Origin of the sequence: Pseudomonas sp. PB103 (assembly GCF_009764635.1) — a bacterium.
Taxonomy (GTDB): domain Bacteria; phylum Pseudomonadota; class Gammaproteobacteria; order Pseudomonadales; family Pseudomonadaceae; genus Aquipseudomonas.
The window spans coordinates 1-56,927 of sequence record NZ_RWIL01000069.1 but is presented as its reverse complement, the minus strand read 5'-3'; the positions used below and the strand labels follow the sequence as shown (position 1 = coordinate 56,927).

57 protein-coding genes (1 of these 57 running past the window's edge) are annotated in these 56,927 nt (G+C 60.2%); 56 read left to right on the top strand and 1 reads right to left on the bottom strand.

Annotated features, from left to right (window positions below; genetic code table 11):
* From rfbF to flhB, 42 genes are all read left to right on the top strand, one after another.
* On the top strand, window positions 1-671 hold the 3' portion of the coding sequence (gene rfbF, locus EJA70_RS13430; protein WP_158831267.1) for a glucose-1-phosphate cytidylyltransferase. The gene continues 103 nt to the left of window position 1, outside the view; only the last 671 of its 774 coding nucleotides appear in the window; the start codon falls outside the window, past its left edge; the stop codon is at window positions 669-671.
* Window positions 653-1,735 (top strand): CDP-glucose 4,6-dehydratase, encoded by a 1,083-nt coding sequence (gene rfbG, locus EJA70_RS13425; RefSeq protein ID WP_158831265.1) that lies wholly within the window; start codon window positions 653-655, stop codon window positions 1,733-1,735. Before rfbF ends, rfbG begins: the two co-directional genes overlap by 19 nt.
* Window positions 1,732-2,292, top strand: a complete 561-nt coding sequence (locus EJA70_RS13420) for a dTDP-4-dehydrorhamnose 3,5-epimerase family protein (protein ID WP_158831263.1) — start codon at window positions 1,732-1,734, stop codon at window positions 2,290-2,292. Before rfbG ends, EJA70_RS13420 begins: the two co-directional genes overlap by 4 nt.
* Window positions 2,289-3,515, top strand: a complete 1,227-nt coding sequence (locus tag EJA70_RS13415; protein WP_158831261.1) for a class I SAM-dependent methyltransferase — start codon at window positions 2,289-2,291, stop codon at window positions 3,513-3,515. The genes EJA70_RS13420 and EJA70_RS13415 overlap by 4 nt, the downstream gene beginning before the upstream one ends.
* A complete protein-coding gene (locus EJA70_RS13410) occupies window positions 3,512-4,363 on the top strand; it encodes an NAD(P)-dependent oxidoreductase (protein WP_158831259.1) in 852 nt (283 codons plus the stop codon). The genes EJA70_RS13415 and EJA70_RS13410 overlap by 4 nt, the downstream gene beginning before the upstream one ends.
* Window positions 4,360-5,430 (top strand): class I SAM-dependent methyltransferase, encoded by a 1,071-nt coding sequence (locus EJA70_RS13405; RefSeq protein WP_158831257.1) that lies wholly within the window; start codon window positions 4,360-4,362, stop codon window positions 5,428-5,430. Before EJA70_RS13410 ends, EJA70_RS13405 begins: the two co-directional genes overlap by 4 nt.
* A gap of 17 nt (window positions 5,431-5,447) precedes the next feature.
* Complete coding sequence (locus EJA70_RS13400) at window positions 5,448-6,185, top strand: cephalosporin hydroxylase family protein (RefSeq protein WP_158831255.1); 738 nt, start codon at window positions 5,448-5,450, stop codon at window positions 6,183-6,185.
* A 51-nt stretch (window positions 6,186-6,236) separates the two neighbouring features.
* A complete protein-coding gene (locus tag EJA70_RS13395; protein WP_158831253.1) occupies window positions 6,237-9,173 on the top strand; it encodes a TIGR00180 family glycosyltransferase in 2,937 nt (978 codons plus the stop codon).
* A 30-nt stretch (window positions 9,174-9,203) separates the two neighbouring features.
* The gene (gene pseB, locus EJA70_RS13390; protein WP_158831251.1) at window positions 9,204-10,205 is read left to right on the top strand and encodes a UDP-N-acetylglucosamine 4,6-dehydratase (inverting); all 1,002 of its coding nucleotides are present in this window, start codon (window positions 9,204-9,206) and stop codon (window positions 10,203-10,205) included.
* Window positions 10,202-11,365, top strand: coding sequence for a UDP-4-amino-4,6-dideoxy-N-acetyl-beta-L-altrosamine transaminase (pseC, locus tag EJA70_RS13385; RefSeq protein WP_158831249.1), 1,164 nt, complete (start codon window positions 10,202-10,204; stop codon window positions 11,363-11,365). Before pseB ends, pseC begins: the two co-directional genes overlap by 4 nt.
* A gap of 6 nt (window positions 11,366-11,371) precedes the next feature.
* Window positions 11,372-12,067 (top strand): pseudaminic acid cytidylyltransferase, encoded by a 696-nt coding sequence (pseF, locus tag EJA70_RS13380; protein WP_158831247.1) that lies wholly within the window; start codon window positions 11,372-11,374, stop codon window positions 12,065-12,067.
* On the top strand, window positions 12,064-13,569 hold the full coding sequence (gene pseG, locus EJA70_RS13375; RefSeq protein WP_158831245.1) for a UDP-2,4-diacetamido-2,4,6-trideoxy-beta-L-altropyranose hydrolase: 1,506 nt from the start codon (window positions 12,064-12,066) through the stop codon (window positions 13,567-13,569). The genes pseF and pseG overlap by 4 nt, the downstream gene beginning before the upstream one ends.
* Complete coding sequence (gene pseI, locus EJA70_RS13370; protein WP_158831243.1) at window positions 13,562-14,614, top strand: pseudaminic acid synthase; 1,053 nt, start codon at window positions 13,562-13,564, stop codon at window positions 14,612-14,614. The genes pseG and pseI overlap by 8 nt, the downstream gene beginning before the upstream one ends.
* Before the next feature lie 226 nt (window positions 14,615-14,840).
* Window positions 14,841-15,767, top strand: coding sequence for a ketoacyl-ACP synthase III (locus EJA70_RS13365; RefSeq protein WP_008077067.1), 927 nt, complete (start codon window positions 14,841-14,843; stop codon window positions 15,765-15,767).
* Between the two features lie 91 nt (window positions 15,768-15,858).
* A complete protein-coding gene (locus tag EJA70_RS13360; protein WP_158831241.1) occupies window positions 15,859-17,151 on the top strand; it encodes a motility associated factor glycosyltransferase family protein in 1,293 nt (430 codons plus the stop codon).
* Window positions 17,148-17,417 carry a hypothetical protein gene (locus EJA70_RS13355; protein WP_158831239.1) on the top strand — a complete coding sequence of 90 codons (270 nt, stop codon included), beginning with the start codon at window positions 17,148-17,150 and terminating at the stop codon, window positions 17,415-17,417. Before EJA70_RS13360 ends, EJA70_RS13355 begins: the two co-directional genes overlap by 4 nt.
* A gap of 254 nt (window positions 17,418-17,671) precedes the next feature.
* Window positions 17,672-18,517, top strand: coding sequence for a flagellin domain-containing protein (locus tag EJA70_RS13350; RefSeq protein WP_158831237.1), 846 nt, complete (start codon window positions 17,672-17,674; stop codon window positions 18,515-18,517).
* A gap of 71 nt (window positions 18,518-18,588) precedes the next feature.
* A complete protein-coding gene (locus EJA70_RS13345) occupies window positions 18,589-18,954 on the top strand; it encodes a flagellar protein FlaG (RefSeq protein ID WP_158831235.1) in 366 nt (121 codons plus the stop codon).
* Between the two features lie 82 nt (window positions 18,955-19,036).
* Window positions 19,037-20,476, top strand: coding sequence for a flagellar filament capping protein FliD (gene fliD, locus EJA70_RS13340; RefSeq protein WP_158831233.1), 1,440 nt, complete (start codon window positions 19,037-19,039; stop codon window positions 20,474-20,476).
* A 130-nt stretch (window positions 20,477-20,606) separates the two neighbouring features.
* A complete protein-coding gene (gene fliS, locus EJA70_RS13335; protein ID WP_158831231.1) occupies window positions 20,607-21,002 on the top strand; it encodes a flagellar export chaperone FliS in 396 nt (131 codons plus the stop codon).
* 10 nt (window positions 21,003-21,012) lie between these two features.
* Window positions 21,013-21,309 (top strand): flagellar protein FliT, encoded by a 297-nt coding sequence (fliT, locus tag EJA70_RS13330; RefSeq protein WP_008077059.1) that lies wholly within the window; start codon window positions 21,013-21,015, stop codon window positions 21,307-21,309.
* A gap of 172 nt (window positions 21,310-21,481) precedes the next feature.
* Window positions 21,482-22,957 (top strand): sigma-54 dependent transcriptional regulator, encoded by a 1,476-nt coding sequence (locus tag EJA70_RS13325; protein ID WP_008077058.1) that lies wholly within the window; start codon window positions 21,482-21,484, stop codon window positions 22,955-22,957.
* Window positions 22,958-23,085: 128 nt separating this feature from the next.
* The gene (locus tag EJA70_RS13320) at window positions 23,086-24,279 is read left to right on the top strand and encodes a PAS domain-containing sensor histidine kinase (protein WP_178116857.1); all 1,194 of its coding nucleotides are present in this window, start codon (window positions 23,086-23,088) and stop codon (window positions 24,277-24,279) included.
* A 5-nt stretch (window positions 24,280-24,284) separates the two neighbouring features.
* Window positions 24,285-25,676, top strand: a complete 1,392-nt coding sequence (fleR, locus tag EJA70_RS13315; protein WP_158831227.1) for a sigma-54-dependent response regulator transcription factor FleR — start codon at window positions 24,285-24,287, stop codon at window positions 25,674-25,676.
* 128 nt (window positions 25,677-25,804) lie between these two features.
* Window positions 25,805-26,134, top strand: coding sequence for a flagellar hook-basal body complex protein FliE (fliE, locus tag EJA70_RS13310; protein WP_008077055.1), 330 nt, complete (start codon window positions 25,805-25,807; stop codon window positions 26,132-26,134).
* Between the two features lie 15 nt (window positions 26,135-26,149).
* Window positions 26,150-27,937, top strand: coding sequence for a flagellar basal-body MS-ring/collar protein FliF (gene fliF / locus EJA70_RS13305; RefSeq protein WP_158831225.1), 1,788 nt, complete (start codon window positions 26,150-26,152; stop codon window positions 27,935-27,937).
* Window positions 27,930-28,949: a flagellar motor switch protein FliG gene (gene fliG, locus EJA70_RS13300; protein WP_007958288.1), complete on the top strand. Its 1,020-nt coding sequence runs from the start codon at window positions 27,930-27,932 to the stop codon at window positions 28,947-28,949. Before fliF ends, fliG begins: the two co-directional genes overlap by 8 nt.
* A 4-nt stretch (window positions 28,950-28,953) precedes the next feature.
* Window positions 28,954-29,760: a flagellar assembly protein FliH gene (gene fliH / locus EJA70_RS13295; protein ID WP_158831223.1), complete on the top strand. Its 807-nt coding sequence runs from the start codon at window positions 28,954-28,956 to the stop codon at window positions 29,758-29,760.
* Window positions 29,750-31,108: a flagellar protein export ATPase FliI gene (fliI, locus tag EJA70_RS13290; RefSeq protein ID WP_158831221.1), complete on the top strand. Its 1,359-nt coding sequence runs from the start codon at window positions 29,750-29,752 to the stop codon at window positions 31,106-31,108. The genes fliH and fliI overlap by 11 nt, the downstream gene beginning before the upstream one ends.
* 6 nt (window positions 31,109-31,114) lie before the next feature.
* The gene (gene fliJ / locus EJA70_RS13285; protein ID WP_158831219.1) at window positions 31,115-31,564 is read left to right on the top strand and encodes a flagellar export protein FliJ; all 450 of its coding nucleotides are present in this window, start codon (window positions 31,115-31,117) and stop codon (window positions 31,562-31,564) included.
* Between the two features lie 154 nt (window positions 31,565-31,718).
* Window positions 31,719-32,024: an STAS domain-containing protein gene (locus tag EJA70_RS13280; protein ID WP_008077648.1), complete on the top strand. Its 306-nt coding sequence runs from the start codon at window positions 31,719-31,721 to the stop codon at window positions 32,022-32,024.
* Window positions 32,025-32,029: 5 nt separating this feature from the next.
* The gene (locus EJA70_RS13275) at window positions 32,030-33,733 is read left to right on the top strand and encodes a fused response regulator/phosphatase (protein ID WP_158831217.1); all 1,704 of its coding nucleotides are present in this window, start codon (window positions 32,030-32,032) and stop codon (window positions 33,731-33,733) included.
* A 31-nt stretch (window positions 33,734-33,764) separates the two neighbouring features.
* Window positions 33,765-34,112: an Hpt domain-containing protein gene (locus EJA70_RS13270; protein WP_158831215.1), complete on the top strand. Its 348-nt coding sequence runs from the start codon at window positions 33,765-33,767 to the stop codon at window positions 34,110-34,112.
* A 105-nt stretch (window positions 34,113-34,217) separates the two neighbouring features.
* Window positions 34,218-35,585 carry a flagellar hook-length control protein FliK gene (locus tag EJA70_RS13265; RefSeq protein WP_158831213.1) on the top strand — a complete coding sequence of 456 codons (1,368 nt, stop codon included), beginning with the start codon at window positions 34,218-34,220 and terminating at the stop codon, window positions 35,583-35,585.
* Window positions 35,586-35,805: 220 nt separating this feature from the next.
* The gene (gene fliL / locus EJA70_RS13260; RefSeq protein ID WP_008077652.1) at window positions 35,806-36,309 is read left to right on the top strand and encodes a flagellar basal body-associated protein FliL; all 504 of its coding nucleotides are present in this window, start codon (window positions 35,806-35,808) and stop codon (window positions 36,307-36,309) included.
* Window positions 36,310-36,318: 9 nt separating this feature from the next.
* Window positions 36,319-37,287: a flagellar motor switch protein FliM gene (fliM, locus tag EJA70_RS13255; RefSeq protein WP_008077655.1), complete on the top strand. Its 969-nt coding sequence runs from the start codon at window positions 36,319-36,321 to the stop codon at window positions 37,285-37,287.
* 56 nt (window positions 37,288-37,343) lie between these two features.
* Window positions 37,344-37,793, top strand: coding sequence for a flagellar motor switch protein FliN (fliN, locus tag EJA70_RS13250; RefSeq protein WP_008077656.1), 450 nt, complete (start codon window positions 37,344-37,346; stop codon window positions 37,791-37,793).
* The gene (fliO, locus tag EJA70_RS13245; RefSeq protein ID WP_158831211.1) at window positions 37,794-38,255 is read left to right on the top strand and encodes a flagellar biosynthetic protein FliO; all 462 of its coding nucleotides are present in this window, start codon (window positions 37,794-37,796) and stop codon (window positions 38,253-38,255) included.
* Window positions 38,255-39,013: a flagellar type III secretion system pore protein FliP gene (fliP, locus tag EJA70_RS13240; protein ID WP_008077660.1), complete on the top strand. Its 759-nt coding sequence runs from the start codon at window positions 38,255-38,257 to the stop codon at window positions 39,011-39,013. Before fliO ends, fliP begins: the two co-directional genes overlap by 1 nt.
* Window positions 39,010-39,279: a flagellar biosynthesis protein FliQ gene (fliQ, locus tag EJA70_RS13235; protein ID WP_008077662.1), complete on the top strand. Its 270-nt coding sequence runs from the start codon at window positions 39,010-39,012 to the stop codon at window positions 39,277-39,279. Before fliP ends, fliQ begins: the two co-directional genes overlap by 4 nt.
* A 3-nt stretch (window positions 39,280-39,282) precedes the next feature.
* On the top strand, window positions 39,283-40,068 hold the full coding sequence (fliR, locus tag EJA70_RS13230) for a flagellar biosynthetic protein FliR (RefSeq protein WP_158831209.1): 786 nt from the start codon (window positions 39,283-39,285) through the stop codon (window positions 40,066-40,068).
* A gap of 3 nt (window positions 40,069-40,071) precedes the next feature.
* Window positions 40,072-41,211, top strand: a complete 1,140-nt coding sequence (flhB, locus tag EJA70_RS13225; protein ID WP_158831207.1) for a flagellar biosynthesis protein FlhB — start codon at window positions 40,072-40,074, stop codon at window positions 41,209-41,211.
* A 131-nt stretch (window positions 41,212-41,342) separates the two neighbouring features.
* On the opposite strand, the gene EJA70_RS13220 is transcribed toward flhB, so the two are convergent.
* Complete coding sequence (locus EJA70_RS13220; RefSeq protein WP_158831205.1) at window positions 41,343-41,699, bottom strand: DUF6124 family protein; 357 nt, start codon at window positions 41,697-41,699, stop codon at window positions 41,343-41,345.
* A 609-nt stretch (window positions 41,700-42,308) separates the two neighbouring features.
* Between EJA70_RS13220 and flhA the strand changes: the two genes are divergently transcribed.
* The 14 genes from flhA (at window position 42,309) to EJA70_RS13150 (ending at window position 56,858) form a co-directional block, all read left to right on the top strand.
* Window positions 42,309-44,438, top strand: coding sequence for a flagellar biosynthesis protein FlhA (gene flhA / locus EJA70_RS13215; RefSeq protein WP_158831203.1), 2,130 nt, complete (start codon window positions 42,309-42,311; stop codon window positions 44,436-44,438).
* 11 nt (window positions 44,439-44,449) lie between these two features.
* On the top strand, window positions 44,450-45,790 hold the full coding sequence (gene flhF / locus EJA70_RS13210) for a flagellar biosynthesis protein FlhF (protein ID WP_008077677.1): 1,341 nt from the start codon (window positions 44,450-44,452) through the stop codon (window positions 45,788-45,790).
* A gap of 116 nt (window positions 45,791-45,906) precedes the next feature.
* A complete protein-coding gene (gene fleN / locus EJA70_RS13205) occupies window positions 45,907-46,737 on the top strand; it encodes a flagellar synthesis regulator FleN (RefSeq protein WP_003222917.1) in 831 nt (276 codons plus the stop codon).
* Window positions 46,734-47,474, top strand: coding sequence for an RNA polymerase sigma factor FliA (gene fliA / locus EJA70_RS13200; protein WP_003222919.1), 741 nt, complete (start codon window positions 46,734-46,736; stop codon window positions 47,472-47,474). Before fleN ends, fliA begins: the two co-directional genes overlap by 4 nt.
* A gap of 166 nt (window positions 47,475-47,640) precedes the next feature.
* The gene (locus EJA70_RS13195) at window positions 47,641-48,012 is read left to right on the top strand and encodes a chemotaxis response regulator CheY (RefSeq protein WP_024012118.1); all 372 of its coding nucleotides are present in this window, start codon (window positions 47,641-47,643) and stop codon (window positions 48,010-48,012) included.
* An 18-nt stretch (window positions 48,013-48,030) separates the two neighbouring features.
* Complete coding sequence (locus tag EJA70_RS13190) at window positions 48,031-48,819, top strand: protein phosphatase CheZ (RefSeq protein WP_008077686.1); 789 nt, start codon at window positions 48,031-48,033, stop codon at window positions 48,817-48,819.
* A gap of 54 nt (window positions 48,820-48,873) precedes the next feature.
* The gene (locus EJA70_RS13185; RefSeq protein WP_158831201.1) at window positions 48,874-51,144 is read left to right on the top strand and encodes a chemotaxis protein CheA; all 2,271 of its coding nucleotides are present in this window, start codon (window positions 48,874-48,876) and stop codon (window positions 51,142-51,144) included.
* Window positions 51,145-51,193: 49 nt separating this feature from the next.
* Window positions 51,194-52,342 carry a chemotaxis response regulator protein-glutamate methylesterase gene (locus tag EJA70_RS13180; protein ID WP_158831199.1) on the top strand — a complete coding sequence of 383 codons (1,149 nt, stop codon included), beginning with the start codon at window positions 51,194-51,196 and terminating at the stop codon, window positions 52,340-52,342.
* A complete protein-coding gene (locus EJA70_RS13175; RefSeq protein ID WP_008077689.1) occupies window positions 52,342-53,082 on the top strand; it encodes a flagellar motor protein in 741 nt (246 codons plus the stop codon). Before EJA70_RS13180 ends, EJA70_RS13175 begins: the two co-directional genes overlap by 1 nt.
* A 12-nt stretch (window positions 53,083-53,094) precedes the next feature.
* A complete protein-coding gene (gene motD / locus EJA70_RS13170) occupies window positions 53,095-53,985 on the top strand; it encodes a flagellar motor protein MotD (protein WP_008077690.1) in 891 nt (296 codons plus the stop codon).
* Between the two features lie 43 nt (window positions 53,986-54,028).
* Window positions 54,029-54,817, top strand: a complete 789-nt coding sequence (locus EJA70_RS13165) for a ParA family protein (RefSeq protein WP_008077691.1) — start codon at window positions 54,029-54,031, stop codon at window positions 54,815-54,817.
* A gap of 116 nt (window positions 54,818-54,933) precedes the next feature.
* The gene (locus EJA70_RS13160) at window positions 54,934-55,890 is read left to right on the top strand and encodes a CheW domain-containing protein (RefSeq protein ID WP_158831197.1); all 957 of its coding nucleotides are present in this window, start codon (window positions 54,934-54,936) and stop codon (window positions 55,888-55,890) included.
* 89 nt (window positions 55,891-55,979) lie between these two features.
* A complete protein-coding gene (locus EJA70_RS13155) occupies window positions 55,980-56,465 on the top strand; it encodes a chemotaxis protein CheW (RefSeq protein WP_008083417.1) in 486 nt (161 codons plus the stop codon).
* A complete protein-coding gene (locus EJA70_RS13150) occupies window positions 56,466-56,858 on the top strand; it encodes a DUF2802 domain-containing protein (protein ID WP_008083419.1) in 393 nt (130 codons plus the stop codon).
* The last annotated feature ends 69 nt before the right edge of the window (window positions 56,859-56,927 follow it).

Sequence of the window (56,927 nt, the reverse complement as noted above, 5' to 3'; positions counted from 1 at the left end):
GGCACATCATGAAGCAGTATTCCGCCCATGGAATCCACGACTTCGTGATCTGCCTTGGCTACAAGGGTTATGCGATCAAGGACTTCTTCGCCAACTACTTCCTGCACACCTCCGACGTCACCTTCAACATGCGCGAAAACCGCATGGACGTACACCAGAACTACAGCGAGCCGTGGAGCGTCACGCTGATAGATACCGGCGAGGAAACCATGACCGGTGGCCGTCTGTTGCGTGCCGCGCGTTACCTGCAGGATGAAGAGGCGTTCTGCTTCACCTACGGCGATGGCGTGTCCGATATCAATATTGCTCAGCTTGTGGATTACCACAAAGCTCACGGTCGTCTGGCAACCGTCACCGCCGTGCAGCCGCCGGGTCGCTACGGTGCGCTTGAGCGTCAAGGCGATCAGGTGCTTGGCTTCACCGAAAAACCCCGGGGCGACGGCGGCTGGATCAACGGCGGCTTCTTCGTGCTCTCACCGAAAGTGCTCCCGTACATCAACGGCGACGAAACCACCTGGGAAGCCGAGCCCTTGGCCCGTCTGGCTCAGGACGAACAATTGAAAGCCTTTGAACACGAAGGCTTCTGGCATCCAATGGACACCCTGCGCGACAAGAACCATCTCGAAGCGCTGTGGCTGAGCGGGGAGGCCCCATGGAAGCAATGGGCGTGAGTGCAGATTTCTGGCGCGGCAAACGTGTTCTGGTCACCGGGCATACCGGTTTCAAAGGCAGCTGGCTGACCCTTTGGCTGCAAAGCCTCGGCGCGGACGTCAGCGGTTTTTCCCTCGATCCGTCGACGGAGCCGAGCCTGTTCGAACTGGCGCGCGTCCATGAAGGCATCAACGATCAGCGCGGCGACCTGCGTGATCTCGGCGCCTTGCTGGAAATCATCGCCAACACCGAGCCGGAGATTGTCTTGCACCTGGCGGCTCAGCCGTTGGTACGTGAAGGCTATCGCGATCCACTCGGGACCTATTCCAGCAACGTCATGGGCACGCTGAACCTGCTCGAAGCGATTCGTCAGGTCGGTTGCGTGCGTGCCTGCGTGCTGGTGACCACCGACAAGGTCTACGCCAACAAGGAATGGCTGTGGCCGTACCGCGAAGACGAAGCCCTCGGTGGCCACGACCCGTACAGCAGCAGCAAGGCCTGCTGTGAACTGCTCGCCCAGTCTTATGCCGCGTCGTTCTTCCCGGCCGACAAGTACGCCGAACACGGCCTGGCCCTGGCCACTGCGCGTGCGGGCAACGTGCTGGGCGGCGGTGATTTCGCCCCTGAGCGACTGATTCCCGACGTGCTCAAGGCATGGACGGCGGACGAGCCGGTGACCCTGCGTTATCCGCAAGCCGTGCGTCCGTGGCAGCACGCGCTGGAGCCGCTGGCCGGTTATCTGCAACTGGCCGCCGGCCTCTACGAACTAGGCCCGGAATACGCCGGTGCGTGGAACTTCGGGCCGGGCGAGGCGGACATGTGCAGCGTCGGTGAAGTCGTCGAATTGCTCGCCAGTCGCTGGCCGCAAGCCCGTGGCCTGCGCATCGAACCGAGTGAATTGCACGAGGCGGGCCTGCTGCGTCTAGACAGCAGCCGTGCGCGGCAGTTGCTCGGTTGGCAGCCACGCTGGACCTTGCAGGAATGCCTGACCCAGACCCTCGACTGGCATCTGGCCTGGCAGAACGGCGATGACATGCGCAACGTCACCCTCGGCCAATTGAACCTGTACCGAGGCGCGCTGTGAGCGAGTTTTCCCTGAAGGCGTTGCCGCTGGCCGGACTGTTCAGCGTCCAGCACAAGCGCTTCGAAGACCAGCGCGGGCATTTCGCCCGGCTGTTTTGCGAGGGCAGCCTGAGAGCGTTCGGCAGCGAATTTCACATCCGCCAGATCAACCATTCCTGCACCCGCGAAAAGGGCAGCGTGCGCGGTCTGCATTATCAGAATGCCAACGCGCCGGAAGCCAAACTGATCACTTGCCTGCGCGGTGAAGTGTGGGATGTCGCGGTCGATCTACGTCCTGACTCGGAAACCTTTTTGCATTGGCACGCCGAGCACTTGAAGGCCGGTGACGGTCGCAGTCTGTTGATCCCGGCCGGGTTCGCCCACGGTTTCCAGACGCTGACCGAAGACGCCGAATTGCTTTACCTGCACAGCGCCGATTACGCGCCGGAGCACGAGGGCGGTCTGTCGGTGAACGATCCACGGCTGGCGATTGCCTGGCCGTTGCCTGTCAATAATTTGTCAGCGCGTGATTCCAGCCATCCCGCGCTCGATCAACACTTTGCTGGAGTGCGTTTATGAACTGCCGTGGGTGCGCCGCACCGCTGAGCCTGCCGCTGATCGACCTCGGCACCTCGCCACCGTCCAACGCCTACGTGCATGCCGATCGCCTGGAACAGGCCGAGCAATGGGTGCCGCTGAAGGTCGCCGTGTGTCAGCAATGCTGGCTGGTACAGACCGAGGATTACACCAGCGCCGACAGCCTTTTTGACGCTGAATACGCCTACTTCAGTTCGTTCTCCAGCACTTGGCTGGCCCACGCCGAGCGTTATGTCGCCGAGATGGTCGAGCGCTTCGCACTGACGGCCGGCAGCCGCGTGGTTGAAGTCGCGGCCAACGATGGTTATCTGCTGCAGTTCGTGGCGGGTCGCGGCATCCCGTGCCTGGGTGTCGAGCCGACGCGCAGCACCGCGCAAGCCGCGCGCGAAAAGGGCCTGGATATTCGTGAGCTGTTCTTCGGTCGCGACACGGCCGCGCAACTGCAAAGCGAAGGCTGGGGGGCTGACTTGATGACGGCCAACAACGTGCTCGCGCACGTGCCGGACATCAACGATTTCCTCGGCGGTTTCGCCGCGCTGCTCAAGCCGACCGGCGTGGCCACTTTCGAATTTCCGCAACTGCTGACGCTGATGGCTGGCGCACAGTTCGACACGCTCTATCACGAACACTATTCCTATCTGTCGCTGACCGCTGTGCAGACCTTGTGCGAGCGCAATGGCCTGGAAGTGTTCGACGTCAGCCAACTGACCACGCACGGCGGATCGCTGCGGGTATTCGTCCAGCGCAAGGACGGCGAACGTCGGCCGGTGCAGCCAGCGGTGCAGCAACAGTTGCAGGCCGAACTCGATGCCGGGGTGAAAACCGCCGAGTACTACGCGACCCTCGCGCCTGCCGCTGAACGCATCAAACATGAGCTGCTGCGCTTTCTGTTGCAGGCCAAGGCGGATGGCAAACGTGTGGTCGGTTACGGCGCGGCGGCCAAGGGCAATACCTTGCTCAATTACGCCGGGGTCAAACCCGATTTGCTCGCTTGGGTGGCCGATGCCAACCCGCACAAGCAGGGCAAGTTTCTCCCGGGCAGCCGCATTCCGATCGTGGCGCCGGAGCGCATTGACCTTGAAAAACCGGATTACGTGCTGGTGCTGCCGTGGAATCTGCTCCACGAAGTCAGTCAGCAACTGGCGCAGGTGCGTCAATGGGACGGGCGTTTCGTGATCGCCGTGCCTGAGTTGAGCGTGCTGTGAAGGTTCTGGTCACTGGTGCTACGGGCTTCGTCGGCCGCCATCTGGTTGCCGCGTTGTTGGCGCGTGGCTGCGAGATTCGCGCCGTGGCGCGCAATGCGCAAACCGCGCTGGCGATGCCGTGGATCAATGAGGTCGAATTCGTCCGGGCGGACATTCACGCTGCCGATCTCGATGTCGCAACTCTGGTTCATGGTGTCGACGCGCTGGCGCATCTGGCCTGGCCGGGCCTGCCGAACTACCGGGCGCTGTTCCATTTCGAACACAACCTGATGGCCGACTACCGCTTTATAAAAGGCGCGGTCGAGGCGGGCGTGCAGCAAGTGCTGGTGACGGGCACCTGTTTCGAATACGGCATGCAAAGCGGCGCGCTCAGTGAAAGCGCTGAGCCGCGGCCGAGCAATCCCTACGGTCTGGCCAAACATACGTTGCACCTGTTTCTGCAAAACCTGCAGCAGGAGCATCCTTTTACTTTGCAGTGGGCACGCCTGTTTTACCTGCATGGCGAAGGGCAAAACCCCAACAGCCTGCTGGCGGCACTGGACCGTGCGATCGATGCCGCAGAGACGTCGTTCAACATGTCGGCCGGGGAGCAGTTGCGCGATTTTTTGCCGATTGAAACAGCGGCCAATTACCTCGCAGCGATTGTGCAACAACACGATTTTGACGGCGTGATCAATTGCGCCAGCGGCCAACCGGTCTCGGTCCGTTCATTGGTCGAACAACGCCTGCGCGAACGCGGCGCAACGCTGAATCTGAACCTCGGCCACTACCCTTATCCGACCCACGAACCGCTGGCGTTCTGGGCCGTGACCGAGCGACTGCAACAGTTACTGGGAGAGCCGCAATGAGGCACGAGTTGTATCGGGTCACCGACCTGCCGGTGTTGCAGAACCGCACCTTTGCCGATGCCGAATCCGCGTGTGCTTCGGCCAGTGCCGACATGCTGCTGGTGCAGGACGAGCGCAGCGGTCTGATCTTCAATGCGGCGTTCGACGCCGACAAGCTCAGCTACGACGCCGATTACCAGAATGAACAGGCGCATTCCGGCCAGTTCCAGAAACACCTGAGCGACGTCGAAGGCATCATCGCCAGGCACTTCAAAGACCAGGAGCTGATCGAAGTCGGCTGTGGCAAAGGCTACTTCCTGGAGTTGCTCAAAGGCCTGGGCTATTCGATCACCGGTATCGATCCTGCTTACGAGGGCAGCAACGCCGACGTGATCAAGGCGCCGTTCACCCGTGGCCTGGGCCTCGCGGCAGACGCCATCGTGTTGCGCCATGTGCTGGAACACATCGAAGACCCCGTGAGCTTTTTGTCGGTGATCGCCGAAGCCAACCAAGGCGGGCAGATCTACATCGAAGTGCCGTGCTTCGACTGGATACTCGAACACAAAGCCTGGTTCGATCTGTTCTACGAACACGTCAATTATTTCCGCCTCGATGACCTGCGCCGGATGTTTGGCACGGTGCACGAGGCCGGTCACCTGTTCGGTGGCCAATACCTGTACATCGTCGCCGACCTGTCGACGTTGCGCCTGACCCCGGAACAACCGGTGCCGCGCCTGGCGCTGCCTGAAGGTTTCACCGCCAGCCTCGACCGCGCGGTTCAGATCGTGCAGTCCGCCCCCGAGCAGGGTTCGGCGATCTGGGGCGCCTCGTCAAAAGGCGTGATCTATTCGCTGTTCCTGCAACGTGCGGGTGTGGCGGTGGATCGTGTGGTGGATATCAACCCGGCCAAGCAGGGTCGTTATCTACCGCTCAGCGGTGCCCGCGTATCTTCGCCGCAAGAGGCGATGGACGCGCTGCCCGAAGGCGCCCACCTGTTTGTGATGAATTCCAATTACCTCGAAGAGATCAAGCGGATGACCGGTGGACGTTATGTCTATCACGCCGTCGACAGCGCTTCGTTCCAGTGACCCTTGAGATTTTTAAAATGACCGACAACAGCATCAACCAAGCCTTCGAAGCCGAGTGCCGGGAACAGATTGCCCAGCAGGGCGACGACCAGAAACTCACCGGCCTGGCCCGTGAATTCTTCAACGAATCGGCCAAGCACAAGTACAGCTACCACTTCTCGTGGATGGGCCGTCCGATCATCCAGTTGCCACAAGACATGATGGCGATGCAGGAGATCATCTGGCAGGTCAAGCCGGACCTGGTCATTGAGTGCGGTATCGCTCACGGCGGTTCGATCATCTACTACGCCTCGTTGCTGGAGCTGCAAGGCCACGGCGAAGTGCTGGGCATCGACCTCGACATTCGCCCGCACAACCGCGAAGCGATCGAAAGCCACCCGATGGCCAAACGCATCAAAATGATCGAAGGCTCGAGCATCGACGCCGGCATCGCGGCGCAAGTGCAAGCGGCGGCCAAAGGCAAGAAAGTCATCCTGGTGCTCGACTCCAACCACACCCACGATCACGTCCTCGAAGAACTGCGTCTGTACGCACCGCTGGTGTCGGTTGACAGCTACTGCGTGGTCATGGACACCGTGGTCGAAGACATGCCGGCCGATTTCTTCCCGGATCGTCCATGGGGGCCGGGCGATAACCCGAAAACCGCGGTGTGGAAATACCTGGAAGAGAACCAGGATTTCGAGATTGACCAGCAGTTGCAGAACAAGCTGCTGATCACTGTGGCGCCGGACGGTTATCTGCGTCGCGTTCGTTAATCAAAAACAGTTTCAGGTGTCAGGCGACTGGCCGGTTGTGGGGATAGGAAAATGCAGGTTCAAAGCAGTACGCAAACCAACGTGACACCGCTGGATGAGCTGTTCACGGTGGTGCTGATCACCCACAACCGCAAGGCGTTCCTGCGACGCGCTTTGCAGTACTACGGCAGTTACGCCGCCAAGGTGCTGGTGCTCGATTCCTCCGTGCAGGGGGACGACGGCATCGCGGCAGATTTCCCATCGGTCGACTATCGCCATTTGCCGGATTACACCTATCTGGGGTTTCAGCAAAAGCTTGCCTATGGGGTCAAACAGGTCACGACGCCGTACATGGTGCTGGCGTCTGACGATGATTTCATGCTGCACAGTGCGTTGACCGATTCGGTCAACTTTCTCGAAGCTAACCCCGATTACGGCATGTGCCATGGCTATTGCCTGATGTACCTCACGCACGCCAATTTCGTGCAGTACTACCGCCGTGACAAGAAGGTGCAAGAGGACTACAAAGCCGAACGTGCGCAGGATCGTATTCTCGACTACATGGGCCAGTACATCCCGCCGTTCTATGCAGTGCATCGCACTTCGCTGTTGCAGGACTGGTACGCGGCGATGCCGCAAGGAACGATTTTCGAGTGGCAGGAAATCGGCCATGTGTATTACGTGCTTGCGCGGTCGAAGGCGCGGATTCTGCCGATTCCGTATGTGGTGCGGGAGGTCAACTATGGTCGCTCGGATCACAACACCGAGATCATTCACGTCCTCAGCTTCAAGGATGCCCGCTCCGTTGCCGAGCGCGAGCGTTTCGCCGGTTTCCTCGCGACGTTGCCCACCGACATCAAAGAGCCGAGCACGGAGCAAACCGCAGCCTTTGCCCTGCGCAGTTTCCAGGCGCTTGCGGACAGTCTGGCCACGCGCAATGCCCTGACCATCGAACCGATTTTCGAGTCCTGGTGGAAAGACCCTACGACGGGTCCGAAGCGCGTGTTCGGTCCCAAGCAATACGTCGAAATGCCTTTCTACAATCAGGCGTTTTTCGATCAGTTGACCGAGTTTGAATTCCTTCTCCATGCGATGCCGGCCGGGCGTCTGCAACTGGAAGAAATGGAAGGCGCATTGCTCAAGCAGCAGACGTTGCTGAGCACCTATTCCAATGACACGTCCGAGACGGTCCAGAACCGCTTGCTCGAAGCCGTGCAGTTGGGCCCGTTCAACCGTCGCGTTGTGCAGAAAATGCACCGCCAGTTACTGGACATGGGGCAGGAAGATGATGCGCAAGTCCTCGCCGACTGGCTGGCGCGGCTGGACAGCGTGCCGACGTACGACAGCCGTCAGATGCTCGACAGCACGCGCTCCGGCCAGTTGATGAACTGGTTGCAGGCACGGCAGCCGAACGAGACTGCCATCCGCAAGATCAATCAGCAGTTGGCGACAGTCGAGGGCGGGCCCCAGTTTGGCATTCTGCTGCTCGATCTCGACGCTGACATGGACAAGTTGCAGGTCACTTTCGACAGTCTGATGGAAAGCGCTTTCCGTGCGTTCAAGGTTGTGGTCTTCACCACCGGTGATGTGCCGGCCGTCACCACTGAACAGAGCACCGTGCACTTCGTCAAAGTCAGCAGTGCCAATTACGTCGACAAACTGAACCAGATCGCCCAGCGCTCGAATGCCGATTGGCTGCTGCTGGCCGAGGCCGGTGACGCATTCACTCGCAGTGGTTTGCTGCGTGCCAGCCTTGAGCTGCAGAACGCTGAAGGTTGCCGCGCCGTGGCCATGGATGAGATCCACCGTCGCGCGGACGGCACCTTGAGTGACCTGTTCCGTTCGGCGTTCAATCTCGATCTGCTGCAAAGCATGCCGACGCTCACGGCCCGACACTGGTTGATTCGCCGCGAAGACCTGGTCGAGGCCGGTGGTTTCGCCCGTGAGTACAGCGAAGCGCTGGAATTCGATCTGCTATTGCGCCTGATCGAAGCCGGCGGGCTAGCCGGCCTGGCACATCTCGCCGAACCCTTGCTGGTCACCCCGGCGGTAGCGCCGGCGCCGAACGAGCACCAGCGTCAGGCGCTCGTGCGGCATCTGGCAACCCGTGGCTATCAGGCGCAGGTGAGTACCGAGGCATTCGGAGGTTTGCGCGTCGATTACCGTCATGCCGACCGACCGAAAGTGTCGATCATCGTTTGCAGCGATGACAATCAGGAACAGCTGCAACGCTGTCTGGTGAGCGTGTTGCAGCGCACGCGCTATCAGAACCACGAAATCATCATCGCCGACAACCTCAGTCAGTCGAGCGAACTGCTGGCGTGGCTGGAAAGCCTTGAGCAGAACGGGCGCGGGCGTATTCGTCTGGTCCGCAGCGAGCAGCGCCTGAGCGCATCGGCCCTGATCAATCGCGCCGCGGCTCAAGCCGAGGGCGCGTATCTGGTATTGCTGGCAGCGGACGCCGAAGTGCAAAACGCCGGCTGGATCGAAGCCTTGCTCAACCAGGCTCAGCGCCCGGAAGTCGGCGTGGTCGGCGCCAAACTGGTGGATAGCGATGGCGCAGTCACTGGCGCCGGATTCATCCTCGGCCTTGGCGGCGCTCTGGCTTCACCGTTCCTCGGCGAGAAAAAGGACGCCACCGGCTACATGCACCGCTTACTCGTCGAGCAAAACTGTTCAGCGGTTTCCGGCGCTTGCCTGATGCTGCGCAAAGAGATTTTCGAGGCACTGGGTGGGCTCGATGAGGAGCATTTCGATGAAGCGTTCGCTGATGTCGACCTGTGCCTGAAAGCCGCCGATGCCGGACTGTTAACCGTATGGACACCGCAAGTGCAGATCGTCCACACCGGCACTTTGCCGGAGAATGCGCAGGCCGCTGTCGCGCTGCAAGACAAGTGGCAGGCGCGCTTCGTTCAGGACGTTGCCTACAACCAGAACCTTTCCCTGACCGGCAAGGGCTTCACCCTCGGCCAGGCCTCCAGCATCGACTGGGCGCAATTGCTCGCCTAAGCCTGACGATCAGGAAACAGGACCCAAGACATGTTCAACGGTAAATCGATTTTCATCTCCGGCGGCACCGGCTCGTTCGGTCGCAACTTCATCCGCCGCCTGCTTGAGCAATACCAGCCCAAGCGCGTGGTGGTGTTCTCGCGTGATGAACTCAAGCAATACGAAATGCAGCAGACGTTCAACGCGCCGTGCATGCGTTACTTCCTCGGTGACGTGCGCGACGCTGACCGCTTGCGTCAGGCCATGCGTGGCATCGATTACGTGGTGCACGCGGCCGCGCTGAAGCAAGTGCCGGCGGCGGAATACAACCCGACCGAGTGCATTCGCACCAACGTCAATGGCGCGGAAAACATCATTGCCGCCGCCATCGATAACGGCGTGCAGAAAGTCGTGGCGCTGTCGACCGACAAGGCCGCCAGCCCAATCAACCTGTACGGCGCCACCAAGTTGCTGTCGGACAAACTGTTCGTCGCCGCCAACAACATTGCCGGCGAACAGCAGACGCGTTTTGCCGTGGTGCGCTACGGCAACGTCGCCGGTTCGCGGGGTTCGGTGGTGCCGTTCTTCAGCAAACTGATTGCCGAGGGCGCCGAGGAACTGCCGATCACCGATGAGCGCATGACGCGTTTCTGGATCACCCTCGATCACGGTGTGCAGTTTGTCCTCGATAGCTTTGCGCGCATGCACGGTGGTGAAGTGTTCGTGCCGAAGATCCCGTCGATCCGCATCATCGATCTGGCTCGAGGCATGGCTGAGCATCTGCCGCACAAACACGTCGGCATTCGTCCGGGCGAGAAGCTGCACGAACTGATGGTGCCGCTGGACGATGCGCGGATGACCCTGGAGTTTGCCGATCACTACACCATCCAGCCGTCGATCCGTTTCACCAGCGTCGATGTCGATTTCGCCGTCGACAAGCTCGGCGAGCGCGGTCAGCCGGTGGATGAACAGTTCGAATACCGTTCCGACACCAACCCGCATTTCCTCTCGGTCGGGCAGATTGCCGACCTGCACGCGAAGCTGGCGAAATGATCCCGTACGGTCGGCAGAGTCTCGATCAGGCCGATATTGACGCCGTGGTCGAGGTGCTCAACTCCGACTGGCTGACCCAGGGGCCGACCATCGAGCGTTTCGAACAGGCTATGGCCGAGCGCTGCCAGGCGGATTACGCGGTGGCGGTGTGCAACGCCACGGCGGCGCTGCACATTGCCTGTCTGGCGGCCGGGCTGGGCCCGGGCGATCGCTTGTGGACGACGCCGAACACATTTCTGGCCTCGGCCAACTGCGGTCGTTATTGCGGTGCCGAGGTTGATTTTGTCGATATCGATCCGCTGACCTGGAACCTTGATGCCTTCGTGTTGGCGGCGAAGCTGGAACAGGCCGAGCGCGACGGCACGTTGCCCAAAGTGCTGGTGGCGGTAGCGTTCTCCGGACAGAGCTGTGACATGCGCCGGATCGCCGAACTGGCCGAGCGCTACAACTTCACCGTCATCGAAGACGCCTCCCACGCGGTCGGCGCCTCCTATGCAGGGCGCCCTGTCGGCTGTGGCGAATTCGCGGCAATGACCGTGTTCAGCTTCCACCCGGTGAAAATCATCACCAGCGCCGAGGGCGGCATGGTGTTGACCAACCGTAAGGAACTCGCCGAACGCTTGCAGCGCCTGCGCAGCCACGGCATGACCCGCGATCCGCAGCAGATGACCGAGCCGAGCCACGGCCCGTGGTATTACCAGCAAGTCGAACTGGGTTTCAATTACCGCATCACCGATCTGCAGGCCGCTTTGGGCTTGTCGCAGCTCGGCAAACTGGACGGTTTCATCGCCCGTCGACGTGAGTTGGCGGCGCGTTACGAGCGTCTGCTGGCTTACCTTCCGCTGACCTTGCCGAGTGCTCAGCCTGAAGCCGAATCGGCGTGGCATTTATACGTGGTGCGCTTGCAGACCGAGCGCCTTAACCTCAGCCACCGCCAAGTCTTCGAAGCGTTGCGCGCGGCCGGCGTCGGGGTCAATCTGCACTATATTCCGCTGCACTTGCAGCCTTATTATCGCGACCTGGGTTTTGCCGAGGGAGACTTCCCCGAGGCCGAACGTTATTACGCCGAGGCGATCAGCCTGCCGCTGTTCCCGCTGCTGACCGATGAGCAACAGGACTACGTGGTCGAGCAATTGCGCCGGCTGCTTCTTGAGGAATAAAACACCGTGAGCTGCGTTGCGATCATCCCCGCCCGTGGTGGCAGCAAGCGCATCCCGCGCAAGAATCTGAAGCCGTTCGATGGCGTGCCGATGATCGTGCGCTCGATCCGCCTGGCGCTGGATTCAGGGTTGTTCGAGCGCGTGGTGGTCAGCACTGACGACGCAGAAATTGCCGAGGTTGCGCAGGCACACGGCGCTGACGTGCCGTTCCTGCGCCCGGCCGAACTGGCCGACGATTTCGCCGGCACTGCTGCGGTGATCGTCCACGCCTTGCAGCAGTTGCCGGGGTTTGATTACGCCTGTTGTATATACGCCACCGCGCCGCTGTTGCAGGCGCGTTATCTGCGTCAGGGCCTGGATTTGCTGGAGCAGCACACGGACAAATCCTTTGCCTTCTCGGTCAGCAGTTTCGGTTTCCCGGTGCAGCGTGCGCTGACCCTTGACGGGCAGGGCGCGTTGACGGCGTTGTACCCGGAATTCCGCAACACCCGTTCGCAGGATTTGCCCGAAGCCTTCCAGGATGCCGGCCAGTTTTACTGGGGTCGCAGTGACGCATGGTTGCGCGGTGAAGTGATTTTCTCGCCGGCCAGCCTGCCGGTGATTGTGCCGCGGCATCTGGTGCAGGACATCGATACGCCGGAAGACTGGAAACGCGCCGAATACCTCTACGCCGCACTGAAGGCCGGCGGAGAAATCTCATGAGAGTGCTGATCCGTGCCGACGCCTCGCCCACCATCGGCAGCGGCCACATTGCCCGCTGCCTGACGCTGGCGCGGGTGTTGCGCGAGCAGGGCAGTCATGTCGCGTTTGCCTGTCGACGCTTGCCCGGGCATGGGCTTGACGCCTTGCAGGGCGAAGGTTTCGAGACGTTCGCGCTGCCCGAGCGTTATGTCGATGAAGACCCGCAGCAGGCCATCGAAGCCATGCTGCCGTGGCAGGCCGACATCGATGCACTGGACGATTTGCTTGAGGGGCATGCCGGCTTCGACTGGATCATTGCCGATCACTATGGCCTCGATCATCACTGGCAAACTGCTGCCCGACGCTGGGCGCCACGGATTGCCGCAGTGGATGATCTGGCGAGCCGACGCTACAGCGTCGATCTGTTGCTCAATCAGAACCTGTCGGGCTTGAGCGAGAATTACGCGCCACTGCTGCCAGACGGCTGTCGCACGTTGCTCGGCCCGCGCTACGCTATGTTGCGTGAGGAATTCCGCTGCCCGGCGATCGAAATCAGAGCCAGGGCGCGGCGGGTGCTGGTGAACTTCGGCGGTTTTGATGCGGCGATGCAGACCCATCACGCGATGCTCGCGCTGGCTGATTTTGCGCAGCTTGAAGTCGACTTTGTCGCCGGCGCCGAAAACCCGGCGTGGGCGCAGATGCAGGCCCTGGCCGAGACACGGCCGCACTGGCGCCTGCACAGTTTTGTCAGCGATTTTTATCAGCGCATGACCGCGGCCGATCTGTTCATCGGCGCCGGCGGCGGTACCAGTTGGGAGCGCGCGGCCATGGGCCTGCCGACGATCTGTATCGCTGTGTCGAACAACCAGCAGGCCAACGGCGAAGTCATGGCGGCCGCCGGGGCGCATGTGTTCATGGGCGCTCGCGAGCAGGTCAGCGTCGAGCAACTGCGGCAGGCCATCGGTTTCGTCAGCGAGAATTTTCACCTGCGGCAAAGCCTCGCCGAGCGTTCGCGGCAACTGGTCGACGGTCGTGGTGCGCTGCGCGTGGCGGCGGCCTTGGCCGGCGCGGTATTAAAGGTTCGCCTGGCGACTGCGGACGACGCGCGCTTGTTGTTCGACGGGCGCAACGCCGAGGCTGTGCGGCGTTGGTCGAATGATCAAGGCGTGATCGACTGGGCGCATCATCTCAACTGGTTGAATGCCAGTTTGCGCAACCCGCAGCGTCTGCTGCTGATCGCCGAGGCTGATGACGGCCCGGTGGGCGTGTTGCGTTATGACCTGCGCGGGCTTGAGGCCGAAGTGTCGATTTATCTGCTCGAACGGCGTTTCGGTCTTGGCTGGGGCAGGGCGTTGCTGGCTCGCAGCGAATCGTTCGTCCGCGAATACTGGCCGCAGCTCACCGCCATCACGGCCCAGGTGTTGCCCGCCAATTGCCCCTCATTGAATGTTTTTCGTGACGCCGGTTTCACCCAGAGTGCCTGCGCGTTCACCCGTGTTTTGAAGGATCACCCGCATGCCTAGTTTCAAGATTGGCGACCGCCTGATCGGTGCCGACGCGCCGCCCTTCATCATTGCCGAGATGAGCGGCAACCATAACCAGTCGCTGGAAGTGGCGCTGCAAATCGTCGAGGCGGCGGCCAAGGCCGGCGCGCACGCCTTGAAGCTGCAAACCTACACCGCCGAAACCATGACGCTGGACATCGCTGAAGGCGAGTTCTTCATCAAGGACCCCGGCAGTCTGTGGGCGGGCACCTCGTTGTACGAGTTGTATGAAAAAGCCCATACACCGTGGGAATGGCATGAACCGATTTTCGCCCGGGCCAAAGCGCTGGGCATGCTCGCCTTCTCGACGCCATTCGATGACAGCGCAGTGGATTTTCTGGAAAGTCTCGATGTGCCGGCCTACAAAATCGCCAGTTTCGAAAACACTGATTTGCCGCTGATCCGTCGTGTGGCGGCGACCGGCAAACCGCTGATCATCTCCACGGGCATGGCCAGCATCGCCGAACTCGATGAGACCGTGCGTGCCGCCCGCGAGGCCGGTTGCAAGGATCTGGTCCTGCTCAAATGCACCAGCACTTATCCGGCAACCCCGCTGAACAGCAACGTGCGCACGATCCCGCATCTGCGCGAATTGTTCGGTTGTGAAGTGGGGCTGTCCGATCACTCCATGGGCGTTGGCGTGTCCGTCGCCGCTGTGGCGCTGGGCGCAACTGTGGTGGAAAAACACTTCACCCTCGACCGTGCGGCCGGCGGCGTGGATGCCAGTTTCTCGCTGGAGCCGGCGGAAATGTCCAGCCTGGTGCTCGAAACCGAACGTGCCTGGCAGGCCATGGGCCAAGTGCAATACGGCCCTACCGAAGCCGAGCGCAAGTCGCTGGTGTATCGCCGTTCGTTGTACGTCACCGCCGACATGGCCGCCGGTGAACCCTTTAGCGGGGACAACCTGCGCGCCATTCGTCCGGGTCTCGGCCTGCCGCCCAAGCATGCCGAGGCCGTCATCGGTCGTCGCGCGCGCACTCCGATCAAGCGCGGCACGCCGCTGGACTGGTCGTTGGTCGAATAAGCCGATCTGCACCGATTCGGCAAAATAGCGTGACCTGCGAGTCATAACGCGCATCTTCACTGTATTGTATTGATCGGGGAGATGGCGCCTGGCTCGTTTTCGATTCCAGTGATAGCCCTTTGCGCTCCCCGTGGCTGCCCGTTGTGGCGGCCGTTTTCTGTTTGTCGGCGCCCCTCGAAATCCTTGCGAGCGGTGGTCTTGGGCTGTTTTTTATTGGGAAGCCGTAATGATTGGCATAAAAAGCATTGCGAGCTACGTACCTGTAGCCGGCGTGGACAATTACGCACAAGGTGCAAAATTCGAGAAGGATGAAGAATTCATCCTTGGCAAGATCGGTTCGGCCTTCCTGCCGCGCAAAGACGCTGACCAGGAAACCTCCGATCTGTGCGTGGAAGCGGCCAATGCGCTGTTTGCCAACAACCCTGAGCTGAAACGTGAATCGATCGACGCACTGATCGTGGTCACCCAGAACGGTGACGAAGAAGGCCTGCCGCACACCGCAGCGATCGTCCAGGACAAACTCGGTCTGCCGACCAACGTCGCGGCGTTCGACATTTCTCTGGGCTGCTCCGGTTACGTCTACGGTATCTACGCGATCAAGGGCTTCATGGAAGCCGCCGGCCTGAAAAACGGCCTGCTGATCACCGCCGACCCGTACTCGAAAATCGTTGACCCGGAAGACCGCAACACCACCATGCTTTTCGGCGATGCCGCCACCGCAACGTGGATGGGCGAAGACCCGGCCTGGGCGCTGGGCAAGGCCAAGTTCGGCACCGACGGTTCCGGTGCGCCGCACCTGAAAGTCACCGATGGTGTGTTCTTCATGAACGGTCGCCAGGTGTTCAATTTTGCCCTGCTGAAAGTCCCGGCACACTTGCATGAGTTGCTCGACGACTCCGGCCTCAAGGCCGATGACATCGATGCGTTCTGCATTCACCAGGGCAGCGCGGCGATTGTCGATGCCGTGGCACGGCGCTTCGAAGGCGAGCCGGAGAAGTTCATCAAGGACATGGTCGAGACCGGCAACACGGTGTCGTCGAGCATTCCGCTGCTGCTGGAAAAGCACGCCCTCGACTCGCAATGGCAGCGCGTTGCCCTGAGCGGCTTCGGTGTGGGTCTGTCGTGGGGTTCGGCGATCATTTATCGCCCCTGAGCCCGCTCTTCATCGGTAAATCGCGGCACAAAAAAGCGCTCAAGGTGTAACCTTGAGCGCTATTTTTTTGCCCGAACGTTCACGAGGCGCCATGAGCGAGTTTTTTCAATCGAATGCCGACGTCATCCAGCGTCGCTGGCCATTGGTAGCGGCCCGTCTGCTGGCGGAAGATCCGTCACCGTTGCAGGCTGATCTGGTCGAAGGGATGGGTTCGACGCTGAGCATCAACGGCATTCAATTGACCAGCCGTCATGACCGTACTCGCGAGGCGCAAGTCCAGGCCGCGAGCCTGCCCGACGACAGTCTGGTGTTGCACGTCTATGGCACCGGGTTGGGCGATTTGCAGTTGGAACTGTTGCAACGTCCGCAGCTCAAGCAATTGCACGTGCATCTGCTTAACGGCGCGGTGTTTGCGCTTGTGTTGCAGTTGCTCGATCAACAACCGTGGCTCAATGACCCGCGCATTGAATTGCATTACGCCGGCGACCTTGCAGAAATCTGCCTGCCGTTTTTCGCGTTGCCCGCAGAGCTGGTGTTGGCCGACGACTACAACGCCAAGATCCGTGATCGGCTGATCAGTGAAACTCACCTGACCTTCAATAATCGCGAGTTCGATCCGCAAGCGGCGGATATCGTCGAGCGTTTGCAGGCCAGTCACGCGTTGCTGCAAGGCGATGGTGATGTGGCTGCGCTGTTCGGTTCGCAGCCGGGGCGCGACGTGTTCGTGATCGCCACGGGGCCGAGTCTGGAACTGCACTTCGAGCGCCTGCAAGCCATTCGCGCACAGGCCGAGCGGCCGTTGTTCATCTGTGTCGATACGGCCTATCGGCCCTTGCTGGAACATGGCATTCGACCTGACATCGTGGTCACCATCGATCAGCGCATTTCGGCCCGGCATCTACCTTCGGCAGATACGGCGGCAATCACGCTGGCTTACATGCCGATGGTCGACCCGCAGGTACTCAAACACTGGCAAGGACCGCGCCATGCGGCGTATTCGGCCAGTCCTATCTATCAAGCTATTCGTCAGCAAATGCCGCGCGGTGAGCTGTATGTCGGTGGCAGCGTGATCCACCCGGCGGTGGATCTGGCGGTGAAGATGGGCGCAGCGCAGATCACCCTGTTTGGTGCCGACTTTGCCTTCCCCGGCGACAAGACCCATGCCGGTTGGGGCGACGGTGACCTGGGGCCGCAATTGATCGCCGCCAAACACTGGGTGCTCGATGGCTACGGCCGGCGCATCAAGACGCAGCTCAATTTCCGCAGTTATCTCTGTGAGCTGGAGCGTTACATCGCCGGCCATCCACAGGTGCGCTTCTATAACACCAGTCGGGCCGGGGCAATGATCGCCGGGACGGCGTTTGCCGCGCAGTGGACGCTATGAGCATGAGCGAAGCATTTGTGGTCAGGGCGCGCGACTGCGCCGTGTTGTTTCGTCTGGGGCGAGACGTCGAGGCCGGGTTGGTCATGATTGATCTGATGAGCGAGCTACAGCCGTGCTTTGATCAGGTGTCGCCGCAAGGCCAGCAACAATGGTTGCAACTGCTCACGCTGATGCTGCAATGCCAGGAGTCGCAGAATTGGTTGGCGCTGGCCGATTATCTGGAATACGAGCTGGTAGAAGTGGTGACCGATAATCTGTCCCTTTGAACAATTTTGTTCTGTTGCGACCGACAGCAAGGTCATGTGGTGAGTGTGCGGCGTATTCCTGACGTCATTTTTTCGCTGTTGGACGGGCGCCAAGTCCTTGATTTACGGGGGATGGCCACCTGATGGCAAAAAATTTCGAAATTCTGCTAAAGCAACCTGCGTTGGCGACGATAACTATTACGAAGGTTCTCTAGGCCATACCGGGCGGTTGCCAGGGCCGGAAGCCGCAGTACCCAACCAACGAGGAATTCGTCATGGCTTTAACAGTAAACACCAACACTACTTCCCTGGGCGTTCAGAAGAACCTGAACCGTGCGTCCGACGCTCTGTCGACCTCGATGACCCGTCTGTCCTCCGGCCTGAAAATCAACAGCGCCAAAGACGACGCTGCTGGCCTGCAGATCGCTACCCGCATGACTTCGCAAATCCGTGGTCAGACCATGGCTATCAAAAACGCCAACGACGGTGTTTCGATCGCTCAGACCGCTGAAGGCGCTCTGCAAGAGTCGACCAACATTCTGCAACGTATGCGTGAAATCTCGCTGCAATCGCGAAACGACTCGAACGGTACTGCTGACCGTACCGCTCTGGACAAAGAATTCCAACAGTCCGTTGCTGAACTGACCCGTATCGCTCAATCGACCAACCTGAACGGTAAGGCTCTGATCGACGGTACTGCTGGTGCCATGCAGTTCCAGGTAGGTTCGAACACTACTTCCGACAACCAGATCACTCTGACCCTGTCGACCAGCTTCGACGCCAGCGCCCTGGGCATGACCGGCATGGTGATCTCGGGTCTGGACAACACCGCCAACCACACCAACGTTGACGCTTCGATCTCCGCGATCGACGCTGCTCTGGCAAACATCAACGCCACTCGCGCTGACCTGGGTGCTGCTCAGAACCGTTTCTCGAGCACCATCTCCAACCTGCAGAACATCAACGAAAACGCCAGTGCTGCACTGAGCCGCGTACAAGATACCGACTTCGCTGCTGAAACTGCACAGCTGACCAAGCAACAAACTCTGCAACAAGCTTCCACCGCAGTTCTGGCTCAGGCCAACCAACTGCCATCCGCTGTACTGAAACTGCTTCAGTAATAGCTGATGAGTTTTGGCGGGGGAGTGCGCTTGCGCGCTCTCTCGCTTTTTCACTTTGAGAGGTGATGGACATGGATATGAGCGTCAAGCTGAACTTGTCTTATCCTGCGGCCAAGCAGGCGACGACTGTTGCCGAAAAGCCTGCGGAGAAGCCTCGAGCGGAAACTGCACCCGTGGTGGCCGTCAAGGAAGAAAATAAAGGCGCAAAAACCGAACAGGAACAACTGAAGATGGCCGTTGAGGAAATCGAGAAGTTCGTACAGTCGGTCAAGCGCAACCTGGAGTTTTCGATTGATGAGCCTTCAGGCAAAGTAGTGGTCAAAGTGATTGCCAGCGACTCCGGTGAGGTGGTTCGTCAGATCCCCAACGAAGAAGTCCTGAAACTGGCAAACAGTTTGAATGATGCAAGCAGCCTGTTGTTCAGCGCAAAAGTCTGACAGCTGGCACGAATTTTGTTGCTATGTTCTTTTGGGCGTTGTAGTGGTCAAAAGACCGGCGACACACTGAAGGGAGCTCCACATGGCAAGTCCAATTCTACCGGGTCTGGGTTTAGGCTCTGGCCTTGATACCACCGCCATCGTCAAAGCGTTGGTGGATGCCGATAAGGCCGCCAAACAGAATCAGATCACTCGTCAGTCGACTACCAACACCTCGCAGATCTCCGCGATTGGTAGTCTCAAAAGTGTTCTGGCGAACTTCCAGACTGCGATCAAGAATCTGGGCAGCACCACAAACCAGCAATTTCTGGGTTTTACCGCGACGGCCGCCGATACAAAGGTGCTGACTGCGGTTGCCAGTAACACGGCCGTCAACGGCTCGTACGTGGTCAAAGTCGACAACCTTGCGACCTCTTCAAAAGTGGCGACCGCTGCTTTTGTTGGTGGCGCCAGCACCTCTATTCCAGAAGGTACGCTGAACATCACCCAGAACGGCGTCAGCCGCCCCGTGACCATTCCGCCGGGCGCGACCCTGCAATCGGTGCGTGATGCGATCAACACCCAGCAGGGCGCCAACGGCTTCAGTGCCAACATCGTTACCGACCAGTTCGGTTCGCGTCTGGTCATGGGTTCATCGACCACGGGTGCCGGCTCCGACATTACCCTCAGCGGTATTGCCGGCCTGGAAATCACCGCCGGCCAGAAGATGGGCACAACGCCAACGGCGGCCTCCGCTGGCGCCATCGGTGAGCTCGCGATGGATGCCAAGTTCAGCGTCGATGGTCTGGCGTTGACCAGCAAGAGCAACACCGTGGACAAGGCTGTATCCGGTCTGACCCTGAATCTGGTCGCCGGTGGTGGTGTCAGCACAACCGTAACAGTGGGTCCGAACAACGATGGCTTGAAAAAGTCCATTCAATCGTTCGTAGATGCTTACAACCAGGTTGTGACCAGTGTGACCGCTTTGACCAAGCCATCCCTTGATGATGACGGCAAGCCGACCATTCCTGCGGCGTTGACCGGTGATCCGTTGGCGCGCGGTATTCTGGCGTCGATCCGTGAGCCGCTGACCACGACCGGTGCAGGTGACAAGCTCACCGTTCTGTCGCAGTTGGGGATTACCACCAACCAGAAGACCGGTGCGCTGGATTTCGACGCTACCAAGTTCTCTGCTGCAATGGGCGCGCAACAGCTTGGTGGCGAAGTCCAGAAGCTGTTCATGGGTGATCCGACGAAGACCGGTGATGCCGCCAAGGGCTTGCTGGACCGCATGAACGATTCCATCGCGCCTTATACCGTTACGGGTAAGGACGGCATTCTTGATTCGCGTTCGACCAGCCTGGCCAAGACCAAAACCAACCTGGCCAACCAGCAACTGGCGCTGGATCGCCGCGTCGAGACACTGACCGCGGTGCTGACCAAGAAGTACAACGACATGGATACCCTTGTCGGTAAGCTGAAAGCAACGGCAAGCAACATCACTTCGATGTTCGAGGCGATGAACGCTCAGAAGAATGCCTGATAGCGCTTAAGCGCCAAAAGCCCGGCAGCGGATTACGCTTGTCGGGCTTTTTGGTTTCGAACCTAAAGATTTTTGACGCCGTGTCGATAGACTGGTTATACGAATCACAGAGTTTTGGATGAGGTAGAACATGAACCCGATGTTAGCCCTTCGGCAATATCAGAAGATTGGCGCGCAAGCCCAGACTTCCGAGGCCAGTCCTCATCGTCTGGTGCAAATGCTGATGGAAGGCGGCCTGGACCGAATTGCCCAGGCCAAAGGTGCGATCGAGCGCAAGGACATCCCTAACAAGGGCGTGTTGATCAGCAAGGCCATCGGCATTATCGGCGGCCTGCGTGAAGGTCTGGATCTGGACAACAAGGCTGAATCGGTAGGCGAGCTGGACAGTCTCTACGCTTACATGATGAAGCGTCTGGCGGAAGCCAACGTCAAAACCGACCCGAAGATCCTCGACGAAGTCGCTGACCTGCTACGCACGGTCAAGGACGGCTGGGATGCCATTGGCACGCCGGCTCCACAGTTTTAAGGAGATCACCATGAGTCTTGTATTGCAGCGAATCGAAGAAACCCGCGAGGCTCTGGCCGGTGCTCTGGCCGAGCGCAACTGGGAAGCCATCAGCGAGCTGGATATGGCTTGCCGATCCTGCATGGAAGACGTCTTGAGTGAAGCTTCGGTGGACGAGGCCGCATTGCGCGACAACCTTGAGGAATTGCTCGGGGTTTACAAACAGTTGCTGGATGCAGCGACCGGGGAGCGGCAGGCAATAGCCGATGAGATGTCGCAGATCACCCAAGCGCAGAATGCGGCAAAGGTTTACCATCTGTTTGGTTAATTAACCCCCAGTTAATCCAGACATGTGCGCCATAAATTTGACTGTGCACGGTTTTTTGACTTAACTAGTGGCTGATTTCAGATTTCAGGCGTCTACAGGCACATGGTGTCCTGCAAGCGTCTCGCTTGCCCCATTTTTCGGGCATTGAGTTGACTAGGGAAGTTGCTATTGCATGTGGCGTGAAACCAAAATTCTGCTGATCGATGACGATAGCGTCCGCCGCCGCGACCTGGCGGTGATTCTAAATTTTCTCGGCGAAGAAAATTTACCCTGCGGAAGCCATGACTGGCAGCAGGCAGTCGGCTCTTTGTCGTCTAGTCGTGAGGTCATTTGCGTACTGATCGGGACGGTCAATGCTCCTGGTGCGCTTTTGGGCTTGTTAAAGACACTCTCAACCTGGGATGAGTTCCTTCCAGTGTTGTTGATGGGCGATAATTCTTCCGTCGATCTGCCGGATGACCAGCGTCGCCGCGTGCTGTCGACCCTCGAAATGCCGCCCAGCTACAGCAAACTGCTCGACTCGCTGCACCGTGCCCAGGTCTACCGCGAGATGTACGACCAGGCCCGCGAGCGCGGCCGTCATCGCGAACCCAATCTGTTCCGCAGCCTCGTCGGCACCAGCCGGGCGATCCAACACGTGCGCCAGATGATGCAGCAAGTGGCCGACACCGACGCCAGCGTGCTGATCCTCGGCGAGTCCGGTACCGGCAAGGAAGTGGTTGCGCGTAACCTGCATTACCATTCCAAGCGTCGCGACGCGCCATTCGTGCCGGTCAACTGCGGGGCGATCCCGGCAGAGCTGCTGGAAAGCGAACTGTTTGGTCACGAGAAGGGCGCTTTCACCGGTGCCATCACCAGCCGTGCTGGCCGTTTCGAACTGGCCAACGGCGGTACGCTGTTTCTCGACGAAATCGGCGACATGCCGCTGCCGATGCAGGTCAAGCTGCTGCGCGTGCTGCAGGAGCGCACCTTCGAGCGCGTGGGTAGCAACAAGACCCAGAGCGTCGACGTGCGCATCATTGCCGCGACCCACAAGAATCTCGAAAGCATGATCGAGATCGGCACCTTCCGCGAAGACCTCTACTATCGCCTGAACGTGTTCCCGATCGAGATGGCGCCGCTGCGTGAGCGCGTCGAAGACATCCCGTTGCTGATGAATGAACTGATTTCGCGCATGGAACACGAAAAGCGCGGCTCGATCCGTTTCAACTCGGCGGCGATCATGTCGCTGTGTCGTCACGGCTGGCCGGGCAACGTCCGCGAACTGGCCAATCTGGTCGAGCGCATGGCGATCATGCACCCGTACGGGGTGATCGGCGTGGTCGAGTTGCCGAAGAAATTCCGCTACGTCGATGATGAAGACGAGCAAATGGTCGACAGCCTGCGCAGTGATCTCGAAGAGCGCGTGGCGATCAATGGCCATACGCCGGACTTCAGTGCCAATGCCCTGTTGCCGCCGGAAGGCCTGGACTTGAAAGACTACCTCGGTGGGCTGGAGCAGGGCCTGATTCAGCAGGCGCTGGACGATGCCAATGGCATTGTGGCGCGTGCGGCCGAGCGTCTGCGTATCCGCCGTACCACGCTGGTCGAGAAGATGCGCAAGTACGGCATGAGCCGGCGTGATGGTGATGAACAGGCGGATGATTGACGCCTGTTTTTTAACTCCCTCATTTATAAGCAGTTTTTTTTAGGCACGGGTATTGCTACATCCCTCGCAACGTTCCGTTTAACTGACGGTCAGCCAAGCGAGAGAGCACAATGCCCCAAGCCGCCCAGATGTCATCTGCCTCCAGTCCCGAGGGGCAATCGTCCTCCGTAGAACAGGCAAGCCGACAGGGCCTTGAGCAGGCGTTCGCGCTGTTCAATCAGATGTCCAGCCAGTTGACCGACTCCTACAGCATGCTTGAAGCGCGGGTCACCGAGCTCAAGGGCGAGTTGGCCGTGGTCAGTGCCCAGCGCATGCAGGAACTGGCGGAAAAAGAACGCCTGGCCAACCGCCTGCAAAACCTTCTGGACCTGTTGCCCGGGGGCGTTATCGTCATCGATAGCCACGGCATTGTGGTCGAAGCCAATCCGGCGGCCATCGAGTTGCTCGGGCTGCCGCTGGAAGGCGAATTGTGGCGCCAGGTGATTGCCCGCTGCTTCGCCCCGCGTGAAGACGACGGTCACGAAATTTCCCTGAAAAACGGTCGACGCCTGTCGATCGCTACCCGCTCGCTGGATGCCGAGCCGGGGCAATTGGTGCTGCTCAACGATTTGACGGAAACCCGTCACCTGCAAGATCAGCTGGCACGCCACGAGCGCCTGTCGTCGCTGGGGCGGATGGTTGCCTCGCTGGCGCATCAGATCCGTACGCCATTGTCCGCAGCCTTGCTCTACGCCAGTCATTTGACTGAGCAGGAATTGCCGGTCGCCACCCAGCAGCGTTTTGCCGGTCGCCTCAAAGAGCGCCTGCATGAGCTGGAACATCAAGTGCGCGACATGCTGGTATTCGCCCGTGGTGAATTGCCGCTGACCGATCGCCTCACCCCGCATGCCCTGATGCAAGCGCTGCAAGCTGCAGCCCTGACCCACGTGCAGGATCTGCCGATTCGCTGGCAGTGCGACAGTCACGTCGGCGAGTTGCTGTGCAATCGCGACACGCTGGTCGGGGCGTTGTTGAATCTGATCGAAAACGCCATTCAGGCCAGCACCGCCGAGGTGCGCCTGAAAGTGCATTGCTACGCCCGCGATAACACTTTGCGCCTGTGCGTCAGTGACAGTGGTAGCGGTATCGATCCCGTGGTGCTCGCCCGTCTGGGTGAGCCGTTTTTTACCACCAAGGTCACCGGTACTGGCCTCGGCCTGACCGTGGTCAAGGCTGTGGCCCGTGCGCATCAGGGAGAATTGCAACTGCGCTCACGTGTTGGGCGCGGTACGTGCGCGCAGGTAATCCTGCCGCTGTTTTCCGCTGTACAGGGAGCTGAGTGAAAGACATGGGCATCAAGGTTTTGCTGGTCGAGGATGACCGCTCGTTGCGCGAAGCACTGGCCGATACGCTGCTGTTGGCCGGCCATGATTACCATGCAGTCGGCAGCGCTGAAGACGCGTTGACGGCCGTGGCGCGCGAGGCGTTCAGTCTGGTGGTCAGCGACGTCAATATGCCCGGTATGGACGGTCATCAATTGCTCGCCTTGCTGCGCGCCCGTCAGCCGCAATTGCCGGTGCTGCTGATGACCGCGCATGGCGCCGTCGAGCGTGCGGTCGATGCCATGCGCCAGGGGGCGGCGGATTATCTGGTCAAGCCGTTCGAGCCCAAGGCATTGCTCGATCTGGTTGCGCGGCATGCGTTGGGTTGTATCAGCGTCGGCGAATCCGAGGGGCCGATCGCCGTCGAGCCGGCCAGTGCGCAATTGCTCGATTTGGCCGCCCGCGTGGCGCGCAGTGATTCCACGGTGTTGATCTCCGGTGAGTCCGGCACCGGTAAAGAAGTACTGGCGCGCTACATCCATCAGCAATCCCATCGCGCCAATCAGCCGTTCATTGCGATCAACTGTGCGGCGATCCCCGACAACATGCTCGAAGCGACATTATTTGGTCACGAGAAGGGCTCGTTCACCGGTGCCATCGCGGCGCAGGCCGGCAAGTTCGAACAGGCCGACGGCGGCACTATTCTGCTCGACGAAATTTCCGAAATGCCTTTGGGCCTGCAAGCCAAGCTGCTGCGCGTATTGCAGGAGCGTGAGGTCGAGCGTGTCGGCGCGCGCAAACCGATCAATCTGGATATTCGTGTGGTCGCCACCACCAACCGCGATCTGGCGGGCGAAGTAGCGGCGGGGCGCTTCCGTGAAGATCTTTTTTACCGTCTGTCGGTTTTCCCCCTCGCTTGGCGTCCACTTCGCGAGCGCACTGCCGATATCTTGCCGCTGGCTGAGCGCTTGCTCGCCAAGCACGTCAATAAAATGAAGCATGCGGCGGCAAAACTGTCGCCAGCGGCGCAAGCCTGTCTGACCGGATACGCGTGGCCAGGCAATGTGCGCGAGCTGGATAACGCCATTCAACGGGCGCTGATCCTGCAGCAGGGCGGGTTGATTCAGCCGCAGGATTTCTGCCTCGCCGGGCCGGTGACGTTTGCCGCTTTGCCGGTGGCAGCACCGGCGCCTGCGCTGATTCGTGCAGTCGACATCGAGGCGGATTCCGCCGGCGCACTGGGCGATGACCTGCGTCGTCGGGAGTTTCAGATGATCATCGACACCCTGCGCACTGAGCGCGGGCGTCGCAAGGAAGCGGCGGAAAAGCTTGGCATCAGCCCACGCACCTTGCGTTACAAACTGGCGCAAATGCGCGATGCCGGGATGGACGTCGAAGGTTATCTGTTCGCCACCTGATTTGCGCCGCAAGGATTTCAAAACGCTTTTCTGAAAGGGTCGGGCCTGAGCTGGCACCCTTGTTGCTAACACCTGTGTACCCGCCGAGTGAGTGTCAAAAAATTGCGGGCCGCCCAAGAGAGTAGACCATGAGCCAAGGTATTGAATTTAATCGGTTGATGATGGACATGAAATCCATGCAAATGGATGCCATGTCTGCGCCGAAATCGACTGCAGCTGTCCCTGAACTGGCGGGCAGCAGCTTTTCCGACATGCTCGGTCAGGCCATCAACAAAGTCAGCGATACCCAGCAGGCGTCGACCCAATTGGCCAACGCCTTTGAAATCGGCAAGAGCGGCGTCGATCTGACGGACGTAATGATTTCTTCGCAGAAAGCCAGCGTGTCGTTCCAGGCTCTGACCCAGGTGCGCAACAAACTGGTTCAGGCTTATCAAGACATCATGCAGATGCCGGTATAAGGACGAGATTGAGTCATGGCAGAAGCAGTCGCCGATAACGTTCCGGCCAAGGCCACCCCGATAGACGGCAAACCGCCGCTGTTCGGCCTGTCCTTCCTGGAAAACCTCTCCGAGATGACCATGCTGCGTCAGGTGGGCCTGTTGGTCGGCCTGGCTGCGAGCGTGGCGATTGGCTTTGCCGTGGTGCTGTGGTCGCAGCAGCCGGATTACCGTCCGTTGTACGGCAGCCTTGCCGGCATGGACGCCAAACAGGTCATGGACACCCTGGCCTCGGCCGACATCCCGTACACCGTTGAACCGAACTCCGGCGCCTTGCTGGTCAAGGCCGATGATCTGTCTCGCGCGCGCCTCAAGCTCGCGGCCGCTGGTGTCACTCCCAGCGATGGCAACATCGGTTTTGAAATCCTCGACAAGGAACAGGGACTGGGCACCAGCCAGTTCATGGAAGCGACCCGTTACCGTCGCGGCCTCGAAGGCGAACTGGCGCGGACCATCTCCAGCCTGAACAACGTCAAGGGTGCCCGCGTGCATCTGGCGATTCCGAAGAGTTCGGTGTTCGTGCGTGACGAACGCAAGCCAAGCGCTTCGGTGCTGGTCGAACTGTACAGCGGTCGTTCGCTGGAGCCGGGCCAGGTCGTTGCCATTATCAACCTGGTGGCAACCTCCGTTCCCGAGTTGAGCAAGTCGCAGATCACCGTCGTCGACCAGAAGGGCAACCTGCTCTCTGATCAGGCGGAAAACTCCGAAATGACCATGGCCGGCAAGCAGTTCGATTACAGCCGTCGCATGGAAAGCATGCTCACCCAGCGCGTGCACAACATTCTGCAACCGGTACTGGGCAATGATCGCTACAAGGCTGAAGTGTCGGCCGATGTCGATTTCAGTGCCGTCGAGTCGACCGCCGAGCAGTTCAACCCGGATCAACCGGCGTTGCGCAGCGAGCAGTCGGTCAACGAACAACGCACCGCCAGCAATGGCCCGCAAGGTGTGCCGGGTGCCCTGAGCAACCAGCCGCCCTCGCCAGCCTCGGCACCGCAAACCACCGGTGGCGCAGCGGCGCCGGCAAGCATGGTGCAGCCAGGTCAGCCATTGGTTGACGCCAATGGCCAGCAGATCATGGACCCGGCCACCGGCCAGCCAATGCTCGCGCCGTACCCGGCGGACAAACGTCAGCAATCGACCAAGAACTTCGAACTCGACCGTTCGATCAGCCACACCAAACAGCAGCAGGGTCGCCTGAATCGTCTGTCGGTGTCGGTTGTTGTCGACGATCAGGTCAAGGTCAACGCGGCCAACGGTGAAACCACCCGTGCGCCGTGGAGCGCCGACGAATTGGCGCGCTTCACGCGCCTGGTGCAGGACGCCGTCGGTTTCGACGCCAGCCGTGGTGACAGCGTCAGCGTGATCAACATGCCGTTCTCCGCCGAGCGCGGTGAAGTGATCGCCGATATTCCGTTCTACTCCCAGCCATGGTTCTGGGACATCGTCAAACAAGTGCTGGGTGTGTTGTTCATCCTCGTGCTGGTGTTTGGTGTGCTGCGTCCGGTGCTCAACAACATCACCGGCGGTGGCAAAGGCAAGGAGCTGGCCGGTCTTGGCGGCGACGTGGAACTCGGTGGCATGGGCGGCCTGGACGGCGAACTTTCCAACGACCGCGTAAGCCTCGGTGGTCCTCAGAGCATTCTGTTGCCGAGCCCGAGCGAGGGTTACGACGCGCAGCTGAATGCAATCAAGAGTCTGGTGGCAGAAGACCCGGGTCGCGTGGCCCAGGTCGTGAAAGAGTGGATTAACGCAGATGAGTGATAACCGAGCCGCTGTCGCTAAACTGTCCCGGGTCGATAAAGCGGCGATTCTGCTGCTGTCCCTGGGCTCGACCGATGCTGCGCAAGTGTTGCGCCACATGGGCCCGAAAGAGGTTCAGCGTGTGGGTGTGGCGATGGCGCAGATGGGCAACGTCCATCGCGAGCAAGTCGAACAGGTCATGAGCGAGTTCGTCGACATCGTCGGCGACCAGACCAGCCTGGGCGTCGGTTCCGACGACTACGTGCGCAAAATGCTCACCCAGGCCCTGGGTGAAGACAAGGCCAACGGCCTGATCGACCGCATCCTGCTCGGTGGCAACACCAGTGGCCTCGACAGCCTGAAATGGATGGAGCCGCGCGCCGTTGCCGACGTGATCCGTTACGAACACCCGCAGATCCAGGCGATCGTGGTGGCGTACCTTGATCCGGATCAGGCCGGTGAAGTGCTCGGCAACTTCGACCACAAAGTGCGTCTGGACATCATCCTGCGCGTGTCGTCGTTGAACACCGTGCAACCGGCAGCACTGAAAGAACTCAACCAGATTCTCGAGAAGCAGTTCTCCGGCAACTCGAATGCCTCGCGCACCACCCTGGGTGGCATCAAGCGTGCGGCGGACATCATGAACTTCCTCGACAGCTCGATCGAAGGCCAGCTCATGGACTCGATCCGCGAAGTCGACGAAGACCTGTCCGGTCAGATCGAAGACCTCATGTTCGTGTTCAACAACCTCGCCGATGTCGACGACCGTGGCATTCAGGCGCTGTTGCGCGAAGTGTCTTCCGACGTGCTGGTGCTGGCCCTCAAGGGTTCGGACGAAGGCGTCAAAGAGAAGATCTTCAAGAACATGTCCAAGCGTGCCGCCGAACTGTTGCGCGACGACCTCGAGGCCAAAGGCCCGGTGCGCGTCAGCGACGTCGAAACCGCGCAGAAAGAAATCCTCACCATTGCCCGTCGTATGGCCGAAGCCGGCGAAATCGTACTCGGCGGCAAGGGTGGCGAGGAAATGATCTAAGCCCATGGACAAGCACGACGACGATGTGACGGATCTGATCCGTGCCCGCGATGTTCGCGGATTTGAATCCTGGGCGATGCCCAGCTTCGATCCGCCGAAACCTGAGCCGGAGCCTGAGCCGGAACCCGAGCCGCCGGAAATGGAAGAAGTGCCGCTGGACGAAGTCCAGCCACTGACCCTGGAAGAACTCGAAAGCATCCGTCAGGAGGCTTACAACGAGGGCTTCGCCACTGGCGAAAAAGAAGGTTTTCACAGCACCACGCTGAAGGTCCGTCAGGAAGCCGAAGTGGCTTTGGCAGCGAAAGTCGCCAGCCTTGAGCAACTGATGGGGCACCTGTTCGAACCGATTGCCGAGCAAGACACGCAGATCGAAAAGTCGCTGGTCGACCTCGTGCAACACATCGCCAAACAGGTGATCAAGCGCGAACTGGCGATCGATTCGACGCAGATCGAGCAGGTCATGCGCGATGCGCTCAAGCTGTTGCCGCTGGGCGTGGAAAACGTGCGCCTGTACGTCAATCCGCAGGATTTCGCTCAGGTCAAAGCCCTGCGTGAGCGCCATGAAGAAACCTGGCGCATCGTCGAGGATGACACGCTGTTGCCCGGCGGTTGCCGGGTAGAAACCGAGCACAGCCGCATCGATGCCAGCATCGAGTCGCGCGTCAGTCAGGTCATGGCCAAGCTGTTCGATCAGTTGCATGAGCAGGCCTTGCACCCGGCCGCAGCGGACCTGAGCCTGGACATCGCCGAAGACGCCAAGCCGGTCGTCGACGCTGACGAGCCGCTCGCGGACACCCCCGATGCGCCTTGAACGCACCAGCTTCGCCAAGCGCCTGAGCACCTATGCCGAGGCCACCGAGATTGCCGGTGCGCCGATCCTTGAAGGCCGCCTGCTGCGCATGGTCGGCCTGACCCTCGAAGCCGAAGGCCTGCGCGCTGCCATGGGTACGCGCTGCATGGTGATCAATGACGACAGCTACCACCCCTCCCAGGTGGAAGCGGAAGTCATGGGTTTCTCCGGCAATAAAGTCTTCTTGATGCCCGTCGGCAGCGTTGCCGGTATCGCCCCCGGCGCCCGCGTGGTGCCGCTGGCTGATGCCGGTCGGTTGCCGATGGGCATGAGCATGCTCGGTCGTGTGCTCGATGGCGCCGGTCGTGCGCTGGACGGCAAGGGCGGCATGAAAGCCGAAGACTGGGTGCCGATGGACGGCCCGACGATCAACCCGCTCAACCGTGACCCGATCAGCGTGCCGCTGGATGTCGGCATCCGTTGCATCAACGGTTTGTTGACGGTCGGTCGCGGCCAGCGTCTCGGTCTGTTCGCCGGTACCGGCGTCGGTAAATCCGTGCTGCTGGGCATGATGACCCGCTTCACCGAGGCCGACATCATCGTCGTTGGTCTGATTGGTGAGCGGGGTCGAGAAGTTAAAGAATTCATCGAGCACATTCTCGGTGAAGAAGGCCTCAAGCGCTCCGTGGTCGTCGCCTCGCCAGCGGACGATGCGCCGCTGATGCGTTTGCGTGCCGCGATGTACTGCACGCGCATCGCCGAGTATTTCCGCGACAAGGGCAAGAACGTCCTGTTGCTGATGGATTCGCTGACCCGTTTCGCTCAGGCCCAGCGGGAAATCGCCCTGGCCATCGGCGAGCCGCCGGCGACCAAGGGTTATCCGCCGTCGGTGTTCGCCAAGTTGCCGAAACTGGTGGAGCGCGCGGGTAACGCGGAGAAGGGCGGTGGTTCGATCACCGCGTTCTACACGGTACTGTCCGAAGGCGACGATCAGCAGGACCCGATTGCCGACTCGGCGCGCGGCGTACTCGACGGCCACATTGTGCTGTCGCGGCGTCTGGCCGAAGAAGGGCACTACCCGGCCATCGACATCGAGGCGTCGATCAGCCGGGTGATGCCGTCGGTGGTCGGCATCAAGCACATGAACCATGCGCAGATGTTCAAGCAATACTGGTCGCGTTATCAGCAGAGTCGCGACCTGATCAGCGTCGGCGCTTATGTGGCCGGTGGTGACCGCGAAACCGACACTGCGATCAGCTTGCAGCCGTCGATGTCGCTGTACTTGCGTCAGGGCTTGAACGACAACATCAACATGGGCGCCAGTGAAAATCACTTGGCCTCGATCTTCGCTCCGGCGCCCGGCGGTTAACCGGCCATGGCCCTGAGTCGAGCCGCGCGTCTGGTGCCGGTGGTGGACATGGCCGAGAAGGCCGAGAAAGCCGCCGTGCAACGCCTGGGGTATTTCCAGGGCCAGGTGAAAGTGGCCGAAAGCAAACTCGCTGACCTCAACGCCTTTCGTCTGGATTACTCGCAGCAATGGATCGTGCGCGGCAGCACCGGCGTGACCGGGCAATGGCTGCTCGGCTTCCAGGGCTTTTTGGCGCAACTCGACACCGCCGTTGATCAGCAGCGCCAGAGCCTGGTCTGGCACCAGAACAATCTGGAAAAGGCGCGTGAGGCCTGGCAGCAGGCGTTTGCCCGGGTCGAAGGGTTGCGCAAGCTGGTGCAGCGTTACCGCGACGAGGCGCAGCGGGCCGAGGACAAGCGTGAGCAGAAGCTGCTGGACGAGTTGTCCCAGCGCCTGCCTCGGCAGAATCCGTACTGAAGATCAACAGATCGCAGCCTTCGGCAGCTCCTGCAGGGGATCAGTGTAGGGGTTGCCGAAAGCTGCGATCTTTTGATCTTGCTTCCAACCTTGCCCCATCCCCTGCCAAGTGCTAAACCTTGTACACGTTCGTCAATGACAAGGAAGCCAGTCAATGTCAGTCGTTACAGATCTTTCTCCAGATGGTCAAAAACTGACTATCTCAGTCAAGGGGCGATTTGATTTCGGTCGTCACCAGGAGTTTCGCGAGTCCTACGAGCGTCTCGATCAGAAACCCGAGTCCATCGTGGTCGACCTCAAAGAAGCCACCTACCTCGACAGCTCGGCCTTGGGCATGCTGCTCCTGCTGCGTGATCACGCCGGCGGCGACGAGTCCGACGTGCGGGTCGTCAACAGCAACTCCGACGTGCGCAAAATCCTCGCCATCTCCAATTTCGACAAACTCTTCGACATCAGTTGACCAGCATGCAGGCGCAAGAGCCGCTGACCATTCTGATCGCCGAGGACAGTGCCGCCGACCGCTTGCTGCTGTCGACCATCGTTCGTCGTCAGGGGCATGAAGTGCTGACGGCGGCCAACGGTGCCGAAGCGGTCGAGGTGTTTCGCCGCCAGCAACCGAGTCTGGTGTTGATGGACGCCATGATGCCAGTGATGGACGGCTTCGAAGCGGCGCGGCAGATCAAGGCGCTGGCAGGGGAAACGCTGGTGCCGATTATCTTCCTGACCTCGTTGACCGAAAGCGAAGCGCTGGCGCGTTGCCTTGAGGCCGGTGGCGACGATTTTCTGGCGAAGCCGTACAACCAGGTGATCCTCGCCGCCAAAATCAAGGCGATGGATCGCTTGCGACGTCTGCAAGCTACCGTGCTGCAACAACGCGACCTGATTGCCAAACATCACGACTACCTTCTCAACGAACAGCGCGTCGCCAAAGCGGTGTTCGACAAGGTGGCGCATGCCGGCTGCCTGAGTGCGCCAAACATCCGATACCTGCAATCGCCCTACGCGCTGTTCAACGGCGACCTGTTGCTGGCGGCCTACACGCCAGCGGGCGACATGCACGTCATGCTCGGCGACTTCACCGGCCACGGTTTGCCGGCAGCGGTGGGCGCGATGCCTTTGGCCGAAGTCTTCTATGGCATGACCGCCAAGGGCTATGGCCTGGCCGAAACCCTGCGCGAAATGAACGCCAAGCTCAAACGCATCCTGCCCGTGGACATGTTCTGTTGCGCGACGTTGCTGTGCCTGAGTTTTCAGCGACGCTCGGTGGAAGTGTGGAATGGCGGCATGCCTGACGGCTACTTGCACCGGATCGCCACGGGCGAGCGCGAACCGTTGGCGGCGCGCCATTTGCCGTTGGGCGTGCTCAGTCCACAGGCGTTCGATGACCGCACTGAAGTGCATTCGATGGCAGTTGGCGACCGGGTTTTCGTGTTGTCCGACGGGGTCATCGATACCAGCGATGCCAACGATCAGTTGTTCGGTGTCGAGCGTCTGCAGCGAGTGTTCGCCGCCAACCGTGAGCCTGATCGGTTGTTCGAGGACATCGAGCAGGCGCTACGGGATTTTCGCGGTGAGGCGCGCGACGACGTGAGCATGGTCGAGGTCAGCCTGCTTGAGCTGGCACAGGTCAATCCGTCGGCGCCGGTGTATTCCGACAGCGGTCAGTCCTGTCCGCTGGACTGGTCGGTGAGCTTCGAGTTTCGCGGGGCTACACTCAGACGTTTCAACCCGTTGCCGTACCTGCTGCAGTTGCTGTTGGAGGTGCATGGTTTGCGCGGGCAGAGCGGCGCGTTGTACAGCGTGCTCGCCGAGCTCTACTCCAACGCGCTGGAGCATGGCGTGCTGGGTCTGGATTCCAGTCTCAAGCGCGATGCTGCCGGTTTTGCCCTTTATTATCAGCAGCGCAATCAGCGGCTCGATGCCTTGCAGGAGGGTTTTGTGCGTGTTCATCTGCAGGTGAAGCCCGTGAACAACGGCGGATGCCTGCTGATCCGGGTCGAAGACAGTGGCAAGGGCTTTGATGTGGCGCGAGTGATGGAGCGGCCATTGGACGGCGTCCGTCTGTCGGGGCGCGGTGTCAGCCTGATCCGGCAATTGGGGCATAACGCCAGTTGGTCGGACGAAGGTCGTAGTGCTTGCGTGGAGTTTTTCTGGGAGGTTCAGGCATAATCCGCGCAATTCTTGATCAAGGAGTGAGCAAGTGACTGACCAACATGTGGATCGCGAGGCGCTAAGCGTACTGCGCGAAGTCATGGAGGACGGGTATCCGGAGTTGCTGGATACCTTTCTGACCGATTCCGAAAGTCGCTTGGTTGAGCTGCGCAAGACTGCAGACGCCAAGGTCTTGTCGGAGGTTGCCCATAGTTTCAAGGGCAGCGCCAGCAACATGGGCGCTGTGCGCCTGGCAGAACTCTGTCAGACGCTGGAGTCAGAAGCCAAAGACAAAAGCCCTTCGGAAATTGCCATGCTGGTGACTGATATCAGCAATGAGTTTGCTGATGTGCGCCCTGTCTACGAAGACGAGCGACAGCACGCGCTCGCGCATTAACCAAGCCATCCGGCGCTTTTCTCGGGTGTCGGGCAAAACTGGCCCGGCACTTGCAGCTATCTCCCTCAACTGTACCTACGATCCCAGTGCAGCGGAGACCGTGTTATGCCTGCGACCCCCAATATTCTTCTTCAGACCGCCGCCCAGGCGAAGGCGCAAGCAGCCTCTGCCAAATCGTCGGCATTGGCCGCAGACCCCGGCGACAAGGGCACAAGCTTCGCTCAAGTGTTCGCCGATCAAGGGCCGAACAAGCCTGCCGCGAGCACTGACAATTCGCTGAAACCGGCGCGCGACAAGGTCGCTGACAACAGCGGCAAAAAAGACCTTGGCAAAGATCAGTCTGCCGCCGCGAACCCGGCGGTTGCCGATAGCGGCAAAGCGTTGCCTGCCGACAAGCCGGTTGCCGCCGATGACAAGACCGCCAGCGACGACGACAGCGCCGACACCCCGCAGACCCCGGTAGCCGATACTGCGCCTGTTGACCCGGCGCTGGACCCGGCGTTGGCAGAAGTCGTGCAGCCGCTGGTGACTGCGCCTGTCGCGCAACCGCCAGTGGTTGAGACGCCGACACCGCCGAAAGTCGAAACACCGGCAGTGGCGGTACTGCCAGCGGTGGTCAAAGACCCGGCGGCCAATGCCGACAGCGATTTTGATCCTGAGGCCGACCCCCTCGATGCCTTGCCGGCCGTGCGCATGGCGATGGAGCAGGGCGGGCATATTTCCGCCGCCAGCCAGGCGCAACCGAAAGCCTCGCCAGCGCAGGCTCAGGCTGACGGCGAATTGACCACCGCACAGAACTTCGCTGCCGGCATGGCCAGCATGCTCGACGTACAGGCCGACAAGGACAGCACCAGTCAGGGCGGCGAAAAAGCCTTCAGCGGGCTGATCGATGACGGTCTGAAAGACCTCAAGTCCGCCACCAGCGACACCCGTGTCGATGACTTTGCCAACCGTCTGGCGGCGCTGACGCAAGCGGCCACGCCAAAAACCGCCAACGCGGTGCCGGTGAACCAGCCCATCGCCATGCACCAGAGCGGCTGGACCGAAGAAGTGGTCAACCGCGTGATGTACCTGTCGAGCGCCAATCTGAAGGCGGCGGATATTCAGTTGCAACCGGCGGAGCTGGGGCGTCTGGATATTCGCGTGAACATGGTTCCGGATCAACAGACCCAGGTGACGTTCATGAGCGCGCACCCGAGCGTGCGCGAAGCGCTCGACGGGCAGATGCATCGGCTGCGTGAAATGTTCACCCAGCAGGGCATGGGCCAGGTCGACGTTAACGTGGCTGATCAGGGGCGTGGCTGGCAGGGGCAGGGTCAGGAACAGGCGCAGCAGGGCCAGAGTGGCCGCACCAGCGCCGCCGGTGGTCGTCTGGATTCGGCAGACGAAGAGTTGACGCCCGCAGCGGTGGCTGAGTCTGTTGCCCAGACCACTAGCGTCATCGGCACCAGCGCGGTCGACTATTACGCCTGACACACCGCTGTACCTTGTGGGAGCTGGCTTGCCAGCGATGGCGGCGGCACATGCGAAATCAATGTGTCAGACAAATCGCAATCACTGGCAAGCCAGCTCCCACATGGTTTTGCATCAGTCGACAGATACCTCTCGTCAATCCCTTTGACACTTCTGGCATAACACTTGCTCTTGCCTTGCCGTGCGACTGTGAAAACCCGATTAGTGACGGATTATTGGCATGGCGAAGAGCGATACAGCAGCAGTGAAAGACCCCGCAACCAAAGGCAAACTCAAGCTGATCATTGTGATCGTGCTGGCGTTGCTGTTGGCCATTGGTGCTTCCGTGGGGGCGACCTGGTTCTTCATGCACAGCGCCCAGAGCAAGCCTGCCGAGGCCGCCGATGCTGCGCCGGTCGGCAAGCAGCCCGCGATTTTCGAGCCCATGGCCCCGGCGTTCGTGGCCAACTACAACCAGAACGGCCGTCAGCGCTACATGCAGGTGAGCATCACCATGCTGGGCCGCAATCAGGCCGATCTGGAAGCGCTCAAAGTGCACATGCCAGTGATCCGCAACAACCTGGTGATGCTCTTCTCCGGTCAGGATTTCGCCACCTTGGCGACGCCGGTCGGGCAAGAGATGTTGCGCCAGAAGGCCACAGCCAGCGTCCAGGAAGTGGCGCAGAAAGAGCTGGGCAAAGTGGTGATCGAACAGTTGCTTTTCACTAATTTCGTACTGCAGTAGGAACACGACATGGCCGTGCAGGATCTGCTGTCCCAGGATGAAATCGATGCGCTGTTGCATGGCGTCGACGATGGTCTGGTACAGACCGATAACGCTGCCGAACCCGGCAGTGTCAAAAGCTACGACCTGACCAGCCAGGATCGCATCGTCCGTGGACGCATGCCGACTCTGGAAATGATCAACGAGCGTTTTGCCCGATACACCCGCATCAGCATGTTCAACATGCTGCGCCGCTCGGCGGACGTTGCCGTCGGTGGCGTCCAGGTGATGAAGTTCGGCGAATACGTGCACTCGCTGTACGTGCCGACCAGCCTCAACCTGGTCAAGATCAAACCGTTGCGCGGCACTGCGCTGTTCATCCTCGACGCCAAACTGGTGTTCAAACTGGTGGACAACTTCTTCGGCGGCGACGGCCGTCACGCGAAGATCGAAGGGCGTGAATTCACCCCGACCGAACTGCGTGTGGTGCGCATGGTGCTGGAGCAGGCTTTCATCGATTTGAAAGAAGCCTGGCAAGCGATCATGGAAGTCAATTTCGAGTACATCAACTCGGAAGTGAACCCGGCGATGGCCAACATCGTCGGCCCGAGCGAGGCCATCGTGGTGTCGACTTTCCACATCGAACTCGACGGCGGTGGCGGCGATCTCCACGTGACCATGCCGTATTCGATGATCGAGCCGGTGCGTGAAATGCTCGACGCCGGTTTCCAGTCGGACCTCGACGATCAGGACGAACGCTGGGTCAATGCCCTGCGCCAGGACGTGCTCGACGTCGACGTGCCGATCGGTGCCACCGTGGCGCGTCGCCAGTTGAAACTGCGCGACATCTTGCACATGCAGCCGGGGGACGTGATCCCGGTCGAGATGCCGGAAGACATGATCATGCGCGCCAACGGCGTGCCGGCCTTCAAGGTCAAGATGGGCTCGCACAAAGGCAACCTCGCGTTGCAAGTGATCGAGCCGATCGAGCGTCGCTGAAGCGGCGCCACACCCCCTTTTGCATTAACTGAATTGTTGCCCGCCGAGGACACATGATGAACGACGATATGAACGCCCAGGACGATCAGGCACTGGCCGATGAATGGGCTGCTGCCCTGGAAGAAACCGGTGATGGCCAAGCTGACATCGATGCACTGCTGGCGGCTGACGCCTCCAGCGGCTCGCGTCTGCCGATGGAAGAGTTCGGCAGCGTGCCGAAGAACAACGATCCGGTGACCCTGGACGGGCCGAACCTGGACGTGATCCTCGACATCCCGGTGTCGATCTCGATGGAAGTCGGCAGCACCGACATCAACATCCGCAACCTGCTGCAACTCAACCAGGGTTCGGTGATCGAGCTGGACCGTCTGGCCGGTGAACCGCTGGACGTGCTGGTCAACGGCACACTGATCGCGCACGGCGAAGTGGTGGTGGTCAACGAAAAGTTCGGCATCCGCCTGACTGACGTGATCAGCCCAAGCGAACGCATCAAGAAGCTGCGCTGAGTGAAACGGTTTCTGTGGGCACTGCTGGCCTTGCCATTGAGCGCGCTGGCCGCTGAGCCAGTCGTCAACAACGCTGCGGGTGCCGCAGCCACCGTTGCTGCGCCCGTGGTCAGCAGCGGCGTGGCCGGGCAATTGACGCAATTGGTGCTCGGTCTGCTGCTGGTGCTCGGCCTGATCTTCTTGCTCGCCTGGCTGTTGCGCCGGGTGCAGCAGGCAGGTCCGGCGGGCAAAGGCCAGGTGATCGAGTTGATCGGTTCGCGCGCGCTCGGCCCGCGTGACCGCTTGATGCTGGTACAGGTCGGCAACGAGCAGATTCTGCTCGGCTTGAGCCCCGGCACCATCACCGCGTTGCATGTACTCAAGGAACCGGTGCCGGTCCCCGCGACCAGCGAGAAAGCCACCCCGGAGTTTGCTCAGCATCTGTTGAAGATGCTCGGCAAGGATCAGAAGGATAAGAAGTAATGGGTGCGCTACGCATCGTCTTGACGCTGGCCCTGTTGCTGGCCGCGCCGCTGGCGTTCGCCGCCGATCCGTTGTCGATCCCGGCGATCACGTTGGGCACCAACGCCGACGGCGCGCAGGAATATTCGGTCAGCCTGCAGATTCTGCTGATCATGACTGCGCTGAGCTTCATTCCGGCGTTCGTCATGCTGATGACCAGTTTCACCCGGATCATCATCGTCTTCTCGATCCTGCGTCAGGCCCTCGGTCTGCAGCAGACGCCGTCGAACCAGATCCTCACCGGCATGGCGTTGTTCCTGACCATGTTCATCATGGCGCCGGTGTTCGATCGGGTGAACAACGATGCGTTGCAGCCGTACCTGGCGGAAAAACTCACCGCGCAGCAAGCGGTGGAAAAGGCCCAGGTGCCGATCAAGGATTTCATGCTCGCGCAAACCCGCAGCAGTGATCTGGAGCTGTTCATGCGCCTGTCCAAGCGCACGGACATCGCTACGCCGGATCAGGCGCCATTGACCATTCTGGTCCCGGCGTTCGTCACGTCCGAGCTGAAAACCGCGTTCCAGATCGGCTTCATGATCTTCATTCCGTTCCTGATCATCGACCTCGTGGTGGCGAGTGTGCTGATGGCGATGGGTATGATGATGCTCTCGCCGCTGATCATTTCGCTGCCGTTCAAAATCATGCTGTTCGTGCTGGTGGATGGCTGGGCGCTGATTATCGGCACGCTGGCGAGTAGCTTCGGCGGTGTCTCGCCATGACCCCGGAAGTTGCGGTCGACATCTTCCGTGAAGCGTTGTGGCTGACCACGATGATGGTCGCGGTGCTGGTGATTCCGAGCCTGCTGGTCGGTCTGCTGGTGGCGATGTTCCAGGCCGCGACGCAGATCAACGAACAGACCCTGAGCTTCCTGCCGCGTCTGCTGGTGATGCTGGTGACCCTGATTGTCGCCGGCCCGTGGCTGGTGCAGACCTTCATGGAATACATCATCCAGCTCTACCACAACATCCCGATGGTCATCGGCTAAGCCATGCAATCGCTGCTGCAGTTGACCGACACCCAGATCAGCACCTGGGTCGCGACGTTCATGTTGCCGTTGTTTCGCATCGGTTCGGTATTGATGGTCATGCCGATCTTCGGCACGACCCTGGTGCCGAAACGCATCCGCCTGTATTTCGCCTTGGCCATCACGTTGGTGATCTCGCCGAACCTGCCGCCGATGCTCCCGGTCAATGCGCTCGACCTCAGTGCCTTGCTGCTGATCGCCGAACAGATTTTGATCGGCGCAATCCTCGGGTTTTCCCTGCAGTTGTTCTTTCAGGCTTTTGTGGTGGCGGGGCAAATCGTCGCGATCCAGATGGGCATGGGTTTCGCCTCAATGGTCGACCCCACCAACGGCGTGTCCGTGGCGGTGATCGGGCAATTCTTCACCATGCTGGTGACGTTGCTGTTCCTGTCGATGAACGGCCATCTGGTGGTCTTCGAAGTCCTGACGGAGAGCTTCACCACGTTGCCGGTGGGCAGCGGGTTGATGACGGCGCATTACTGGGAGGTGGTCGGTAAACTCGGCTGGGTGCTCGGTGCTGCATTGTTGCTGGTGCTGCCGGCGATCTCCGCGCTGCTGGTAGTCAACATTGCCTTCGGCGTGATGACCCGGGCTGCGCCGCAACTGAACATTTTCTCCATTGGTTTCCCGCTGACTCTGGTGCTTGGCCTGTTCATCGTCTGGGTCGGTCTGGCGGACATTCTCAATCAGTATCAACCGCTGGCCGCCGAGGCTTTGCAGTTTTTACGCGAACTGGCACGGGCGCGCTGAGTCATGGCTGAGAGCGAAAGCGGTCAGGACAAAACAGAAGACCCCACGGAGAAACGTAAAAAGGACTCCCGTGAGAAGGGCGAGATCGCCCGTTCCAAAGAGCTCAACACCCTCGCGGTGATGCTCGCCGGCGCCGGTGGCCTGCTGATTTTTGGCGGCATGCTCGCGCAGGACCTGATGGAACTGATGCGCATGAACTTCACGCTGACGCGCGAAGTGATCATGGACGAACGCTCCATGGGCGCGTTTTTGCTCAACTCGGGGAAGATCGCGCTGGTGGCGATTCAGCCGGTCATGATCACCCTGTTGCTGGCGGCGTTGCTCGGGCCGATTGCGTTGGGTGGCTGGTTGTTCGCCGCCGGTTCCATGGCGCCGAAGTTCAGCCGGATGAATCCTGGCTCTGGCCTCAAGCGCATGTTTTCGATGAAGTCGATCATCGAGTTGCTCAAGGCGCTGGCGAAGTTTTTCATCATTCTGGCGGTGGCATTGGTGGTGCTGTCCTCGGACGTCGATGACCTGCTGCGCATCGCCCATGAGCCGCTGGATCAAGCGATCATTCACAGTGTCTTGCTGGTCGGCTGGAGTACGTTGTGGATGGCCTGCGGGTTGATTCTGATCGCTGCAGTGGACGTGCCTGTGCAGCTTTGGGAGAGCATGAAAAAGCTCAAGATGACCAAGCAGGAAGTGCGCGACGAGCACAAGGACCAGGAGGGCAAGCCGGAGGTCAAACAGCGCATTCGTCAGTTGCAGCGCGAGATGTCGCAGCGACGAATGATGGCGGCGGTGCCCGACGCCGACGTGGTCATCACTAACCCGACGCACTACGCCGTGGCGCTCAAATACGACGCCGAAAAGGGCGGTGCGCCGTTGCTGTTGGCCAAGGGTAACGACTTCCTTGCGCTGAAGATTCGCGAAATCGCCGTGGCCAACAACGTCATGCTCCTGGAGTCGCCAGCGCTGGCGCGGTCGATCTACTATTCCACCGAGCTTGATGAAGAAATCCCGGGTGGCCTGTATCTGGCCGTTGCCCAGGTGTTGGCCTACGTCTACCAGATCCGCCAATACCGCGCCGGCAAGGGCAAACGTCCGGACCCGCTCAAGGACGACCTGCCGATTCCGCCGGACCTGCGTCGCGACTCCTGATTCGCATCAACATCAAAAGATCGCAGCCTTCGGCAGCTCCTACATGGATCGAATTCCACCGGTAGGAGCTGCCGAAGGCTGCGATCTTTTGATCGTTCCCATGCTGAGCGGGGGAGCGATCTGTGCTCGACCTAATTCGGCAGTTCGAGATTATCCAGCGCCCGATTCACCGCCAACTCCCCGAGCATGATCAGTTGCGCAATGCCCAGTAGCGTCCTGCGTTGTGATGCAGGTATGAGGTTGGCGAAGTCGTTGGCGATGGTTCTGGCTGAGGCGAGGGTTTCGCAGGCGTTGGCCAGCAGCTCCTCGCTTTTGATGTCCGAAACCACGGCGTACATCGTACTGGGTTTGCGTGGCGGTCGGGTGCTGCCGGGGCAGAGGTAGTGATCGAGGGCGCGGTCGGCGGCTTCGTGGAGTTTTTTTGAATCGACGGATTCGTAGGGGGAGGTGGGGTCGGTTTCTGGCGGGTTTGGTGTTGGTTTTATCATCGGTGAAGCCTCTAGAGTAGTGAAGCTGCCACCGTTCGCTGCTAACGAAGGAGGTGGCGGCTGTACGCGGGTTAGCAGACCAGGACTCTAGAACCCGGCGCACCGAAGTGCCCCACGCAAAGCCGCCATTACGGCAACAGGCTTTGTGCGTCTAGAGAAAAACCCGGGCTGCTAAACCCGATCACTGAATGATCAGCGACCGACCCACAATAGAACCCGACCCCAAAGCGCACAAGCCGGCGGATTCTGGCGTAGCTGTAGGCAAAGGCGCAAGGATGTGTAGCCTGCGAGACGTGTCATGAGGTGTCTTTTAAACACCTGAGTTTAAAAGTCGACTTTTGCTGACTTCACTAGCCCTTCCCGAGCAGGCTCACTTCCTGATTTGGAATGCGATCCCCTGTAGGAGTGAGCCTGCTCGCGATAGCGGTCTGTCTGGTTTGAATGTATTGACTGGAAAATCCTCATCGCGAGCAGGCTCACTCCTACATTGTTCGCGTTCACCTCCCTCTCTGTTTCAATCAATCGCAAAAGTTGGAAGGCTTCTTGCAATAGCCGCCGTGCGCCTGCGTTGGGCGTCAAAAGTTTGCTTTAAAGGAACGGGGAAAACCGGTGGATCGCTCTCAGTTATTCAACACAGCACGCACAAACGTTGCCGATTTAAGTCGGGGCAATCTGGGCGTGCCGTTGCTGTTGCTGGTGATGCTGGCGATGATGATGTTGCCGGTGCCGCCGTTCCTGCTGGACGTGTTCTTTACCTTCAACATCGCCCTGTCGATCGTCGTCCTGCTGGTCTGCGTCTACGCGCTGCGGCCACTGGATTTCGCGGTGTTCCCGACCATTCTGCTGGTCGCGACCCTGTTGCGGCTGGCGTTGAACGTGGCCTCTACACGGGTGGTCATGCTCCACGGTCAGGACGGCCACGCCGCTGCCGGTAAGGTGATTCAGGCCTTCGGTGAGGTGGTGATCGGCGGTAACTACGTGGTCGGTATCGTGGTCTTCGCGATCCTGATGATCATCAACTTCGTCGTGGTGACCAAGGGTGCCGGGCGGATTTCCGAGGTGAGCGCGCGCTTCACCCTCGATGCGATGCCCGGCAAACAAATGGCGATCGACGCCGACCTCAACGCCGGTCTGATCGACCAGAACCAAGCCAAGTTGCGCCGTCAGGAAGTCGCCCAAGAGGCCGAGTTCTACGGTTCGATGGACGGTGCCAGCAAATTCGTCCGTGGTGACGCCATTGCCGGCCTGCTGATTCTGTTCATCAACCTCATCGGCGGCATGGCCGTCGGTATCTTCCAGCACAACATGAGCTTCGGCGATGCTGGCCGGGTTTACGCCTTGCTGACCATCGGTGACGGTTTAGTGGCGCAATTGCCATCACTGTTGTTATCGACAGCTGCCGCGATCATGGTGACCCGTGCTTCCGGCTCGGAAGACATGGGCAAACAGATCAATCGCCAGATGTTCGCCTCGCCGAAAGCGCTGGCGGTGGCCGCAGGTTTGATGGCGGTCATGGGCCTGGTGCCGGGCATGCCGCACTTCTCGTTCCTGAGCATGGCTGCGCTGGCTGCCGGTGGCGCCTATCTGTTCTGGAAGAAGCAAAACATCGTCAAGGTGCAGGCCCTGCAAGAGGTCAAGCGTCAACAAGAGCTGCTGCCGTCGCCGGCCCGCGCCATGGAAACCAAGGAACTGGGCTGGGATGACGTGACCCCGATCGACATGATCGGCCTGGAAGTCGGTTATCGCCTGATCCCGCTGGTGGACCGCAATCAGGGTGGGCAACTGCTCGCGCGGATCAAGGGCGTGCGCAAAAAGCTCTCTCAGGATCTGGGCTTCCTGATGCCGACCGTACACATCCGCGACAACCTCGATCTGGCACCGAGCGCCTATCGCCTGACCCTGATGGGGGTGATCCTCGCCGAAGCCGAGATCTACCCGGATCGCGAACTGGCGATCAACCCCGGCCAGGTCTACGGCACGCTCAACGGGATCAACGCCAAAGATCCGGCTTTCGGCCTGGAAGCGGTGTGGATCGAAATCAGCCAGCGCGCACAGGCACAATCGCTCGGTTACACCGTGGTCGATGCCAGCACCGTGGTTGCGACCCACTTGAACCAGATTCTGTACAAGCACTCCAGTGAGCTGATCGGCCACGAAGAAGTGCAGCAACTCATGCAATTGCTGGCCAAAAGCTCGCCGAAACTGGCTGAAGAACTGGTGCCGGGTGTGGTCTCGCTGTCGCAACTGCTCAAAGTGCTGCAAGCGCTGCTGGCCGAGCACGTGCCGGTGCGCGACATTCGCAGCATCGCCGAAGCCATCGCCAACAACGCCGCCAAGAGTCAAGATACCGCCGCGTTGGTCGCTGCTGTGCGGGTCGGCGTATCGCGCGCCATCGTCCAAAGCATTGTAGGCACTGAGTCCGAGCTGCCTGTGATCACCTTGGAGCCAAGGTTGGAACAAATATTGCTCAATAGTCTGCAGAAGGCAGGACAAGGCTCGGAAGAGGGCGTTCTGCTGGAGCCAAGCATGGCCGAGAAGCTGCAGCGTTCGCTCATCGAGGCGGCGCAGCGTCAGGAAATGCAAGGTCAGCCGGTGATCCTGTTGGTAGCAGGCCCGGTGCGCGCGATGCTCTCGCGCTTTGGCCGCCTGGCAGTCCCTGGACTGCACGTGCTGGCCTACCAGGAAATACCGGACAACAAGCAAGTGACCATCGTTGCGACAGTAGGGCCCAACGGCTGAGGTAGTGGTTTATGCAAGTTAAGCGTTTCTTTGCCGCCGATATGCGTCAGGCCATGAAGCTGGTTCGTGATGAGCTGGGCGCTGATGCCGCCATCATTGGCAATCGTCGCATTGCCGGCGGTGTCGAGCTGACGGCGGCACTGGATTACAAATTGTCGGCGCTGGCACCACGGGTTCCGAACATGGAACTCGAAGACGAGCTGCGCAAGACCCAGTCGCGCATCGTCACCGCCCAGGCCGAGTTGAGCCTGCGTGGCGAAGCCGACGGCAACAGCAATCGGCAGATCTTCGCCGGTCTGCCGTTGACCGCTGGGCTGCCGCTGACCGCCGCTGAGCCGCTGAGCGAGCCGACGTACGCCGCTCCGGCGCGTCCGGCCCCGGCGCCTGCGCAGTCCTCCGGCGGCGTCGATCCACGCGCACTGGATTCGATGCGTTTTGAATTGAACAGCCTGCGCGAGCTGATGGAAGTTCAGCTCGGCACCCTGGCCTGGAATCAGTTGCAGGGCAGCCGTCCGGCGCAAGCCAACCTCTATCGTCGTCTGCAACGCATCGGTCTGTCCGGGCCGTTGTCGCGCGATCTGCTGGCGATGATCACCGATATCGAAGAGCCGCGTCAGGCCTGGCGCATGTTGCTTGCGCACCTGGCGCGGATGATTGCCGTACCGGAAGTCGAGCCGCTGGAAGAGGGCGGTGTGATCGCCATGGTCGGCCCTGCCGGCATGGGCAAGACCACCACGCTGGCCAAGCTCGCCGCGCGTTACGTGCTCAAGTACGGCGCGCAGAATGTCGCGCTGGTGAGCATGGACAGTTTCCGCATCGGTGCGCAGGAACAACTGAAGACCCTGGGGCGCATTCTCAATGTGCCGGTGACTCACGTCGATCCGGGCCAATCGCTGGTGCAAGCGCTGGATCCACTGCTGCGCAAACGCGTGGTATTGATCGATACTGCCGGCCTGCAAGCCAGCGATCCGGCCCTGCGCATGCAGCTCGAAAGTCTGGCCGGTCGAGGCATTCGTTCAAAAAATTATCTGGTCTTGGCAACCACCAGCCAGAAACAGGTTCTAACCGCCGCTTATCACAGTTACAAGCGTTGCGGGCTTGCCGGGTGCATCCTGACTAAACTGGATGAAACGGCCAGCCTTGGCGAAGTGTTGAGCCTGGCGATCAGTCATGAATTGCCGGTCGCGTACCTGACCGATGGCCCACGGATTCCAGATGATCTGCATCTGCCGCGCCGTCATCAATTGGTCAGCCGCGCCGTCAGCGTGCAAATGCAGGAAGAACCCAGCGAAGAAGCCATGGCCGACATGTTCGCTGATATCTATCACAGCCCCACCAAGCAGGTAGGCTGAGGTATTCATGAACAGTTTTTGTACCTACATCGATGGTCTGCCATGCATTGTTCCGGTTGTGAACGCGCAGCCAGTAATGTGGCCTCCGTCTATGCAAGACAAGGTAAAGAAATAACATGGGCAGCATGCATCCCGTACAGGTGATCGCGGTGACCGGCGGCAAAGGTGGCGTCGGCAAGACTAACGTGTCAGTGAACTTGTCCCTGGCGCTGGCAGAGCTTGGCCGTCGGGTCATGTTGCTGGACGCCGACCTGGGTCTGGCGAACGTCGACGTTCTGCTGGGGCTCACGCCCAAACGCACGCTGGCTGACGTTATCGAAGGCCGCTGTGAGCTGCGCGACGTTCTGTTGCAAGGCCCCGGCGGGATTCGCATCGTGCCGGCCGCGTCCGGCACCCAGAGCATGGTCCACCTGAGCCCGGCACAACACGCTGGCCTGATTCAGGCGTTCAGCGACATCGGCGACAATCTCGACGTACTGGTGATCGACACCGCTGCGGGTATTGGTGACTCGGTAGTCAGTTTTGTTCGCGCAGCCCAGGAAGTGTTGCTGGTGGTGTGCGACGAGCCGACCTCGATCACCGACGCCTACGCGCTGATCAAACTGCTCAACCGCGATTACGGCATGAACCGCTTCCGCGTATTGGCCAACATGGCGCAGAGCCCGCAAGAAGGCCGCAACCTGTTCGCCAAGTTGACCAAGGTCACGGATCGCTTCCTTGACGTCGCTCTACAATACGTCGGCGCCGTGCCTTACGACGAAAGCGTGCGTAAGGCCGTGCAGAAACAGCGTGCCGTCTATGAAGCCTTCCCGCGTTCCAAGTGCGCGCTGGCGTTCAAGGCGATCGCGCAGAAGGTCGATACCTGGCCGCTGCCCGCCAACCCGCGTGGCCACCTTGAATTTTTCGTCGAGCGCCTCGTGCAGCAAACGGCAGGGCCAGTGCTATGACCGCCAGCGGTATGAATTACTACAAGAAGTCGGCACGTGATGCGCAGTACGAGTTGATCGAGCGTTACGCGCCACTGGTAAAGCGCATTGCCTATCACTTGCTGGCACGGTTGCCGGCGAGTGTGCAGGTCGAAGACCTGATCCAGGCCGGGATGATCGGCCTGCTTGAAGTCTCGACCAAATATGACGCCAGCAAAGGCGCCAGTTTCGAAACGTACGCGGGCATACGAATCCGCGGCGCAATGCTCGACGAAGTGCGCAAAGGGGACTGGGCGCCACGCTCGGTTCACCGCAATACCCGTATGGTCAGTGACGCGATTCGCGCAATTGAAGCTAAAACCGGCCGTGATGCTAAAGATCACGAGGTTGCGGCCGAACTCCAATTGAGTCTCGACGATTACTACGGGATTTTGAATGACACCTTGGGCAGCCGCCTCTTCAGTTTCGACGACCTGCTGCAGGACGGCGAACACGAAGGGCTGCACGAGGATGGCGCGAGTGCTCATCTTGAGCCGTCACGCGATCTGGAAGATGAACGCTTCCAGGCGGCGCTGGCGGACGCGATTGCCAATTTGCCGGAGCGTGAGCGACTGGTGTTGGCGCTGTACTACGACGAAGAGCTGAACCTCAAGGAGATCGGTGAAGTCCTTGGCGTCAGTGAATCGCGGGTCAGCCAGTTACACAGCCAGTGCGCGGCCCGCTTGCGGGGGCGTTTGGGGGAGTGGCGAGCGCGCTGAAGGCAGTGTGGGGACACTGCGAACGAGGCTGGTGCGGTGATGAACGGCACCGGTCTTGCTCTGTTGTGCTCCAGACAGTCTTCGAGTGCTGCGCCGATTGATTGAAGTGGCGCGTCCAGGTGCTGGGCGCGTTTAAGACTGCTTGGAGGTCGAATTGAACAAAGACATGAAAATCCTCATCGTTGATGACTTCTCAACGATGCGGCGGATCATCAAGAACCTGCTGCGCGATCTTGGGTTCACCAATACCGTCGAGGCCGACGATGGCACTACCGCCATTCCGGTGCTCAACAGCGGAAGCATCGACTTTCTGGTAACAGACTGGAACATGCCGGGCATGACCGGTATCGACCTGCTGCGCCACGTGCGTGCCGATGAAAAACTCAAGCATCTGCCCGTTCTCATGGTGACCGCTGAAGCCAAGCGCGAGCAGATCATTGAAGCCGCTCAGGCCGGTGTAAACGGCTACGTAGTCAAACCTTTCACGGCTCAGGCGTTGAAAGACAAAATCGAGAAGATTTTCGAACGCATCGGCTGATGAACGCGCGGGGGAGCTATGGAGCATAACGAATCTTCACAGGGCGATTTCGAGTCGACCCTGAAAAAACACGCGGTCGAACTGGTCGAGAGCCTTGAAAAAGGCAGGTTCGGCGACGCTGTGCAACTGATCCATGAGCTCAATCAGACCCGTGACCGTGGCCTGTATCAGGAAGTCGGCAAGCTCACACGTGAACTGCACAGTGCGATCGTCAACTTCCAGATCGATCCGAACATGCCGCAGGCCGAGGAAGTGTCGCAAATCACCGACGCCACCGAACGCCTGGGCTATGTGGTCAAGCTGACAGAGGCCGCGGCCAACCGCACCATGGATCTGGTGGAAAGCGCCACGCCGGTGGTCAACAGTCTGGCCGATGAAGCCCAGGCCTTGAGCACCGATTGGGGTCGCTTCATGCGTCGCGAAGTCGGGGCTGAAGAGTTCCGCGAGCTGGCGCGCCGGGTCGACGGTTTTCTGTCGCGCAGCAGCACGGACAACCGTGCGGTGTCGAGCAATCTTAACGACATCCTGCTGGCCCAGGATTACCAGGACCTGACCGGTCAGGTGATCAAGCGTGTGACCCAACTGGTCACCGAAGTCGAAAGCAATTTGCTCAAACTCGTGCTCATGGCCAGTCAGGTCGACCGCTTTGCGGGCATCGAACATGACCGCGCCGCGATGCTTGCAGAAAAAGATCCACAAAAACATCTCTCGCAGGGTGAAGGTCCGCAGATTCATGCCGATAAACGAGAAGACGTTGTGTCCGGTCAGGACGATGTGGACGATTTGTTATCCAGCCTCGGGTTCTAGAGTTTTGGAATTTTAGGTTTTTTGGGTTTTTAGACCTGTAGGAGCACCCCATTAATGAGCTTCGGCGCCGATGAAGAGATCCTTCAGGATTTCCTGGTTGAGGCCGGCGAGATTCTTGAGCAACTGTCCGAACAACTGGTCGAGCTGGAAAGCCGCCCGGATGACGCAGATCTGCTCAACGCAATTTTTCGCGGTTTCCACACTGTAAAAGGGGGCGCCGGCTTCCTTCAGCTCAATGAGCTGGTGGAGTGCTGTCACATCGCCGAAAACGTGTTCGACATCCTCCGTAAGGGTGAACGTCGCGTTGATGCAGAACTGATGGACGTTGTCCTCGAAGCACTGGACGCGGTGAACAGCATGTTCACTGAGGTTCGTGAGCGTGCGCCGATCACCGCTGCCACCCCGGAACTGCTGGCCGCTCTGGCGCGTCTGGCCGAACCGCAATCGGCGGACGCAGCCCCGGCTTCGCCAGTGGCCGAGATGATCGAAGATCTGGTCGGCGAAGGCGACCCGTCGGGCGACATCACCGATAACGAATTCGAACAACTGCTGGACTCGCTGAACGCCGTCAAGGCCGAAGCTGAAGCACCGGCAGCGGCTGCACCTGCGCCGGCTGCCGATGGCGCGGCCAGCGATGAAATCACCGATGCCGAGTTCGAGTCGTTGCTCGATCAGTTGCACGGCAAGGGCCAGTTCGCCGTGGACGCGGTTGCACCAGCGGCGGCAGCCCCTGCGGCACCGGCCAAAGGCGACAGCTCCGACATCACCGACGACGAATTCGAAGCACTGCTCGATCAGTTGCACGGCAAGGGCAACTTTGCTGTCGATGCGCTGGAGTCGGCGATTGCTTCGGCACCTGCGCCTGCTGCTCCAGCGGCCGCAGCGGCGGGCAGCGATCTGATCAGCGATCACGAGTTCGAATCGCTGCTCGACGAATTGCACGGCAAAGGCAAGTTCACTGAAGTCGGCACCGCCGCTGCTGGCAGCGCCTCGAACGTAGCCACGCCCGTTGCCAAAGCGCCGGCCGCCGTAGCAGCGCCAAAGCCTGCTGCCAAGCCTGAGCCAAAAGCCGAAGCGCCAAAACCGGCCGCCGCTGCGGCACCGGCTCCGGCCCGTGCCGCCGCTGCACCGCCACCGGAAAAACCGGCAAGCGAAGCCGAAACCACCGTGCGCGTCGACACCGCACGTCTCGACGAAATCATGAACATGGTCGGCGAGCTGGTGCTGGTGCGTAACCGTCTGGTGCGCCTGGGTTTGAACAGCGGCGATGAAGCCATGCAAAAGGCCGTGTCGAACCTCGACGTGGTCACGGCTGACTTGCAGACCGCGGTGATGAAGACCCGGATGCAGCCGATCAAGAAGGTCTTCGGGCGCTTCCCGCGTCTGGTTCGTGACCTGGCGCGTCAGCTCAAGAAAGAGATCAACCTGGAACTGGTGGGTGAAGAAACCGACCTCGACAAAAACCTTGTCGAGGCCTTGGCCGACCCGCTGGTCCACTTGGTGCGCAACGCCGTCGACCACGGCATCGAGTCGCCGGAAGAGCGCGAAGCGTCGGGCAAGGCCCGTGGCGGTCGTGTGGTGCTGGCGGCCGAACAGGAAGGCGACCATATCCTGCTGTCGATTTCCGATGACGGCAAAGGCATGGACCCGAACGTCCTGCGTTCGATCGCGGTAAAACGCGGTGTGATGGACAAGGATGCGGCCGATCGCCTCAGCGATACCGAGTGCTACAACCTGATTTTCGCCCCGGGTTTCTCGACCAAGACCGAGATCTCCGACGTCTCCGGCCGTGGTGTCGGCATGGACGTGGTGAAGACCAAGATTTCCCAGCTCAACGGTTCGATCAACATCTACTCGACCAAGGGCCAGGGCTCGAAAATCGTCATCAAGGTGCCGCTGACCCTCGCGATCATGCCAACCCTGATGGTCATGCTTGGCAACCAGGCGTTTGCGTTCCCGTTGGTCAACGTCAACGAGATCTTCCACCTCGACCTGTCGACCACCAACGTTGTGGACGGCCAGGAAGTGGTGATCGTGCGGGACAAGGCGCTGCCATTGTTCTACCTCAAGCGCTGGCTGGTCAGCTCCGCCGCTCACGAAGAGCAGCGTGAAGGCCACGTGGTGATCCTTTCGGTGGGCACTCAGCGGATCGGCTTCGTCGTCGATCAACTGGTCGGCCAGGAAGAAGTGGTCATCAAGCCATTGGGCAAAATGCTCCAGGGAACTCCGGGCATGTCCGGCGCCACCATCACCGGTGACGGCCGCATTGCACTGATTCTCGATGTTCCGAGCATGCTCAAGCGTTACGCCGCACGGCGTATTTGAATCCGGGGCAGCGGGGCGACAACGTTCCGCTGCACCTAATGGAGTGTTTATGGCAGTCAAAGTCCTGGTGGTGGACGATTCGGGTTTTTTCCGCCGCCGCGTCTCGGAAATTCTTTCAGCGGATCCGAGCATCCAGGTGGTCGGCACGGCCACCAACGGTAAAGAGGCGATCGATCAGGCCCTGGCCCTCAAGCCGGACGTGATCACCATGGACTACGAGATGCCGATGATGGACGGCATCACGGCAGTGCGGCACATCATGCAGCGCTGCCCGACCCCGGTGTTGATGTTCTCCTCGCTGACGCACGAAGGCGCGCGGGTCACCCTCGATGCGCTGGACGCCGGTGCGGTGGATTTCCTGCCGAAGAATTTCGAAGACATCTCGCGTAACCCGGAGAAGGTCAAGCAACTGCTGTGCGAAAAGGTCCATAGCATCTCGCGCAGTAACCGTCGCTTCAGTGCTTACAGTGCGCCGGCTCCAGTGGCTGCGCCTGCACCTGCGCCAACCCCAGCGGCATCAAGCTTCAGCAGTCACAGCACTCACGCTCCGGCCCGTCCGGCGCCTGCCCCTGTGCATGCACCTGCGCCAAGCCGCGCGTCGACGGCCAGTTCCTCCTCGCCGGCACCGAAGCGCAAAGCCTACAAACTGGTTGCCATCGGCACCTCGACGGGTGGTCCGGTTGCCTTGCAGCGCGTGCTGACTCAGTTGCCGGCAAATTTCCCGGCACCGATCGTGTTGATCCAGCACATGCCGGCGGCGTTCACCAAAGCCTTCGCCGAGCGTCTCGACAAGCTCTGCCGCATCAGCGTCAAGGAAGCCGAGGATGGCGACATCCTGCGTCCGGGCCTGGCGTTACTGGCGCCGGGTGGCAAGCAAATGATGATCGATGGCCGTGGTGCGGTGAAGATTCTGCCGGGCGACGAGCGTCTGAATTACAAGCCATGCGTGGACATCACTTTCGGTAGTGCGGCGAAGTCCTACGGCGACAAAGTTCTGGCGGTGGTGCTGACCGGCATGGGCGCCGATGGCCGTGAAGGCGCGCGTCTGCTCAAGCAGGGCGGCAGCTCGATCTGGGCGCAGGACGAAGCCAGCTGTGTGATTTACGGCATGCCGATGGCCATCGTCAAAGCTGACCTCGCGGACGCGGTGTACAGCCTCGACGATATCGGCAAGCACATTGTCGAGGCGTGTATCTGATGGATGTTTTAAGCCTTATCGGGATCATCATGGCGTTCGTCGCCATCATCGGCGGCAACTACCTGGAAGGTGGTCACCTCGGTGCGCTGGCCAACGGCCCGGCGGCATTGATCGTACTGGGCGGCACCATCGGTGCCGCGCTGCTGCAATCGCCGATGAGCGCGTTCAAGCGCGCCATGCAGATTCTCGCCTGGATCTTCTTTCCGCCTCGAGTCGACCTGGCTGGCGGCATCGACCGCGTGGTCAACTGGAGCCTCACTGCGCGCAAGGAAGGCCTGCTCGGTCTGGAAGGCGTGGCGGATGCCGAACCTGACAACTACTCGCGCAAAGGCCTGCAACTGCTGGTCGACGGCGCCGAGCCGGAAGCGATCCGCAGCATCCTTGAAGTGGATTTCTACACCCAGGAAGCGCGCGACATCGAAGCCGCGAAAGTTTTCGAAAGCATGGGCGGTTATGCGCCGACCATCGGCATCATCGGTGCGGTGATGGGCCTGATCCATGTGATGGGCAACCTCGCTGACCCGACGCAGTTGGGCAGCGGCATTGCCGTCGCATTCGTCGCGACCATTTACGGCGTGGCCAGTGCCAACCTGATCCTGCTGCCGGTGGCGGCCAAACTGAAGTCTATCGCGCTGCGGCAGTCGCGTTATCGCGAAATGTTGTTGGAAGGCATTTTGTCGATCGCCGAAGGTGAAAACCCTCGCTCCATCGAGTTGAAGCTTCAGGGCTTCATGGATTAAGGGAATAAGCTCATGGCACGTCGTCGCCACCAGGAAGAGCATGTAAACCACGAACGCTGGCTGGTTTCCTACGCTGACTTCATCACGTTGCTGTTCGCGTTCTTCGTGGTCATGTACTCGATTTCGTCGATCAACGAAGGCAAGTACAAAGAGATCTCCGAAGCGCTGGTCGGTGTCTTCAAGGACTCCGACCGCGCGCTCAAGCCGATTCCGATTGGTGACGAGCGGCCGAAAACGGTGACCCCGGCCAAGCCGCTGGTCAAAGATGCCGAGCAGATCGATGCCGGTATTGCCGGTGCCAGCGATCCGCTGAAAAGCATCGCTGATGACATCAGCGCGGCGTTCGGTGACTTGATCAGCTCCAACCAGATGACCGTGCGTGGCAACGAGTTGTGGGTCGAGATCGAACTCAACTCCAGCCTGTTGTTCGGCAGCGGCGATGCCATGCCGAGTGACATTGCCTTCAACATCATCGACAAGGTTGCAGCGATTCTGAAACCGTTCGACAACCCGATTCACGTCGAAGGCTTCACCGATGACCAGCCGATCCGCACTGCGCAGTACCCGACCAACTGGGAGCTGTCCTCGGCGCGTTCGGCGAGCATCGTGCGCATGTTGGCGATGCAGGGCGTGAACCCCGGTCGCCTGGCGTCGGTGGGTTACGGTGAGTTTCAGCCGGTCGCCAACAACGCCACCGTTGAAGGCCGCGCGAAGAACCGTCGCGTGGTGTTGGTGGTGTCGCGCAATCTCGATGTGCGCCGCAGCCTCACGGGCACCGGGACCGCCAATGCGCAACCGGACGCGGCGTTGAAGCGTGCTGGCACACAAACTGCACCGACCCCGGTCAAGACGCCGGGACGCGAGAGTGCCGTCAATTCTCCGTCACCCGCATTAACACGCTGAGCTATGTCTCGGTCGAGCATATCGGCCGGGAGGAACGAACTGAATGAGAGTCTGGGCAGTCGCCAATCAAAAGGGTGGTGTCGGTAAAACCACATCCTCCATCGCTTTAGCCGGATTGCTGGCCGAGGCGGGCAAGCGCGTGGTTGTGGTCGATCTCGACCCGCACGGCTCGATGACCAGTTATTTCGGTTACGACCCCGACAGCCTGGAACACAGCAACTACGACCTGTTTCTGCACAAGGGCAGCGTGCCGCAAGGCCTGCCGGGGCAGTTGCTGTTGTCGACCAGCGATGAACGTATTTCGCTGTTGCCGTCGAGCACCGCGCTGGCGACCCTTGAGCGTCAGTCGCCCGGGCAGAGTGGTCTCGGTCTGGTGATCGCCAAGAGTCTGGCGCAATTGTGGCAAGACTTCGATTACGCCGTGATCGACAGCCCGCCGTTGCTCGGCGTCTTGATGGTCAACGCGCTTGCCGCGAGCCAGCAACTGGTGATCCCGGTGCAGACCGAACACCTGGCCGTCAAAGGCCTGGAGCGCATGGTCAACACCTTGGCGATGATCAATCGTTCGCGCAAACAGGCGCTGCCGTTCAGCATCGTGCCGACCCTGTTTGATCGCCGTACGCAGGCATCGATGCACACCTTGCGTGTGCTGCGGGACAAATTCCCCGACGAGATCTGGCAGGGTTACATCCCGGTCGATACCCGTCTGCGCGATGCCAGCCGTGCCGGTGTCACGCCTTCGCAATTCGACGGCAAGAGCCGTGGCGTGCTGGCGTATCGCGCGCTGCTCAAGCATCTGTTGGCGCAACAACTTGTTCCGCAGGTGGCTTGAATGATTTTGACTTGTGTAGGAGCTGCCGAAGGCTGCGATCTTTTGATCTTGCTTTGTGGCGTTCCTGAAAAGATCAAAAGATCGCAGCGTTCCGCAGCTCCTACAGGGGGTTGCGCATGAATCGGCCTTTGAAGTTGACGTCGAAGCCGCAGTTGGCCTTGCAGTCGTATCTGGACAGTCTGCTGCAGGAGATTCCTGACGCGTTGCCGACGCCAGTCGAAGTTGTCGAAGAAAGCACCGAGGCGCTGGACGAGTTCCAGGCCGCGGTGCTGGAAGAGCAGGCCCGTGACGCGCAGAAAGCGGCCAGGCCTGCTGCGCCGGTTGCCGCGCCTGCCGTTGCAGCGGTTGCCAAAACGCCGGTGGCTTTGATCGAGGAAGCAGCGCCGGTCCGTGCATCGGTCTCGACGCTCGCTCCGCTGCTGCAAACACAGTTGCTGAAAACCGCACCGCAACCGACTGTGGTCGAACCGGCTCCAGCACCTGCTCCAGTTGAGCCCGCACCTGTCGAGCAGACGCTGGTCCCGCCGCTGGTGGAAGTGCATCTGCCACCGAACAACACGCCGCCGCCGGTGGACACCGATGGCCGTCCGGCCTGGGCGTCCGAAGCGTTCGAATGCCTGTTGTTCGACGTCGCCGGGCTGACCCTCGCGGTGCCGCTGGTATGCCTCGGTTCGATCTATTCGCTGGCTGGCCATGAGCTGACGCCACTGTTCGGTCAGCCGGAATGGTTCCTCGGGATCCTGCCGAGCCAGGCCGGCAACCTGAAAGTTTTGGACACCGCACGCTGGGTCATGCCGGATCGCTACCGCGATGACTTCCGTCAGGGCCTGCAGTACGTGATTTCGGTACAAGGTTACGAGTGGGGCCTGGCGGTGCATCAGGTCAGTCGCTCGTTGCGCCTGGACCCGAATGAAATCAAATGGAGAAGTCATCGAGGTCAGCGGCCATGGCTTGCCGGCACGGTGATTGAGCACATGTGTGCATTGCTTGACGTTTCCGCTCTGGCCGAGTTGATCGCCAGCGGTGGGGCAAAGCACCTTGGCGGCCACAAGCCGCTACATAAACCGACATAGCAGCCGACATAACAATCAGGCGACGGCATTGTTGAATGCCGCCACACAGAACACACACCGCCCAGAGCGGTTTTTTCGAGGGGTCAGGTATGAGTAATCAGGCGACGAATGCAAAAGGTTCTGAAGATCCGATCCTGCAATGGGTGACCTTCAAGCTGGACAACGAAACCTACGGCATCAACGTGATGCGCGTGCAGGAAGTGCTGCGCTACACCGAGATCGCTCCAGTGCCGGGTGCGCCAAGCTACGTGCTGGGCATCATCAACCTGCGCGGTAACGTGGTCACCGTGATCGACACCCGTCAGCGCTTCGGCCTGAACAGCGGCGAGATCAGCGACAACACCCGTATCGTCATCATCGAAGCCGACAAGCAAGTCGTCGGCATCATGGTCGACAGCGTCGCCGAAGTGGTTTACCTGCGTCAGTCGGAAATCGAAACCGCACCGAACGTCGGTAACGAAGAGTCGGCCAAGTTCATCCAGGGCGTGTGCAACAAAAACAACGAGTTGCTGATCCTGGTCGAGCTGGACAAGATGATGAGCGAAGAAGAATGGTCGGACCTGGAGAATATCTGATTGATTCTCGAGGTCGCGGTCATTGTCCTGTTCCTATTCTGGGCAGGCACGCTGGCAATGTTTGTGTCGTACATCAAGGCGCAAAAAGTGATTGCCGCACAACAGGCTCAGGGCGATGCGCTGCGTGATCAGCGCATCAAGGACCTGGCCAAACGTGTTGACGATTACCAGAACGGTAATGTGCGCATGGGCGAAGCGCTGCACGAGTTGCGTGCCGTGGTGAGCCCGTTGCCGGACAAGATCGTTCAGCTGGAACAGCGCGATCCATCCAGCCTGTCGTTCGCCCAGGCGGCGAAACTGGTGGGCATGGGCGCCAGCGTTGATGAACTGACTCAGTCGTGTGGGTTGACCCAGGCTGAGGCCGAGTTGATGCGCAAGCTTCACAAGAACTAGCAGCAAGATCAAAAGATCGCAGCCTTCGGCAGCTCCTACAGAGATCTCATGTAGGAGCTGCCGAAGGCT

Coding starts and splice junctions, on each gene's coding strand:
- rfbG (WP_158831265.1), top strand. CDS start 653: ATGGAAGCAATGGGCGTGAGTGCAGATTTCTGGCGCGGCAAACGTGTT.
- EJA70_RS13415 (WP_158831261.1), top strand. CDS start 2,289: ATGAACTGCCGTGGGTGCGCCGCACCGCTGAGCCTGCCGCTGATCGAC.
- EJA70_RS13405 (WP_158831257.1), top strand. CDS start 4,360: ATGAGGCACGAGTTGTATCGGGTCACCGACCTGCCGGTGTTGCAGAAC.
- EJA70_RS13400 (WP_158831255.1), top strand. CDS start 5,448: ATGACCGACAACAGCATCAACCAAGCCTTCGAAGCCGAGTGCCGGGAA.
- EJA70_RS13395 (WP_158831253.1), top strand. CDS start 6,237: ATGCAGGTTCAAAGCAGTACGCAAACCAACGTGACACCGCTGGATGAG.
- pseB (WP_158831251.1), top strand. CDS start 9,204: ATGTTCAACGGTAAATCGATTTTCATCTCCGGCGGCACCGGCTCGTTC.
- pseC (WP_158831249.1), top strand. CDS start 10,202: ATGATCCCGTACGGTCGGCAGAGTCTCGATCAGGCCGATATTGACGCC.
- pseG (WP_158831245.1), top strand. CDS start 12,064: ATGAGAGTGCTGATCCGTGCCGACGCCTCGCCCACCATCGGCAGCGGC.
- pseI (WP_158831243.1), top strand. CDS start 13,562: ATGCCTAGTTTCAAGATTGGCGACCGCCTGATCGGTGCCGACGCGCCG.
- EJA70_RS13365 (WP_008077067.1), top strand. CDS start 14,841: ATGATTGGCATAAAAAGCATTGCGAGCTACGTACCTGTAGCCGGCGTG.
- EJA70_RS13360 (WP_158831241.1), top strand. CDS start 15,859: ATGAGCGAGTTTTTTCAATCGAATGCCGACGTCATCCAGCGTCGCTGG.
- EJA70_RS13355 (WP_158831239.1), top strand. CDS start 17,148: ATGAGCATGAGCGAAGCATTTGTGGTCAGGGCGCGCGACTGCGCCGTG.
- EJA70_RS13350 (WP_158831237.1), top strand. CDS start 17,672: ATGGCTTTAACAGTAAACACCAACACTACTTCCCTGGGCGTTCAGAAG.
- EJA70_RS13345 (WP_158831235.1), top strand. CDS start 18,589: ATGGATATGAGCGTCAAGCTGAACTTGTCTTATCCTGCGGCCAAGCAG.
- fliD (WP_158831233.1), top strand. CDS start 19,037: ATGGCAAGTCCAATTCTACCGGGTCTGGGTTTAGGCTCTGGCCTTGAT.
- fliS (WP_158831231.1), top strand. CDS start 20,607: ATGAACCCGATGTTAGCCCTTCGGCAATATCAGAAGATTGGCGCGCAA.
- fliT (WP_008077059.1), top strand. CDS start 21,013: ATGAGTCTTGTATTGCAGCGAATCGAAGAAACCCGCGAGGCTCTGGCC.
- EJA70_RS13325 (WP_008077058.1), top strand. CDS start 21,482: ATGTGGCGTGAAACCAAAATTCTGCTGATCGATGACGATAGCGTCCGC.
- EJA70_RS13320 (WP_178116857.1), top strand. CDS start 23,086: ATGTCATCTGCCTCCAGTCCCGAGGGGCAATCGTCCTCCGTAGAACAG.
- fleR (WP_158831227.1), top strand. CDS start 24,285: ATGGGCATCAAGGTTTTGCTGGTCGAGGATGACCGCTCGTTGCGCGAA.
- fliE (WP_008077055.1), top strand. CDS start 25,805: ATGAGCCAAGGTATTGAATTTAATCGGTTGATGATGGACATGAAATCC.
- fliF (WP_158831225.1), top strand. CDS start 26,150: ATGGCAGAAGCAGTCGCCGATAACGTTCCGGCCAAGGCCACCCCGATA.
- fliG (WP_007958288.1), top strand. CDS start 27,930: ATGAGTGATAACCGAGCCGCTGTCGCTAAACTGTCCCGGGTCGATAAA.
- fliH (WP_158831223.1), top strand. CDS start 28,954: ATGGACAAGCACGACGACGATGTGACGGATCTGATCCGTGCCCGCGAT.
- fliI (WP_158831221.1), top strand. CDS start 29,750: ATGCGCCTTGAACGCACCAGCTTCGCCAAGCGCCTGAGCACCTATGCC.
- fliJ (WP_158831219.1), top strand. CDS start 31,115: ATGGCCCTGAGTCGAGCCGCGCGTCTGGTGCCGGTGGTGGACATGGCC.
- EJA70_RS13280 (WP_008077648.1), top strand. CDS start 31,719: ATGTCAGTCGTTACAGATCTTTCTCCAGATGGTCAAAAACTGACTATC.
- EJA70_RS13275 (WP_158831217.1), top strand. CDS start 32,030: ATGCAGGCGCAAGAGCCGCTGACCATTCTGATCGCCGAGGACAGTGCC.
- EJA70_RS13265 (WP_158831213.1), top strand. CDS start 34,218: ATGCCTGCGACCCCCAATATTCTTCTTCAGACCGCCGCCCAGGCGAAG.
- fliL (WP_008077652.1), top strand. CDS start 35,806: ATGGCGAAGAGCGATACAGCAGCAGTGAAAGACCCCGCAACCAAAGGC.
- fliM (WP_008077655.1), top strand. CDS start 36,319: ATGGCCGTGCAGGATCTGCTGTCCCAGGATGAAATCGATGCGCTGTTG.
- fliN (WP_008077656.1), top strand. CDS start 37,344: ATGAACGACGATATGAACGCCCAGGACGATCAGGCACTGGCCGATGAA.
- fliP (WP_008077660.1), top strand. CDS start 38,255: ATGGGTGCGCTACGCATCGTCTTGACGCTGGCCCTGTTGCTGGCCGCG.
- fliQ (WP_008077662.1), top strand. CDS start 39,010: ATGACCCCGGAAGTTGCGGTCGACATCTTCCGTGAAGCGTTGTGGCTG.
- fliR (WP_158831209.1), top strand. CDS start 39,283: ATGCAATCGCTGCTGCAGTTGACCGACACCCAGATCAGCACCTGGGTC.
- flhB (WP_158831207.1), top strand. CDS start 40,072: ATGGCTGAGAGCGAAAGCGGTCAGGACAAAACAGAAGACCCCACGGAG.
- EJA70_RS13220 (WP_158831205.1), bottom strand. CDS start 41,699: ATGATAAAACCAACACCAAACCCGCCAGAAACCGACCCCACCTCCCCC.
- flhF (WP_008077677.1), top strand. CDS start 44,450: ATGCAAGTTAAGCGTTTCTTTGCCGCCGATATGCGTCAGGCCATGAAG.
- fleN (WP_003222917.1), top strand. CDS start 45,907: ATGGGCAGCATGCATCCCGTACAGGTGATCGCGGTGACCGGCGGCAAA.
- fliA (WP_003222919.1), top strand. CDS start 46,734: ATGACCGCCAGCGGTATGAATTACTACAAGAAGTCGGCACGTGATGCG.
- EJA70_RS13195 (WP_024012118.1), top strand. CDS start 47,641: ATGAAAATCCTCATCGTTGATGACTTCTCAACGATGCGGCGGATCATC.
- EJA70_RS13190 (WP_008077686.1), top strand. CDS start 48,031: ATGGAGCATAACGAATCTTCACAGGGCGATTTCGAGTCGACCCTGAAA.
- EJA70_RS13185 (WP_158831201.1), top strand. CDS start 48,874: ATGAGCTTCGGCGCCGATGAAGAGATCCTTCAGGATTTCCTGGTTGAG.
- EJA70_RS13180 (WP_158831199.1), top strand. CDS start 51,194: ATGGCAGTCAAAGTCCTGGTGGTGGACGATTCGGGTTTTTTCCGCCGC.
- EJA70_RS13175 (WP_008077689.1), top strand. CDS start 52,342: ATGGATGTTTTAAGCCTTATCGGGATCATCATGGCGTTCGTCGCCATC.
- motD (WP_008077690.1), top strand. CDS start 53,095: ATGGCACGTCGTCGCCACCAGGAAGAGCATGTAAACCACGAACGCTGG.
- EJA70_RS13165 (WP_008077691.1), top strand. CDS start 54,029: ATGAGAGTCTGGGCAGTCGCCAATCAAAAGGGTGGTGTCGGTAAAACC.
- EJA70_RS13160 (WP_158831197.1), top strand. CDS start 54,934: ATGAATCGGCCTTTGAAGTTGACGTCGAAGCCGCAGTTGGCCTTGCAG.
- EJA70_RS13155 (WP_008083417.1), top strand. CDS start 55,980: ATGAGTAATCAGGCGACGAATGCAAAAGGTTCTGAAGATCCGATCCTG.